General features: G+C 68.4%; 50 protein-coding genes, 1 tRNA gene and 1 pseudogene. 31 read left to right on the top strand and 21 right to left on the bottom strand.

Going from position 1 to position 53581, the window contains the following annotated elements; all coding sequences use genetic code 11:
• Positions 1-161 precede the first annotated feature (161 nt).
• The 6 genes from ACFXK0_RS23025 to ACFXK0_RS23000 form a co-directional block, all read right to left on the bottom strand.
• Positions 162-1490 carry an alpha/beta hydrolase gene (locus tag ACFXK0_RS23025; protein ID WP_379412820.1) on the bottom strand — a complete coding sequence of 443 codons (1329 nt, stop codon included), beginning with the start codon at positions 1488-1490 and terminating at the stop codon, positions 162-164.
• A gap of 410 nt (positions 1491-1900) precedes the next feature.
• Positions 1901-2773 (bottom strand): sirohydrochlorin chelatase, encoded by an 873-nt coding sequence (locus ACFXK0_RS23020; protein WP_379412736.1) that lies wholly within the window; start codon positions 2771-2773, stop codon positions 1901-1903.
• Entirely contained in the window at positions 2773-4068 is a 1296-nt protein-coding gene (locus ACFXK0_RS23015; protein ID WP_379412735.1) for a sulfate adenylyltransferase subunit 1, read from the bottom strand. Before ACFXK0_RS23015 ends, ACFXK0_RS23020 begins: the two co-directional genes overlap by 1 nt.
• Positions 4069-4150: 82 nt before the next feature.
• Entirely contained in the window at positions 4151-5110 is a 960-nt protein-coding gene (gene cysD, locus ACFXK0_RS23010) for a sulfate adenylyltransferase subunit CysD (protein ID WP_379412733.1), read from the bottom strand.
• Positions 5107-5826 carry a phosphoadenylyl-sulfate reductase gene (locus ACFXK0_RS23005; protein ID WP_379412732.1) on the bottom strand — a complete coding sequence of 240 codons (720 nt, stop codon included), beginning with the start codon at positions 5824-5826 and terminating at the stop codon, positions 5107-5109. Before ACFXK0_RS23005 ends, cysD begins: the two co-directional genes overlap by 4 nt.
• A 20-nt stretch (positions 5827-5846) precedes the next feature.
• A complete protein-coding gene (locus tag ACFXK0_RS23000; protein ID WP_379412731.1) occupies positions 5847-7637 on the bottom strand; it encodes a nitrite/sulfite reductase in 1791 nt (596 codons plus the stop codon).
• 677 nt (positions 7638-8314) lie between these two features.
• Here ACFXK0_RS23000 and hemW point away from each other — a divergent pair.
• Both hemW and ACFXK0_RS22990 read left to right on the top strand, forming a co-directional pair.
• Positions 8315-9502, top strand: a complete 1188-nt coding sequence (gene hemW, locus ACFXK0_RS22995) for a radical SAM family heme chaperone HemW (protein WP_379412819.1) — start codon at positions 8315-8317, stop codon at positions 9500-9502.
• 387 nt (positions 9503-9889) lie between these two features.
• Positions 9890-10114: a hypothetical protein gene (locus ACFXK0_RS22990; protein WP_189033064.1), complete on the top strand. Its 225-nt coding sequence runs from the start codon at positions 9890-9892 to the stop codon at positions 10112-10114.
• A 48-nt stretch (positions 10115-10162) separates the two neighbouring features.
• Here the strand turns inward: ACFXK0_RS22990 and ACFXK0_RS22985 are convergent, their stop codons facing one another.
• Entirely contained in the window at positions 10163-11986 is a 1824-nt protein-coding gene (locus ACFXK0_RS22985) for a hypothetical protein (RefSeq protein ID WP_379412730.1), read from the bottom strand.
• Complete coding sequence (locus tag ACFXK0_RS22980) at positions 11983-12381, bottom strand: hypothetical protein (RefSeq protein WP_379412729.1); 399 nt, start codon at positions 12379-12381, stop codon at positions 11983-11985. Before ACFXK0_RS22980 ends, ACFXK0_RS22985 begins: the two co-directional genes overlap by 4 nt.
• Before the next feature lie 303 nt (positions 12382-12684).
• Here ACFXK0_RS22980 and hrcA point away from each other — a divergent pair, with 303 nt between their 5' ends.
• From hrcA to ACFXK0_RS22910, 14 genes and pseudogenes are all read left to right on the top strand, one after another.
• Entirely contained in the window at positions 12685-13719 is a 1035-nt protein-coding gene (gene hrcA / locus ACFXK0_RS22975) for a heat-inducible transcriptional repressor HrcA (RefSeq protein WP_278262769.1), read from the top strand.
• Positions 13720-13848: 129 nt separating this feature from the next.
• A complete protein-coding gene (dnaJ, locus tag ACFXK0_RS22970) occupies positions 13849-15003 on the top strand; it encodes a molecular chaperone DnaJ (RefSeq protein WP_379412727.1) in 1155 nt (384 codons plus the stop codon).
• A gap of 4 nt (positions 15004-15007) precedes the next feature.
• Positions 15008-15748, top strand: a complete 741-nt coding sequence (locus ACFXK0_RS22965) for a 16S rRNA (uracil(1498)-N(3))-methyltransferase (RefSeq protein ID WP_379412726.1) — start codon at positions 15008-15010, stop codon at positions 15746-15748.
• A 175-nt stretch (positions 15749-15923) separates the two neighbouring features.
• Positions 15924-16985, top strand: coding sequence for a PhoH family protein (locus ACFXK0_RS22960; RefSeq protein WP_379412818.1), 1062 nt, complete (start codon positions 15924-15926; stop codon positions 16983-16985).
• 63 nt (positions 16986-17048) lie between these two features.
• A complete protein-coding gene (gene ybeY / locus ACFXK0_RS22955; RefSeq protein WP_379412725.1) occupies positions 17049-17603 on the top strand; it encodes an rRNA maturation RNase YbeY in 555 nt (184 codons plus the stop codon).
• Positions 17600-18973: a hemolysin family protein gene (locus ACFXK0_RS22950; RefSeq protein WP_379412723.1), complete on the top strand. Its 1374-nt coding sequence runs from the start codon at positions 17600-17602 to the stop codon at positions 18971-18973. Before ybeY ends, ACFXK0_RS22950 begins: the two co-directional genes overlap by 4 nt.
• On the top strand, positions 18966-19301 hold the full coding sequence (locus tag ACFXK0_RS22945; RefSeq protein WP_379412721.1) for a cytidine deaminase: 336 nt from the start codon (positions 18966-18968) through the stop codon (positions 19299-19301). Before ACFXK0_RS22950 ends, ACFXK0_RS22945 begins: the two co-directional genes overlap by 8 nt.
• Positions 19294-20199: a GTPase Era gene (gene era, locus ACFXK0_RS22940; protein ID WP_379412720.1), complete on the top strand. Its 906-nt coding sequence runs from the start codon at positions 19294-19296 to the stop codon at positions 20197-20199. The genes ACFXK0_RS22945 and era overlap by 8 nt, the downstream gene beginning before the upstream one ends.
• A gap of 90 nt (positions 20200-20289) precedes the next feature.
• Positions 20290-23139 (top strand): ABC transporter substrate-binding protein, encoded by a 2850-nt coding sequence (locus tag ACFXK0_RS22935; RefSeq protein WP_379412719.1) that lies wholly within the window; start codon positions 20290-20292, stop codon positions 23137-23139.
• Between the two features lie 85 nt (positions 23140-23224).
• Positions 23225-23530: pseudogene (locus ACFXK0_RS22930) on the top strand (protein kinase); the annotation flags it as partial.
• Positions 23505-24035, top strand: a complete 531-nt coding sequence (locus ACFXK0_RS22925; RefSeq protein WP_379412826.1) for an RNA-guided endonuclease InsQ/TnpB family protein — start codon at positions 23505-23507, stop codon at positions 24033-24035. The pseudogene ACFXK0_RS22930 and the gene ACFXK0_RS22925, both read left to right, overlap by 26 nt.
• Positions 23956-24120, top strand: coding sequence for a transposase (locus tag ACFXK0_RS22920; protein ID WP_379412718.1), 165 nt, complete (start codon positions 23956-23958; stop codon positions 24118-24120). The genes ACFXK0_RS22925 and ACFXK0_RS22920 overlap by 80 nt, the downstream gene beginning before the upstream one ends.
• Positions 24048-24200, top strand: coding sequence for a zinc ribbon domain-containing protein (locus ACFXK0_RS22915; RefSeq protein WP_379412716.1), 153 nt, complete (start codon positions 24048-24050; stop codon positions 24198-24200). The genes ACFXK0_RS22920 and ACFXK0_RS22915 overlap by 73 nt, the downstream gene beginning before the upstream one ends.
• Positions 24201-24283: 83 nt before the next feature.
• Positions 24284-24697: a hypothetical protein gene (locus ACFXK0_RS22910; protein ID WP_379412715.1), complete on the top strand. Its 414-nt coding sequence runs from the start codon at positions 24284-24286 to the stop codon at positions 24695-24697.
• 1 nt (position 24698) lies between these two features.
• Here the strand turns inward: ACFXK0_RS22910 and ACFXK0_RS22905 are convergent, their stop codons facing one another.
• Positions 24699-26126 (bottom strand): amidase, encoded by a 1428-nt coding sequence (locus ACFXK0_RS22905; RefSeq protein WP_379412714.1) that lies wholly within the window; start codon positions 26124-26126, stop codon positions 24699-24701.
• Between the two features lie 147 nt (positions 26127-26273).
• Between ACFXK0_RS22905 and ACFXK0_RS22900 the strand changes: the two genes are divergently transcribed.
• The 5 genes from ACFXK0_RS22900 to ACFXK0_RS22880 all read left to right on the top strand — a co-directional run bounded on the left by ACFXK0_RS22900 (position 26274) and on the right by ACFXK0_RS22880 (position 29934).
• A complete protein-coding gene (locus tag ACFXK0_RS22900) occupies positions 26274-27140 on the top strand; it encodes an alpha/beta fold hydrolase (protein ID WP_379412712.1) in 867 nt (288 codons plus the stop codon).
• Complete coding sequence (locus tag ACFXK0_RS22895; RefSeq protein ID WP_379412711.1) at positions 27127-27729, top strand: TetR/AcrR family transcriptional regulator; 603 nt, start codon at positions 27127-27129, stop codon at positions 27727-27729. The genes ACFXK0_RS22900 and ACFXK0_RS22895 overlap by 14 nt, the downstream gene beginning before the upstream one ends.
• Before the next feature lie 79 nt (positions 27730-27808).
• Entirely contained in the window at positions 27809-28588 is a 780-nt protein-coding gene (gene recO / locus ACFXK0_RS22890) for a DNA repair protein RecO (RefSeq protein WP_379412709.1), read from the top strand.
• Between the two features lie 105 nt (positions 28589-28693).
• Positions 28694-29506 carry an isoprenyl transferase gene (locus tag ACFXK0_RS22885; RefSeq protein WP_379412707.1) on the top strand — a complete coding sequence of 271 codons (813 nt, stop codon included), beginning with the start codon at positions 28694-28696 and terminating at the stop codon, positions 29504-29506.
• Entirely contained in the window at positions 29503-29934 is a 432-nt protein-coding gene (locus ACFXK0_RS22880) for a YbjN domain-containing protein (RefSeq protein ID WP_379412705.1), read from the top strand. Before ACFXK0_RS22885 ends, ACFXK0_RS22880 begins: the two co-directional genes overlap by 4 nt.
• 3 nt (positions 29935-29937) lie before the next feature.
• Here ACFXK0_RS22880 and ACFXK0_RS22875 read toward each other — a convergent pair whose 3' ends face one another.
• Complete coding sequence (locus tag ACFXK0_RS22875; RefSeq protein ID WP_379412703.1) at positions 29938-30687, bottom strand: LGFP repeat-containing protein; 750 nt, start codon at positions 30685-30687, stop codon at positions 29938-29940.
• Positions 30688-30834: 147 nt separating this feature from the next.
• A complete protein-coding gene (locus tag ACFXK0_RS22870; RefSeq protein ID WP_379412702.1) occupies positions 30835-31434 on the bottom strand; it encodes a TetR/AcrR family transcriptional regulator in 600 nt (199 codons plus the stop codon).
• A gap of 102 nt (positions 31435-31536) precedes the next feature.
• Here ACFXK0_RS22870 and ACFXK0_RS22865 point away from each other — a divergent pair, with 102 nt between their 5' ends.
• Entirely contained in the window at positions 31537-32511 is a 975-nt protein-coding gene (locus tag ACFXK0_RS22865) for a hypothetical protein (RefSeq protein ID WP_379412700.1), read from the top strand.
• Positions 32512-32554: 43 nt separating this feature from the next.
• Here the strand turns inward: ACFXK0_RS22865 and ACFXK0_RS22860 are convergent, their stop codons facing one another.
• From ACFXK0_RS22860 to ACFXK0_RS22840, 5 genes are all read right to left on the bottom strand, one after another.
• Complete coding sequence (locus tag ACFXK0_RS22860) at positions 32555-33046, bottom strand: hypothetical protein (protein WP_379412699.1); 492 nt, start codon at positions 33044-33046, stop codon at positions 32555-32557.
• Complete coding sequence (locus ACFXK0_RS22855; protein WP_379412698.1) at positions 33043-34887, bottom strand: hypothetical protein; 1845 nt, start codon at positions 34885-34887, stop codon at positions 33043-33045. The genes ACFXK0_RS22860 and ACFXK0_RS22855 overlap by 4 nt, the downstream gene beginning before the upstream one ends.
• Positions 34887-35180 carry a hypothetical protein gene (locus ACFXK0_RS22850; RefSeq protein ID WP_379412697.1) on the bottom strand — a complete coding sequence of 98 codons (294 nt, stop codon included), beginning with the start codon at positions 35178-35180 and terminating at the stop codon, positions 34887-34889. The genes ACFXK0_RS22855 and ACFXK0_RS22850 overlap by 1 nt, the downstream gene beginning before the upstream one ends.
• Positions 35181-35299: 119 nt before the next feature.
• A complete protein-coding gene (locus ACFXK0_RS22845; protein WP_379412696.1) occupies positions 35300-35779 on the bottom strand; it encodes a Fur family transcriptional regulator in 480 nt (159 codons plus the stop codon).
• The gene (locus ACFXK0_RS22840; RefSeq protein WP_379412694.1) at positions 35751-36101 is read right to left on the bottom strand and encodes an ArsR/SmtB family transcription factor; all 351 of its coding nucleotides are present in this window, start codon (positions 36099-36101) and stop codon (positions 35751-35753) included. Before ACFXK0_RS22840 ends, ACFXK0_RS22845 begins: the two co-directional genes overlap by 29 nt.
• A 188-nt stretch (positions 36102-36289) precedes the next feature.
• Between ACFXK0_RS22840 and ACFXK0_RS22835 the strand changes: the two genes are divergently transcribed.
• Both ACFXK0_RS22835 and ACFXK0_RS22830 read left to right on the top strand, forming a co-directional pair.
• The gene (locus ACFXK0_RS22835) at positions 36290-37690 is read left to right on the top strand and encodes a glycine--tRNA ligase (protein ID WP_379412693.1); all 1401 of its coding nucleotides are present in this window, start codon (positions 36290-36292) and stop codon (positions 37688-37690) included.
• 148 nt (positions 37691-37838) lie between these two features.
• A complete protein-coding gene (locus tag ACFXK0_RS22830) occupies positions 37839-39110 on the top strand; it encodes an acyltransferase (RefSeq protein WP_379412691.1) in 1272 nt (423 codons plus the stop codon).
• A gap of 178 nt (positions 39111-39288) precedes the next feature.
• Here ACFXK0_RS22830 and ACFXK0_RS22825 read toward each other — a convergent pair whose 3' ends face one another.
• The gene (locus ACFXK0_RS22825) at positions 39289-41292 is read right to left on the bottom strand and encodes a TPM domain-containing protein (RefSeq protein ID WP_379412690.1); all 2004 of its coding nucleotides are present in this window, start codon (positions 41290-41292) and stop codon (positions 39289-39291) included.
• 72 nt (positions 41293-41364) lie between these two features.
• Between ACFXK0_RS22825 and ACFXK0_RS22820 the strand changes: the two genes are divergently transcribed.
• The 4 genes from ACFXK0_RS22820 to dnaG all read left to right on the top strand — a co-directional run bounded on the left by ACFXK0_RS22820 (position 41365) and on the right by dnaG (position 46024).
• Positions 41365-42042, top strand: coding sequence for an MBL fold metallo-hydrolase (locus ACFXK0_RS22820; protein WP_379412688.1), 678 nt, complete (start codon positions 41365-41367; stop codon positions 42040-42042).
• 154 nt (positions 42043-42196) lie between these two features.
• The gene (locus tag ACFXK0_RS22815) at positions 42197-42826 is read left to right on the top strand and encodes a YdcF family protein (RefSeq protein ID WP_379412817.1); all 630 of its coding nucleotides are present in this window, start codon (positions 42197-42199) and stop codon (positions 42824-42826) included.
• 1 nt (position 42827) lies between these two features.
• Positions 42828-44081 (top strand): deoxyguanosinetriphosphate triphosphohydrolase, encoded by a 1254-nt coding sequence (locus tag ACFXK0_RS22810; protein WP_379412687.1) that lies wholly within the window; start codon positions 42828-42830, stop codon positions 44079-44081.
• A gap of 23 nt (positions 44082-44104) precedes the next feature.
• The gene (dnaG, locus tag ACFXK0_RS22805; RefSeq protein WP_379412685.1) at positions 44105-46024 is read left to right on the top strand and encodes a DNA primase; all 1920 of its coding nucleotides are present in this window, start codon (positions 44105-44107) and stop codon (positions 46022-46024) included.
• 1 nt (position 46025) lies between these two features.
• Here the strand turns inward: dnaG and ACFXK0_RS22800 are convergent, their stop codons facing one another.
• Positions 46026-46271 carry a hypothetical protein gene (locus ACFXK0_RS22800; protein ID WP_379412684.1) on the bottom strand — a complete coding sequence of 82 codons (246 nt, stop codon included), beginning with the start codon at positions 46269-46271 and terminating at the stop codon, positions 46026-46028.
• Between the two features lie 210 nt (positions 46272-46481).
• On the opposite strand from ACFXK0_RS22800, the gene ACFXK0_RS22795 reads away from it, so the two are divergent.
• Positions 46482-46554, top strand: a tRNA-Asn gene (locus ACFXK0_RS22795).
• Positions 46555-46644: 90 nt separating this feature from the next.
• Here ACFXK0_RS22795 and ACFXK0_RS22790 read toward each other — a convergent pair.
• The 3 genes from ACFXK0_RS22790 to ACFXK0_RS22780 all read right to left on the bottom strand — a co-directional run bounded on the left by ACFXK0_RS22790 (position 46645) and on the right by ACFXK0_RS22780 (position 48996).
• Complete coding sequence (locus tag ACFXK0_RS22790) at positions 46645-47472, bottom strand: hypothetical protein (RefSeq protein ID WP_379412683.1); 828 nt, start codon at positions 47470-47472, stop codon at positions 46645-46647.
• A 160-nt stretch (positions 47473-47632) separates the two neighbouring features.
• Positions 47633-48586, bottom strand: coding sequence for a hypothetical protein (locus ACFXK0_RS22785; RefSeq protein WP_379412682.1), 954 nt, complete (start codon positions 48584-48586; stop codon positions 47633-47635).
• Entirely contained in the window at positions 48565-48996 is a 432-nt protein-coding gene (locus tag ACFXK0_RS22780) for a hypothetical protein (RefSeq protein WP_379412681.1), read from the bottom strand. Before ACFXK0_RS22780 ends, ACFXK0_RS22785 begins: the two co-directional genes overlap by 22 nt.
• A 109-nt stretch (positions 48997-49105) precedes the next feature.
• On the opposite strand from ACFXK0_RS22780, the gene ACFXK0_RS22775 reads away from it, so the two are divergent.
• Together ACFXK0_RS22775 and ACFXK0_RS22770 are read left to right on the top strand one after the other, a co-directional pair.
• Positions 49106-50482 (top strand): hypothetical protein, encoded by a 1377-nt coding sequence (locus ACFXK0_RS22775; RefSeq protein ID WP_379412680.1) that lies wholly within the window; start codon positions 49106-49108, stop codon positions 50480-50482.
• Positions 50479-53289 (top strand): CHAT domain-containing protein, encoded by a 2811-nt coding sequence (locus tag ACFXK0_RS22770; protein WP_379412678.1) that lies wholly within the window; start codon positions 50479-50481, stop codon positions 53287-53289. Before ACFXK0_RS22775 ends, ACFXK0_RS22770 begins: the two co-directional genes overlap by 4 nt.
• Positions 53290-53581 lie beyond the last annotated feature (292 nt).

Here is a 53581-nt window from a genome sequence, read left to right as displayed (position 1 = left end):
CCGGCGTGGGGCGTGGGGGCTGGGTCGGCGTGGTGGTGGTTGGTGTGGGTGTTGGTGGTCATCGTCTTTGCCTCTCTGTGCCGCTTTCGTTGCCTCCAACTTATACCCCCAGGGGGTATGCGGTAAAGAGTGGGAGGCGTGTGAGGTGAGTCACTGGAAGTTCAGGCCAGTTTGTCGAGGACGGCGGCCAGTTCGGCGGAGTGGAGGGCGAGGTCCACGTGGCCGGTCGGGAGGGTGTGGACGTCGAAGGGGTTGTCGGGGGTGAGGCGGTCGGCGTCGGTGATCATCTTGGTGACCAAGGCGGAGGAGAGGACCTTGTCGCGGGTGAGGCGGATGTAGCTGCGGGGGATGCGGCCCCAGGTTTCGGCGTCGACGCGGGCGTCGGCGAATTGGGTATGGGCGCTGTCCTCGGGCTGCATCGTGTAGTTGATCAAGGTGAGGGCCTGTTCCGGGGTGGCGTCGGGCATGTTGATCCGCCGGAAGTCCTCGATGGCTGTGGGATCGGCCGAGCGCAGGTTGAAGCGGATGATGCCGGGCGGCACGGCCTCCAGCCCGAGGAACAGTGAATGGTCCGGGTTCGCGGCCGGGATACCCTGAGTAGCTTCGGGAGTCGTGGCCAGGGCCATGGCGCTGGGCGCCTCCGGTGTCGATGGACAGAACGCGGAGACGTAGACGAGTCGCTGAACAGCATCCGGAATCGCATTGGCCACCAGGCCGATGGTGATGCCGCCCAGGCTGTGCCCGACCAGCACGACGGGCCCGTACCGCCGCACCTGCCGCACCACATCGATCACGTGGCCGACATTGTCCGCCACGGTGGTCCCGGCCATCGGCGATTCACCAGCGGTGAAGGACGGGAGATCCTGCGGCGCCTGGTACGACAGCGGTATCCGGGCATCGAGCCCGTGCCCAGGCAGATCGACCGCTAGGCTCCGGTGCCCGAGCAATGCCAGCTCCCGGACCAGCGGCATCCAGAAGAAGCTGTTACTCGCGAGGCCGTGTACGAAGACGAATGTCGGAGTGGCGGTAGATGTTTCGGAACTCTGGCGTGCGCTGTCGGTCAAGACTTCCCCCAAGGAGCGATTCGATGCTCCGGGAATTACCCAGCTGGTCCCGGCGCCAACCCCTATCCGCCGTCGACTGTCTGCCGTCGATGGCCCCACGCGACGGTCAGCCGACTCGGGGCCGGGCTCCGACCGGCATAATCGTGCAATCGGCGTCGCAGACGACGGAATACTGACTGCGACGGCATCGATTGCACGAATACGCCAGTGTCCCGTCCTCCAACGCGCCGGACTTCGGACCTCGGGCCGCAGTCCGCAGACTGATGCCGCTGGCCGCTGGCAGGCGCCGCTGGCCGCTGGTTGGTGGTCAGTCCTCGTCTGCCGTCGAGGGCCTCCCGCGATGGTCAGCCGACTCGGGGCCGGGCTCCGACTGGCGTATTCGTGCAATCGGCGTCGTCGACGACGGAATACTGACTGCGACGGCATCGATTGCACGAATACGCCAGTGTCCCGTCTTGCAACGCGCCGGGCATCGGGCCGCGGTCCGCTGGCGGGAGCCGGTGGCGTTGGCCGCTGGGGCAAGTGCCGCTGGCTGCTGGCTGCTGGCTGGTGCTGCTGGCGCTGGCCCTGGGGAGGGTGCTGCCGGCTGGTGCTGCTGGCGCTGGGCGCTGGCCGCTGGCAGGTGCTGCTTGCCGCCCGCTGGTGCCGCTGGCTGCAGGCTGGTGCCGCTGGCCGGTGGGCGTGGCCGAGGGGTTGGTCTGGTGATCGCAGGCCCGTTGGTATCGGGTCGAGTACGGCCTCGAGATACTCGGCACGTTCGGCGGTGGCGACCATGCTCGGGACGGCCCGGGGGGGCGATCTGCGGGGGCGCGATGGATGCCGTGCAGGGCCGGCGGTCAGGCCGAGAGCTCGAGCTCTGCGGTGACGGCACTGTCGTATCTCGCCCAGATCACCTCGGTCAGCGCGGTGTGTGCTCCGATGACCTCGGCATGGGTGATCCCGGGCGCGGCCGCGACCAGCCGGTCGGTGAGCAGTCCGGGCGCCAGGAACCACGGCGCGACCACGATGCGTTCCGCACCACGGGCACGTAACCGATCGACCGCGATCTCGATGCTGGGTTCGACTGTCGCGAAACAGATCTCGGTACGCAGTCCGGTCAGCACCGCCAGCCGGCGCGCGACCGTGGCGGTACGCCGGTTCGCTGCCGCATCGCGCGATCCGACCGCCGCCACGGCTACGCCGAGTGGATTGCCGCTGTGCGCGGCGGTCGAGACCGAGTGACTGGCAGCCGGTGCCGTAAATCGCTGTGCCGCAGGCACGGAGACGGTGGCCGGACCAGCGAACTGGGCTACCGATGTGGCGGCGACGCGATCACCCAGCGCGGCGATCAGCGCCGGATCGGCACCGAGTACATCGGCCTGGGTCAGCCGCAGCCGGGGGTGACGCCGGGCCACCTCGGCCAGCAGCGCGGGCAGATCGACGCGCGCGTGAAAGGCGCTACCCAGCAGCAGGGGAACCACGATCACATCGCTGTGCCCCGAGGCGGCGAGTTCGTCGACGACCTGCTCCACCGAGGGTGCGTTGAGATCGAGGAAGGCCAGCCGGACGGTGAGATCCGGCCGGGTCGCGGCGACGTCGGCGACCACGGCCGCCATCGTCGCCGCCGAGCGTGGGTCACGGCTGCCGTGGGCGACCGCGAGCAACGCGGGCCCGCCACCGCCGCGCGGCACCACAGCGGGGCCGCGCAGCGGGGCGAGCGTGCGAGTCATCAGACCGCGGCACCGACCTCGACCGAGGTCAGTACGTCGCCGACCAGCCCGGCCGCCAGGGTGTTGCCGCCGGCCGGGTCGATCAGCAGGAACGACCCGGTGTGCCGGTTGGTGCGGTAGTCGTCGGCCGGGATCGGCTCGGCCAGACGCAGCGAGACACGGCCGATATCGTTGAGCTCCAACGACTCCGGGCTCTCCTGTGCGGTCAGGGTCTGCTCGTCGAAGCGCTCCACGAGCGCGCCGACGATCGCCTGGGTGGTCTTGGCACCGTGCTTGAGCAGCAGTCGCGCGCCGGGACGCAGCGCCTTGTCGCCGAGCCAGCAGACGGTCGCGTCGAAGGTGTCGATCGCTTCCGGCGCGTCGGCGACCGAGGCGATGATGTCACCGCGCGAGATGTCGACCTCGTCGGCCAGGATCAGTGTCACGCTGCGGCCCACCTGTGCGACAGCGAGTTCGCCGTCGGGGGTGTCGATGCGCTCGACGGTGGTGCGCTTGCCCGAGGGCAGCACCACGATCTCGTCACCGGGGGAGACCGAACCGGCCGCGATCTGACCCGCGTACCCGCGGTAGTCGGGGTACTCGGCGGTGCGCGGACGGATCACGTACTGCACCGGGAAACGCAGGCCGAGGGCGTGCTCGCCGGTCGAATCCGCGTCCACCGGAACCGATTCCAGGTGCTCGATCAGCGACGGGCCATCGTAGTACGGCGTGTTCCCGGACCGGCTGGCGATATTGTCGCCGTGCAGCGCCGACACCGGGATCTCGAGGACGTCGGAGTCGGCCCAGCCCAGCTTCGCGGTGAGGGTGTTGAACTCGGCCGAGATCGCGGCGAACACCTCGGCCGGGTTGTCGACCAGGTCGATCTTGTTCACGGCCAGCACCAGGCGCGGCACACCGAGCAGCGCCAGCACTGCGGCGTGGCGGCGGGTCTGCTCGATGACACCCTTGCGCGCGTCGACGAGCAGGATCACCAGCTGCGCGGTGGACGCACCGGACACGGTGTTGCGGGTGTACTGCACGTGCCCCGGCGTGTCGGCCAGCACGAAAGACCGCTTCGGCGTGGCGAAGTAGCGGTAGGCCACATCGATGGTGATGCCCTGCTCACGCTCGGCGCGCAGGCCGTCGACGAGCAGCGACAGGTCGGGGGTGGACAGACCCTTGTCGACCGAGGCGCGGGTGACGGCGTCGATCTGATCGGCCAGCACGGACTTCGTGTCGTAGAGCAGCCGTCCGACCAGGGTGGACTTGCCATCGTCGACAGAACCGGCGGTGGCCAGGCGAAGGAGGTCGCTCACTGTCGCGCCTCCGTCCGACCAGCGTGGCTGTGCCCATGATCGTCGACAGAACCGGCGGTGGCCAGCCTCAATAGGTCGGACATCAGAAATAACCCTCTCGCTTGCGGTCTTCCATGGCGGCTTCGGACACGCGGTCGTCGCCACGGGTAGCACCGCGTTCGGTCAGTCGGGACGCGGCGACCTCGGCCAGGATGGCGGCGTTGTCGGCGGCGTCGGAGATGATGGCGCCGGTGGTGGAACCGTCGCCGACGGTGCGGTAGCGCACCGAACGGGTCTCGAGCACCTCGGCCTCGGACGGGCCGCCCCAGACGCCGGGGGTCATCCACATGCCGTCGCGCTGATACACCGGGCGCTCGTGGGCGTAGTAGATGCTGGCCAGATCGATGTCCTCGCGGGCGATGTAGCGCCAGATGTCGAGCTCGGTCCAGTTGCTCAGCGGGAACACCCGTACGTGCTCACCCGGAGCGTGCTTGCCGTTGTAGAGGTTCCACAGCTCGGGACGCTGACGCTTCGGGTCCCACTGGCCGAAGGCGTTGCGCAGCGAGAAGATCCGCTCCTTGGCGCGCGAGCGCTCCTCGTCGCGGCGGCCGCCGCCGAAGACCGCGTCGAAACGGTGCTCGGTGATGGCGTCGAGCAGCGGGACGGTCTGCAGCGGGTTGCGGATACCGTCGGGACGCTCGGTCAGGCGGCCGTCGGCCAGGTACTCCTCGACCGAGGCCACATGCAGGCGCAGGCCGTATTTCTCCACCACCTTGTCGCGGAACGCGAGCACCTCGTCGAGGTTGTGCCCGGTGTCGACGTGCAGCAGCGAGAACGGCAGCGGCGCGGGCCAGAAGGCCTTGAGCGCCAGGTGCAGCAGCACCGTGGAGTCCTTGCCGCCGGAGAACAGGATCACCGGCCGCTCGAACTCGCCGGCGACCTCACGGAAGATGTGGATCGCCTCGGACTCCAGCGCCGCGAGGGTGTCGAACTCGGTCAGTCCGAGATCGCGTTCGGTGATGTGGGTACTCACAGGCTCACTCCCAGAGGTGGTGACGGTCATGATTGGTGCAATCCGCATTCGGTCTTGGCCAGGCCGGCCCAGCGGCCGCTGCGCGGATCGGACCCCGGTTCGGGTTTGCGCGTGCACGGCGCGCAGCCGATGGACGGATAACCCTCCTCCACCAGGGGATTGACGAGAATGCCGTTGGCCTCGATGTAGGCCTGCATCTCGTCGTCGGACCACGGTGCGATCGGGTTGATCTTCACCAGGCCGAAGGCTTCGTCGAAGGAGATCAGCGGCGCGTTGGCGCGGGTGGGTGCCTCGACCCGGCGGATGCCGGTGATCCACGCGTTGTAGCCGGCCAGCGACTTCTTCAGCGGGACGACCTTGCGCAGCCGGCAGCATTCGGCGGCGTCACGGGCGAACAGATCCTTGCCGAGCAACTCGTCCTGCTCGGCGACGCTGTGCTCGGGCCGCACGTTGACCACGTGCACGCCGTACACGGCCTCGACCGCGTCGCGGGTGCCGATGGTCTCGGCGAAGTGGTAGCCGGTGTCGAGGAACAGCACGTCGACGCCCGGACGGGTCTGCGCGGCCAGATGGACCAGCACCCCGTCCTGCATGTTCGAGGCGACGATGTAGCCGGTGCCGAAGGTGCGGTCGGTCCAGGCGATCAGGTCGGCGGCCGAGGCGTCGGGACCGAGTTCGGCCGCACCCTGCTCGGCGAGCGCGCGCAGTTCGTCTTCGGACAGTTTCGTCGCGAGATTCGTTGTCACTGTGGGGATCTCCTCATCGCCTATCGGAGGTCGGCCTCGTCGGCGCGCACAGCCCACACCGCGAAACGTTCCCCGGCTTCCCGGTTCTTCACGAAGTTGCGGACGACGCGTTCGATGTAGTCGCCGAGCTCCACGCTGGTGACCTTGTGCTGACGCAGCTTGCGGCCGAATCCGGAATCCAGGCCGAGGCTGCCACCCAGATGAACCTGGAAGCCCTCGACCTGATTCCCGTTGCCGTCGTCGACGAGCTGACCCTTGAAGCCGATGTCGGCGATCTGGGACCGGCCGCAGGAGTTGGGGCAGCCGTTGATGTTGATCGTGATCGGTACGTCCAGCTGCGCGTTGATGTCGGCCAGGCGCTGTTCGAGCTCCGGGGCCAGCACCTGCGAGCGCTTGCGGGTCTCGACGAAGGACAGCTTGCAGAATTCGATGCCCGAGCAGGCGAGCAGGTTACGCCGCCAGACCGACGGACGGGCCTGCAAGCCGAGCGGCTCGAGCTCGTCGATCAGCGCGTCGACCTGGTCGTCGGCGATGTCGAGGACGATCAGCTTCTGGTACGGGGTGAACCGGATGCGGTCCGAGCCGTACTTCTCGGCGGCGTCGGCGACCTTGCTCAGGATGGTGCCCGAGACGCGGCCGGCGATGGGCGAGAAGCCGACGGCGTTGAGACCGTTGCGCAGCTTCTGCACGCCGACGTGGTCGATCGGCTTGGTGGGCTGCTCCGGCGCGGGACCGTCGATCAGTTTGCGCTTCAGGTATTCGTCCTCGAGCACCTGGCGGAACTTCTCGATGCCCCAGTCCTTGATCAGGAACTTCAGGCGGGCCTTGGTGCGCAGGCGGCGGTAGCCGTAGTCGCGGAACAGCGAGACCACGGCCTCCCACACGTCGGGTACCTCGTCGAGCGGCACCCACGCGCCGACCCGCTTGGCCAGCATCGGGTTGGTCGAGAGACCACCGCCGACCCACAGGTCGAGGCCGGGGCCGTGCTCGGGGTGGTGCACGCCGACGAAGGCGACATCGTTGATCTCGTGCACCACGTCCTGCTGGCCCGAGATCGCGGTCTTGAACTTGCGGGGAAGGTTGGAGTACTCCTTCTTCCCGATGTAGCGCTTGACGATCTCCTCGACGGCCGGGGTGGGGTCGATGATCTCGTCGAGCGACTCGCCCGCCAGCGGCGAACCGAGGATGACACGCGGGCAGTCGCCGCAGGCTTCGGTGGTGTGCAGGCCGACCGACTCGAGCCGCCGCCAGATCTCCGGGACATTCTCGACCTCGATCCAGTGGTACTGGACGTTCTCGCGGTCGGACAGGTCGGCGGTGTCGCGGCCGAACTCGGTGGAGATGCCGCCGATGGTGCGCAGCTGGGCGGCATTGAGCGCGCCACCGTCGCAGCGCACCCGCATCATGAAGTACTTGGCTTCGAGGAGGTCGACGTTGTCGTCGTCGGTCCAGGTGCCGTCGTAGCCCTGTTCGCGCTGGGTGTAGAGACCCCACCAGCGGAACCGGCCACGCAGATCGGCCTTGTCGATCGAGTCGAAGCCGCCCTTGGCGTAGATGTTCTCGATGCGTGCGCGCACGTTGAGCGGGTTGTCGTCCTTCTTGGACTGCTCGTTCGGGTTGAGCGGCTCGCGGTAGCCGAGGGCCCACTGGCCTTCGGAGCGGCGGCGGACCGGCTTGCCGGTGCGTTCGCGCGGCGCGACCGGGGCGTCGCCGCGGGGCCGTTCGGGCCGCACGCGGCGTTCGGCTGCCGGGCGCTCGGGGCGGGCCGGCGTCGACTGTTCGGTCGAAGCGGCGTCGGTGCTCGACGTCATGTGGGGTCGCTCCTGCGGGGGTGGGTGTACATCCGTGCTGAAGGCGCGAGGGGCTGGCTCGCGTCAGGTGGTCAGCGGGCCGATGAAAGTCGATGGCACCGGGGGAGACCCGGGCGTGGACGCCGCTGCGCTACCGGTGGAAACCGGGCCGACAACAGGCGCTGCAGACACGCTGGAAGTCGACGTGGCGCCGGGCCACGAGTCGTACTCCAGTTACGTGCATGGGCCTATTGTGCCACGTCAGCCGGGGCGTTCCGACCGCAAGGAGATATTTCCCGCACTTTTGGGGGAAATTCCCTGGACTGCCGACCGGTTCTGTGACGGGGGTCATATCCGGCCCGCCGGATCCGACCGTTGATGCGCTCGAGTATCTCTGTGTGCGGTAGGCCACAGCCGGTTCGCCGGCCGGGCCTCGCGCGAGCACCATGCGACGGGCCGGGCCCCGCGCCGCGCGCACACGATGCGACGGCTGTGTGGTCGGTGCGGGCTGCTTCCTGAGGATGCCGGTGCGGTGCCTCCCTGGATCGGGGACGTTGACGAGCGCCCGTTTCGGTCGGCGCCGGTTCCGTCGAGGCGGGTACCGGCCGTGTCTGGCGGCGAGGGGCCGTGCGTGACGGTTTACCAGGGCCCGGCAGACTGGAGGGGTGACCACCAGCGCTGCTTCCGGGGCTTCCGGCGTGACACCGGCCGATGCCGATCGGCCGGTGTTGCGCGATTTCGGGGGCGGCGCTTTCGGGGTGTACGTGCACGTCCCGTTCTGTGCGACGCGCTGCGGGTACTGCGACTTCAACACCTATACGGCGGGGGAGCTGGGCACCTCGGCGTCGCCGCAGTCGTGGCTCGAGGCATTGCGCGGCGAGCTGGCGACCGCGGCGGGCGAGTTCGCCGCATTGCCGAGCGAGACGCCCGCGGTGTCGACCGTCTTCGTCGGCGGCGGGACGCCGTCGCTGCTCGGCGGCGACGGGTTGGCCTCGGTCCTCGACGCGGTGCGCGCGAACTTCACCCTCGCGCCCGGTGCCGAGGTGACCACCGAATCCAATCCCGAATCCACCTCGCCCGGATTCTTCGAGCGCATCCGGTCCGCCGGATACACCCGGGTGTCGCTGGGCATGCAATCCGCGGCGCAGCATGTACTGAAGGTGCTCGATCGCACCCACACCCCAGGGCGTGCGGTCGCCGCCGCGAAGGAAGCCAGGGCGGCCGGGTTCGAGCACGTCAACTTGGACCTCATCTACGGCACCCCCGGCGAGACCGATGCCGATCTCGACGCGAGCCTCGATGCCGTGCTGGCTGCCGGTGTCGACCATGTCTCCGCCTATTCCCTGATCGTCGAGGACGGCACCGCGCTGGCGCGCAAGGTCCGGCGCGGTGAGCTGCCCGCGCCGGACGAGGACGTCCTCGCCGCGCGCTACGAACGCATCGACGCCCGCCTGGCCGACGCCGGGCTGTCCTGGTACGAGGTCTCCAATTGGGCGGCCGACGATGCCGCCCGGTGCCGCCACAACCTCGGCTACTGGGACGGTGGCGACTGGCTCGGGGCCGGTCCCGGTGCGCACAGCCACGTCGGCGGGGTCCGCTGGTGGAACATCAAGCACCCCGCCCGCTACGCCGACCGGGTCGGCCTCGGCGGACTGCCGGCCGCCGGCTGGGAGGCGCTCACCGACGACGAGCGCTACACCGAACACCTCATGCTCACTGTCCGTCTCCGCACCGGACTGCCGCTGGCCACTCTTGCGCCGACAGCCCACCGCGCGCTCGACCGCATCCTCGCCGACGGCCTCGCCGAGATCACAGGCGATCGTCTGGTCCTCACCGATCGCGGTCGCCTGCTCGCCGACGGTGTGGTCCGCGATCTGCTGATCTGACCCGCGAAAATCGTCGCCGAGCTCGACGACGCCGAACTGGACGCGGTATCGGCGTACCCCTGGTCCGCCGATGCGGGGTTGACGGTCGCTCATCTGATCTCCGGGGTCGATGCCGAACTGATGAAGAACGTGGCCGAGATCGGTCAGCTGCGACTGCTGCGGGCGGCGCGGACCCAGGTCGCTTGACACTGATTCGTGACCGAAATTCCGGGGTCGGCGAGTGGCCTGGGCGACATCGATGATCGCCCGGTCAGCGCTATGAGCAGACGTGATGCACACCTCACCGGAGGTGCTGCGCACCGGGGTCGCCGAGCGCGGAGATCGATGGGTTCGGGGCCGAAGATAACGATTGAGGGCGTAGGCTTCGGGTCGATCCTAGGGAGCTAAATGTCCACCGAACGGCACATCACCCTCGTCCATGAGCAGAGCGAATTCGCTGAAGCGCGCTCTGCCGAGAAGGCGGAGAACGCCCGTCAATGCGCGGTCGCCGCGCGGACGGTCGCGTCGCACTCGAACGACGCCGAAGATTGCGTATCGCTATTGGCGATGCTCGGCCTCGATGCCCTCGCGGGCAAGCAGGTCGGCGCTGCCTCCTCGGCTGCCCGGAGCTGACTCCGCCGCGACCGCCCACACCGGGTGGCCGCTGTTCGACCCATCGACTCACCGGCACGGCAGCCGGTCCCGAGTCGAGGCCGCCTGCTGCTCGTCGGCAGCGGCCTCCCCGCCGATCACCCCACCGGCCACAGCCGGTCGCGCGGTGCCGAGCAGTTCCGCGGTATTCGCCTGGGTGATCAGATATTCCGGCAACCGGTGCTCCTCTTCGGCACCCGGCGAGAACGGCGTGCACGGCGCTACCGGGCAGTGGAAATGGCGATCAGCCGGGCGTGCCGATCCCGGTCGCGCCGAATTCTCCGCACCGCTCACCGGGCCCGCCGAGCCGGGGCCGTTGTGACCGGTACCCGGCTGCACCGGTGCGAACTGGCCGGGCAGGTCGTACCGGGATCCGACCACGGACCGGGTCCCGGCACCCGATGACGTGCCCGCCGACCCGATGCCATCGGGCGACGGGTGCCCATTCCGGCCGTGAACCGCATCGTTCACGATCGGCCCGACGGCCGGTGACAACGTCGGCGAGGGTGCAGGTGCTGACCAGACAGGCATGCCGATGCCGCTCGCAGACGGTGCGCCGGATGCCGTCGACCACATCCCCGGCGAACTACCGGGCGAAGACGTCGCCGTGGCAGACACCGAGGTTGTCGCGGCCTCCTCGATGGGCACCATCAGGTCACCGTCACCGGCAGACGTCGCGCGATTCTCGTTACCGGTAGACATCGCGTTGTCCTCGCTGTCGGCGGATACCACGCTGTCCTCTCGGCTGGTTGACGTCGTGCTGTCCTCGCGGTCGGCGGATATCGCGTTGGTCTCGCTGTCGGTCGCTGTCGCGTTGGTCTCGCTGTCGGTCGACGTCACGTCACTCCCGCTGCCGACTGTCGATACCGGCTTGTCCGCGCTGTCGGAGTCGGCCGTACCTGCGCTGTCGCTATCGCTGGTGTCAGAATCGGTCGCTACGCGCATGCTTTTCCCGCTGTTGGCGTCGTCGCCCGGGGGCGTGCTCCCGTCGCCGTCGCCGTCGCCGTCGCCGTCGCCGTCGCCGTCGCCGTCGCTGCCGGTGTCTCCGTCGGCGGTCGTGCTCGTGGTGGTGAGGTCTGGCTTGTCCGGCGCAAACATTTCATTGCTCTCTGCTGACAGCACCGATTGCTCCGCGCCTCGTGCCCCGCACCCGGCCTCCACGCCCGGAGCTGACTGCATCGCCGTATCTACGCGAGTGCCCGCGATCGACGCGGCGTCCAGTGTGGCCGCATCGTGTCCCATCCCGACCTCTTCCCGCGAACCGTCGGACCCGGGAATCAACCGTGGATCACCGGGCTCGCCCGCACCCAGATCAGGAACATCTGGACCGCCTGTCGGAATCGGCATGGGCAACAGTGGGATCCGTTCGAACAGTTCGCCGAACGGCACCACATATCGTTCGTGCATGGCCGTACGGGCCTCCGTCAGTGCTGTCGAGGCTGTCCGACCGGCTTCCGGCCGCCCCGCCGACCAGGCCGGCTCGTCGGCCTCCGGAACCACCGCCGGAATCGCGTATTTCGTCGACACGATCGCGTCCGCGGCTGCTCGCACGACAGCGGGTATCTCGTCCAGCGCCGCCGTCAGTTCGCGAGCGCGGGCCACGTAGTTCCCGATCGCGGTCGCCGCGGCGGCGCTTCCGATACCTGTCCATGCCGACGTCAGCGCGGCGCCCACTGTGCGCTCGAAAGCCGACAATCCGTCAGCCCAGTAGCGTGCGATGAGCGCGAACTTGTCCGCCTGTGCGACCGCGTCGGTCACGTCGAGTGCGAGGAACGTCGCACTGATCTCGCGATGACGCCACTGCTGCGCATTCTCCCCGCCACCCGGAATGTCGGGCTGCTCACCGCCGTTCATCGGCCGGCCTCGGCGGGTGTCGAACCATGCTGTCCGACAGGCATTTCCGCGCTACGGAGGTGCTCGGCCCACTCCTCGTCGGCGAGCACGAGCCGCGCCCGCGCGATCCGATGCGCCTGCTGGATCTCCCCGACGACCCGCGCGTGTGCGTCCAGGACGGCGCCGACACTGTGGCCGGGACCATCCGCCGTGGCCCGCAATCGCGCCACCAGCACGGGCCCGGAGATCAACCGGGCCGAGTCCTCGCCCAATCCCCACCGAACTTGCGCGCCGATGTCCGCGGCGAGCGCTCTGACCTGCGCGATCACCCGCAGGAATTCCGTACACGCACGGTCGATTCCGGCGAACTCCGCCGGTCGCACCGTCACCCGAGCCGAGCTGATGCCCTGATTCATCACAGATCCCCCGTCGACACTCGAAAACCGCTGGCAAACCCCCTGATCGAGTCCGAAAGTACGCGCGAGCGAATCCCGGCCACAAGACCCGATCGCGTGCCTGTGGACAACTCGGGGCTGTGGAGAACTTCTGACGGTGTAGGAAACCGCCACGACCGGTCACCGGCGTCCGCGGGCGATCCGCGCCGGGACAATTAGACTGGACAACGAGACGCTCCGAGCGTCCGCGTGCGAGTCTGTGCGGCGAACACAGCGGGCATACGGGCGAATGACGTACCCGGCACGAGCGAGGAGGTGGGGTCGATGGCGTCGAGCACCGAGGATCGACGTTTCGAGGTCCTGCGAGCGATCGTCGCGGATTACGTCGCCACCAAGGAACCGATCGGCTCCAAATCGCTCGTGGAACGCCACCACCTGGGCGTTTCCAGCGCCACCATCCGCAACGACATGGCGGTCCTGGAGGCCGAGGGCTACATCACCCAGCCGCACACGAGCTCGGGCCGCATCCCCACCGACAAGGGCTACCGCGAGTTCGTCGACCGGATCGCCGAGGTCAAGCCGCTCTCCGGCGCCGAGCGTCGCGCGATCATGGAATTCCTCGAATCCGGCGTCGACCTGGATGACGTCCTGCGCCGCGGGGTGCGGCTGCTGGCCCAGCTGACCAGGCAGGTCGCCGTCGTGCAGTACCCGACGGTGTCGGCGTCGACGGTGCGCCACATCGAGGTCGTCGCGCTGAACCCGGCGCGCTTGCTGCTGGTGGTGATCACCGACACCGGCCGGGTCGACCAGCGCATCGTCGACCTGGGTGCGGTCATCTCCGACGACGACCTGGCCGCCGTGCGCGGGCTGCTCGGCGGTGCCATGGACGGCAAGCTGCTCTCGGTGGCCAGCGCCTCGGTGGCCGGGCTGCCCGAACGCGCGCCGGCCAAGATCCGTGATGTGCTGGTCCGCGTCTCGACGGTGCTGGTGGAGACGCTGGTCGAGCACCCGGAGGAGCGCCTGGTGCTCGGTGGCACCGCCAATCTCACCCGCAATGTGGCCGACTTCGGTTTCCCCGGCTCGCTGCGCACTGTGCTCGAGGCGCTCGAGGAGCAGGTCATCGTGCTCAAGCTGCTGGCCGCCGCGCAGCAGCCGGGCCAGGTGATGGTGCAGATCGGCGAGGAGACCAAGGTCGAGGAGATGCGCGGCACCTCGGTGGTCTCCACCGGCTACGGCGCGGCGGGCGCGGTGCTCGGCGGGATGGGTGTGCTCGGCCCGACCAGGATGGACTATCCGGGCACCATGGCCTCGGTGGCGACGGTGGCCCGCTACATCGGCGAGGTCCTCGCCGAAAGGTGACCGCGGTCCGGGAACCGCGCCACCCGCACTGTTAAGGTCGGTACTTCGGCCGGTAAAGTTGAGTGGATTCGACTAAAGGGGCGCGCCGCGCCCGGCTGGACCACAGCGACCAAGGACTAGAGAACTCAAGTGGCACGGGATTACTACGGACTGCTCGGCGTCGGCAAGAACGCCACCGACCAGGAGCTCAAGCGCGCCTACCGCAAACTGGCCCGCGAACTGCACCCCGACGTGAACCCGGACGAGGCCGCCCAGGCCAAGTTCAAGGAAGTCTCCACCGCCTACGAGGTGCTGACCGACCCGGAGAAGCGCCGGATCGTCGACCTCGGCGGCGACCCGCTCGAAAACGGCGGCGGCGGAGCCGGATTCAGCGGCGCGGGCTTCGGCGGTCTCGGCGACGTCTTCGAGGCGTTCTTCGGCGGCATGAGCGGCCAGGGCGGTGGGGCGCGCAAGCCGCGCGGCCGCGTGCAGCCCGGCGCCGATTCGCTGATCCGCACCCGGCTGAGCCTGGCCGAATGCGCCGTCGGCGTCACCAAGCACCTCACCGTCGACACCGCCATCCTCTGCGACATCTGTCAGGGCGCGGGCACCAACGGCAACTCCAAGCCGGTGCGCTGCGAGACCTGTGACGGCGCGGGCGAGGTGCAGTCGGTACAGCGCTCCTTCCTCGGCCAGGTGCTCACCTCGCGCCCCTGCCCGACCTGCCGCGGCGCGGGCGAGACCATCCCCGATCCTTGCCACAAGTGCGGTGGCGACGGCCGCGTACGCGCGCGCCGCGAGATCGCCGCGCCGATCCCGGCCGGTGTCGCCAACGGCATGCGGGTGCGGCTGGCCGCGCAGGGCGAGGTCGGCCCCGGTGGCGGCCACGCCGGTGACCTCTACGTCGAGGTCGTCGAGCAGCCGCACGACACCTTCGTCCGCGACGGCGACGACCTGCACTGCACCGTCCGGGTGCCGATGGTCGACGCCGTCCTGGGCACCACCGTGGTCGTCGACACCATCCTCGACGGCCCGACCGAGCTCACCATCGCCCCGGGCACCCAGCCCGGCGAGGTCCTCCAGCTGCGCGCGCACGGTATGCCCCGGCTGCGTTCGGGCGCGCGCGGCGACCTGCTGGCCCACCTCGACATCGTCGTGCCGACCAAGCTGGACGGCAAGCAGACCGAGCTGCTGCGCAAGCTCAAGGGCCTGCGCGAGAAGGACCGCGCCGAGGTGATGTCCTCGCAGTCCGAGCACAACAGCGGCCTGTTCGCCCGGCTGCGCGCCTCCTTCAGCGGACGCTGACCCGGTGGCCGCGACGGTCTTCTACCTCGACGAGGTACCCGAACCCGGCGCCGTCGCGGTTCTGGACGGGCCGGAGGGCCGGCACGCGGCGACCGTGCGCCGGATCCGGGTCGGCGAGCCGATCACCCTGTCCGACGGACGCGGTGTGCTCGCCGAATCAGAGGTCGTCGCGGCCCAGAAGGACCGGCTGGAACTGGCGGTTCACGATCGACGCCTCGCCGCGCCGGTCACCCCGCAGGTGACCGTGGTGCAGGCGCTGCCCAAGTCGGATCGTTCCGAGCTGGCCGTCGAACTGATGACCGAGGCGGGCGCCGATCTGATCGTCCCGTGGCAGGCCGCGCGCTGCGTCGCGAACTGGGAAGCCAAGGCCGCCAAAGGCATCGAGAAGTGGCGTGCCGCGGCCAGGTCGGCAGCGCGGCAGTCGCGCCGCGCCTACATCCCCGATATCGCCGGCCTGCACCGCACCCGCGACCTGGTCGAGCTGGTGCGCGCAGCCACCGCGGACGGCGCCGTGGTGGCGGCCCTGCACGAATCCGGGGCGGGCAAGTTCACCGAGTTGCCGCTGGCGCAGGCACGCGAAGTGGTGCTGATCGTCGGCCCCGAAGGCGGCCTCGACGACACCGAACTGGCCGCGCTGGCCGCGGCGGGCGCCGAGATCGTGCTGCTCGGCCCGACCGTGCTGCGCACTTCGACCGCGGCGGCGGTGGCCCTCGGCGCGCTCGGCGCGCTCACCGCGCGCTGGTAGCCGCGATGTGACCGGACGATCGCGGTGGGGCGATCCCGCCGTTATATCGCTGGGCGGTGTCGGTGGGGCGCGTTAAACTGAGCTCATCGAACACACAGTCGAGACCGGAAGCAGGCTATAGCCACTTTTGAAGAAAACAGGCGAGATCGGCGACCCCACCAACCCCGTATCAGGCATCGGCGCAGGCGGAAACAACGCGGGTCCCGCGGCGCGAACAGTGCGTTCCAGCATCGAACTCGCCCCGGAGTCTGTTTTCCCGTTCCTCGGCTCGGCCGACCAGAATCTGCGTCAGCTGGAAAAGCTCCTCCCGGCCGACATCCACGTCCGCGGCAACACCGTCACCATCACCGGTAAGGCAGGCGACGTGGCGCTGGCCGAGCGGGTCATCGAGCAGCTCGTCGCGCTGACCGGCCGCAATCGGGTGATCACCCCCGAAGCGGTCCGGCACACCGTGTCCATGCTCACCGAGGGCGTGTCCGAATCGCCCGCGGAGGTACTGAGCCTGGACATCCTGTCGCGGCGCGGCAAGACCATCCGGCCCAAGACGCTGAACCAGAAGCGCTATGTCGACGCGATCGACGCCAACACCATCGTGTTCGGCATCGGCCCCGCAGGCACCGGCAAGACCTACCTGGCCATGGCCAAGGCGGTGCAGGCCCTGCAGTCCAAGCAGGTCACCCGCATCATCCTGACCCGGCCCGCGGTCGAGGCAGGCGAGCGTCTCGGGTTCCTGCCGGGCACGCTCAACGACAAGATCGACCCGTACCTGCGGCCGCTCTACGACGCACTGCACGACATGATGGACCCGGAAGCCATCCCCAAGCTGCTGGCCTCCGGTGTCATCGAGGTCGCGCCGCTGGCGTACATGCGTGGCCGCAGCCTCAACGATTCGTTCATCATTCTCGACGAGGCGCAGAACACCACCGCCGAGCAGATGAAGATGTTCCTGACCCGCCTGGGCTTCGGCTCGAAGATGGTGGTCACCGGTGACATCTCGCAGGTCGACCTGCCCAACGGGCAGCGTTCGGGTCTGCGGGCAGCCGCGGAGATCCTCACCGACATCGACGACATCCACTTCTCGGAGCTCACCAGCGCCGATGTGGTGCGCCACCGGCTGGTCTCCGACATCGTCGACGCCTACGACCGGTTCGAATCCGACACCCGCGCGGTGCCGGGTCCGCACTATCCGGGCAACCGGGCCCAGCGCCGCGCGGCCGGTCGCACCAACCGGGGATAACGGACGCCACGCTGGCCCGATGCCGCTCCCGGCGGTGTCGGGCCTGCCCCGTACCCTGAACAGGTGAGCATCGAGATCGCCAACGAATCGGGCATGGACATCCCCGAAGAAGACCTGGTCAGCGTCGCACGGTTCGTCATCGGCCGGATGGACGTGCATCCCGCCGCGGAACTGTCGATGGTGCTCGTGGATCTCGACACCATGGCCGACCTGCACGTGCGCTGGATGGATCTGCCCGGCCCGACCGACGTGATGTCGTTCCCGATGGACGAGCTGGAGCCGGGTGGGCGTCCCGACAGCCCGGAGCCCGGCCCGTCGATGCTCGGTGACATCGTGTTGTGTCCGGAGTTCGCGATGGGGCAGGCGCAGAAGGCCGATCACTCCCTCGACCACGAGCTGGCACTGCTCACCGTGCACGGCGTACTCCACCTGCTCGGCTACGACCATGCCGAGCCGGAGGAGGAGAAGGAGATGTTCGCGCTGCAGGCCCAGCTGCTCGAGGAGTGGTACGTGAGCCTGCGCGAGGAACAGCGCCGCGCCGAACTGGCCGAGCGTGACGCCCGTCTGCTCGGCAAGGCGGGTTTCACCGCGCCGGGTGACGCGCTGGGCCCCGCGTGACCTCAGTGCTGTTGATCGTCCTGGCGATCCTGCTGATCGGGATCGGGGGCGTGTTCGCCGGCGTCGACTCGGCGTTGAATACAGTGTCGCGGGCGCGCCTCGACGACATGGTGCGCGAGGAACGTTCCGGTGCAGCGCGGCTGCGCAAGATCGTCGACGACCGCGCGCGGTACGTGAATCTCATGGTGCTGCTGCGCATTCTGTGCGAGATCAGCGCCACCGTCCTGCTGGTCGCGGCGACCCTGGAACTGTGGTCGGAGGGCATCGCGCTGCTGGTCACCGCCGCGCTGATGGTGGTGGTGTCCTATGTGGTGATCGGTGTCGGTCCGCGCACACTGGGCCGGCAGCACGCGTATTCGATCGCGCTGGCCGCCGCCGTGCCGGTGCAGCTGATCGGCGCGGTGCTCGGTCCGGTGAGCAGGCTGCTGATCCTGCTCGGCAACGCGATCACCCCGGGTAAGGGTTTCCGCAACGGCCCGTTCGCCTCCGAGATCGAACTGCGCGAGGTGGTCGACATGGCCCGCGAGCGCGGCGTGGTCGCCGACGACGAGCGGCGGATGATCCAGTCGGTGTTCGAGCTCGGTGACACCGCCGCGCGCGCGGTGATGGTGCCGCGCACCGAGATGGTGTGGATCGAGGACGACAAGACCGCCGCCCAGGCCATGTCACTGGCTGTGCGTTCCGGGCATTCCCGGATCCCGGTGATCGGCGAGAACGTCGACGACGTGCTCGGCGTGGTCTATCTCAAAGACCTTGTCCCGTATGCCGATCGCAGCCGCAAGGTGACCGTGCGCGAGGTGATGCGCCCTGCGGTGTTCGTGCCCGATTCCAAGCCGCTCGACGATCTGCTCGACGAGATGCAGCGCCGCCGCAACCACATGGCGCTGCTGGTCGACGAGTACGGCGGCATCGCGGGCCTGGTCACCATCGAGGACGTGCTCGAGGAGATCGTCGGGGAGATCGCCGACGAGTACGACACCGACGAGACCCCGCCGGTGGAGGACCTCGGCGAGGGCCGCTACCGGGTGTCGGCGCGGCTGTCGGTGGAGGATCTCGGGGAGCTCTACGGCCTCGAGATCGAGGACGAGGACGTCGACACCGTCGGCGGTCTGCTGGCCCACGAACTCGGGCGCGTGCCGCTGCCCGGGTCGAAGGTGACCGTGCACGGGCTGGTGCTGCGGGGCGAGGGCGGCGCCGACGCGCGCGGCCGGATGCGGGTGAACACCGTGCTGGTGCGCCGCGAGGCCACCAAGGACAACAAGACCGACAAGTCCCGCAAGGGCAAGACCAACGGCACCGAGCAGACCACCGACGGCCCCGAGCCCGCGGCGGTCACCGTGCCCGACGACAATGGAGAGACCGATGAGTGAACTGGACGACGAGGACAACAAACTGCTGGTGCTGGCGCGTGGCGCGCTGGGCCGCACCGGCGGCGCGAGCGGTGCCGCCGTACGCGACACCGACGGCCGTACCTACGCCGCGGGCGAGGTGGCGCTGACCGCGTTGCGGCTGACCGCGTTGCAGGCCGCCGTGGCCGCCGCGATCTCCAGCGGCGCCGAGGGCTTCGAGGCGGCGGTGCTCGTCGGCGGTGACCCCGGCGACGCGGGGATCGAGGCCCTGCGCGAGGTGTCTCCGGCGGCGTCGGTCATCCGGACCGACCGGACCGGCGCGGTGCTCAGCGAGGTGCACGGTGGCTGACAAGGAATTCCGTTCCGGCTTCGTCTGTTTCGTCGGCCGCCCCAATACCGGCAAGTCGACGCTGACCAACGCCCTGGTCGGCACCAAGATCGCGATCACCTCCTCGCGCCCGCAGACCACCCGTCACACCATCCGCGGCATCGTGCACCGCGACCACGCGCAGCTCATCCTGGTCGACACCCCCGGCCTGCACCGCCCGCGCACCCTGCTCGGCCAGCGCCTCAACGATCTCGTGCGCGACACCTACTCCGAGGTCGACGTGATCGCCCTGTGCATCCCGGCCGACGAGAAGATCGGTCCCGGCGACCGCTGGATCGTCGAGCAGATCAAGCTGATGGCGCCCAAGACGACCGTGCTCGGCGTGGTCACCAAGATCGACAAGGTGGGCCGCGACCAGGTCGCGCACCAGTTGATGGCGGTGTCGAAGCTGCTCGGTCCCGAGTCCGAGGTCGTCCCGGTGTCGGCGGTCAAGGGCGAACAGGTCGAGGTGCTCGTCGACGTGATCGCCGCGCAGATGCCCGAGGGCCCGGCGTTCTACCCCGACGGCGAGATCACCGACGAGCCCGAGGAAACCCTCATGGCCGAGCTGATCCGCGAGGCCGCGCTGGAAGGCGTGCGTGACGAACTGCCGCATTCGCTGGCGGTGGTGATCGAGGAGATCCAGCCCTACGAGGCCAACGAGGACATGCTCGAAGTGCATGCCCTGCTGTATGTGGAACGGCCCAGCCAGAAGGCGATCATCATCGGCAAGAACGGGTCCCGGCTCAAAGAGGTCGGCACCAATGCCCGCAAACAGATCGAGCACATTCTCGGCACCCGGATCTATCTGAACCTGCACGTGAAGGTGGCCAAGGACTGGCAGCGCGACCCGAAACAGCTGGGGAAGCTGGGCTTTTGACCGTTTGATCGTCGGTCGTTCGGGGTATCGTTCGGCGAACACGCCGCGTCGTCGTGGCGTGCTCGCTGATCGTCCGGGGAGGCTGTCGAAGTGCCCGATGCCAATGATGTCGGCAAGCTGCTGGAGTTGCTGCGGGGGCTGGAGATTCCCGATACCCGGCCGCGAGTGCTGCGCACGCTGCTGCGTGGCCGGCGCACCCAGCCGCGCCCGATCGTCGAATTGGTCGGCGTGCAGGGGCATTCCGCGCTGGTCGCCGAACTATATGCCTGGCTCAGCGACTCCGGGGGCCGCCGGGCGACCCCGCGCGCCAAGGTCGACCTGCGCGCCGCGGACCTCGCGCCCACCACGCTGACGCCGGATCCGCAGTCGCTGGCCAACGGGCCGCAGTCCACCGAGCAGGAGATCCCCGGCCACTGCCTGCCGATCATCCAGCAGCTGGTGTCGGGTTTCGCCACCGACGACACGGCGATGGGCGCGATCAAGTTCCCGCACTACCGCACCGCCGATTGGCTGACCAGGCAGCGCGTCACCAGCGACGAGGCCGAAGCGCCTGACGAACTGCGCCGCCGGTTACCCCAGCTGCTGCGCAGCGGTTCCCCGACGAGTCGCTCCGACACCGCCGAAGGCGTTGCGGGCGACACGATCTCGCGGCTGGTCTTCGGCGTGCTCGCGCTGTGGCCGGTGTTGCGGTTGTGGCTGTGGGTCTCCGGGCGCATTCCCGGGCTGTCGAAGGTGACCCGCTGGTTCCTGCATCAGCGGTATCTCGCCCCTGAATTGTCGGGTAGTTTCCTGGGTTTCGCGTCCCGACTGACCGCCTCGCACCGGGTCGACGAGAACGAGGAACAGGTCGCCAAGCTGCTGATCCACGCCTTCCTGGAGGACCTGCGCGAGGCCTACCGGCGCCGGATCTGGCGGCCGTCGAGCTGGCGGCGCACCGCCTATCCGGTCGCGCTGCTCGGTGGTCTGGCCGAGGGCAGCGACGGCGCGCGCATCCTCACCTGGATCAACGAGATCCGCAACGAGACCGGGCTTTTCGATCCGCTGGTGGTGCTCGCCTTCCGTGAGGAGGGGCCGCACCGGGAAGTGTCGGAGCTGGCCGACATCAGCGACCTGCGTCACCTGCGGACCCTGGAGACCCTGGCCGAACAGCCGACACCGCAGCCGCCGGACCCGCTGCAGGCCTGGATCCGCGAGATCGACAACCGCCGCACACATCGGCAGGCCGACGCGTGGTTCCTGGCGTTGCGCGCGCTGCTGCCCGCCGACACCCCACCGCGGATCAGCGATCCGCGCTTCCGTGGGCTCGCGCTGCCACCCGCGCCGCCGCTGGCCGCGCGCAGCTGGTTCGTCGGTCTGTGCGTGCTGATCCCGATCGTGCTCGCCGTCGCCGCCGCGCTGGTCTACTTCCCGCCGCTGCGCGGGGCACCGTGCGCGCACTGGCCGTGGACCGACGGCATCTCGGTCAGCCGTGTCGACGGCGAATGCGTCGGGTACAGCGACAATGCCGAGCAGACCTTCGCCGACGACCCCGAGCTCTCCGCCATCCAGCGAGAAGTGTTCCGGCTCAACGCCGCCGCCACCGAGGCACGCCGCAGCAATCCGAAACGACCGCTGGTCTCGCTGGTGTACTTCGCCGGGCTCAGTTATATCGACACCAATGTGAAGTATCCGCACGCGCAGGTGGAGGAGCTGGCCGGGCTGGCGGTGCAGCAGCGGCGCGCGCTGCTGGCCTCCGACGAGTCCGAACCGTTGCTGCGCATCATCATCGCCAACGGCGGCACGGACATGCGGCACGCGCAGTGGGTGGTGAACAATCCGCTGCGTTCGCTGATCGCCGACGACCCGTCCGTGCTCGGTGTCGTCGGCATCGACCGCAGTACCGCCGAGACCCGCCTGGCCATCACCCGGCTCGGCGAACTCGGTGTGCCCGCGGTGGCGACCACACTGTCGGCGGATGGCCTCGAACTGGCCTCGCCGCTGTATTTCCAGGCGGCGCCGAGCAACCGCGTGCAGGCGAAGCTGGTCGCCGACTATGTGCAGGGCGCGCGTGACGCCACCGGCGCGCCCCGCTACGACAAGGTCGCGATCTATCACCCGGAGGCCGCCGACGACCTGTACGTGACGACGCTGGTCGCGGATCTGCAGGCCGAGCTCGCCGAGCGCGGCGTGGCCCATGAGAGCATGCGTTGGCGCGAACAGCAGCAGCTGTACCGCTTTCCCGCGCCGTGTGAATCCGATGGCTTCGAGAGTTTCGACCGGCGCACCCTGCTGTTCTTCGCGGGCCGCAACGACGATTTCGCGACCTTCGCCAAATCGGTCAGCCGGGGCTGTCTCAGCGGCAGCGGGCCCGCGATCCTCGGCAACGACGCGGTGACGCGGCTGATCACCGACCCCAGGGCGACCGCCGCGCTGCCCGCCAATCTGACCGTGCGCTATGTCGCCAAGGCCTCGCCGGTGATGCTCGGTGGCGCCGACTGTGTCCGCGGCGTCGGCAAACTCGGTACCCGGTCGGTGCCGTTCGAACACGAGCAGCTGTGTGCCGAGCTGGCCGGATTGATCGAGGACCTGCGCGCCTATCCCGGACTCGGCGACTACCGCCCCAGCTGGGCCGGTGACCGAACCGGGCTCGCCTTCGACGTGAGCGGACTGTTCCTGCAGGCCGTGCGCAGCAGTCGCGGGGTGCTCGGTGACCAGCCGCCGAACCGCACCGCGATCGCGGTGCAGTTGCGCGAGAGCGACTATCGCGGCGTCACCGGCACGCTGGCCTTCGCGACCAAGCGGGTGGCCGACACCTCTTCGATCGCGGTCCTGGTCACCACGGCGGTCGGTGCGGGCGGCCCGCAGCGCTGCCTGCTGATGATGCCGCGCGAGGCCGGTCAGGACGGCTGTCCGGCCGGGACCAAGAGCGATCTCGAAGGGTGGACGGAACCGGGGCGGTAGTAGCGAGCTGTCCGAATTCGGCGACCGCACGGTCGGATTCGTGCTGTTATAGTCGCTTGAGCGTGACCGGCGACATGCACGCGGGCTCGACGCGGTGCACCGCTCCGGACTGCTGCACCGCGATGTGAAACCGGCCAACATCCTGGTGGCCGAGTCACCCGGGCTACCCGACCGGGTGCTGGTCACCGATTTCGGGATCGCGCGCCGGGCAGAGGGCACCGCAACGCTGTCTGCGGGTGGCGGCCTCACCGCGACCCTGTCCTACGTAGCGCCCGAACAGCTCGCCGGTGACCGCCTCGACCTGCGTGCCGATGTGAGCTCGACTTCGAAGTCGGCGCACACCGCCCGCATGATCTCCTCCGTCGGTGGTGTTGCAGCAAGCTCTGGCTGATCTGAATACTGCTTACCGCAACTTCTTTCAGTCGGTGACGGGCAAGCGTAAGGGTGCGAAGGTCTCGCCACCGGTTTGGCGGTCTCGCAAAGACCATCGTCAGGCGATCCGGTTAACGCGTAACGCGCGGTTCACGGTCACTGCTGGGCAAAAGCTGCGCCTACCGAAGATCGGCGAGGTCGCGGTTCGATGGTCGCGGGAGCTGCCCTCGGAGGCGTCGAGCGTGACAATCGTGAAGGACGCGGCAGGCAGGTATTTCGCGTCGTTCGTGGTCGAGGTCGACACGTGGTCGTTGCCGCCGGTCGACTCCGAGGTCGGTATCGACCTGGGCCTGGCCACGTTCGCGGTCCTGTCGGACGGGAAGATGATCACCTCGCCGAGGTTCCTGCGGCAGGCCGAGCCGGTTGCGAAAGGCGCAGCAGTCGTTGTCCCGCAAGGAGAAAGGCTCGAAGAACCGGGCGAAAGCCCGCGTGAAAGTCGCGCGGGTTCACGCGAGAGTGGCTGACACACGCCGGGATTGGGCGCACAAACAGTCCACGACGATCATTCGCGACAGTGCGGGTGCGGTGCGGTCCACGACCGCGATCTGAACGCCGCGATCAACATCCTCGCCGCTGGGCAGGCGGAGAGGTTAAACGCCTGCGGAGGGACGGTAAGTCCTGCCGCTTAGCGGAAGGCATGTCCCTGTGAAACAGGAACCCACCGGAGAACCGCGAGGTTCAGGAGGGATCCCGGCCCTTCAGGGCCGGGAGGATGTCAACGCGCTCCCCGTTCGCCAGCGGTTATCAGGGTGCCCGTTGCGCGGCTGTCGACTCCGCGCACGACCCGATCCCGCTGGACCGGCACGACAGTGTCGGCCGGCTCACCTGCAATGGTGACCGCGATCCGGTCGAGCGGATGACGGTGTCCTGCAACAGGGATCGCACACCCAGAGGCGTGCGACCCTTCGAGGATTCCGTCACGGTCCTGGAGCAGACCTGGGAACGAGAGTCGGGCCGGGGCAGGCTCCTCGTCCAGGACGGGCCAGGGGTGCGCCCCGGGACCACGGCGGGTGCGCTCACCATCCAATTCGACGATCCCGCACGGAACTTCTGCCTGGTCGTGGTGATCGGTGCAGCCAACGGCGCCGAACTCTACGACCGCTGGTGGCCGGGCGCCCCGCTCTGACTCACCACCACGGCGTCGGCCGGTGCCGCTGCCAGCGCAGTTCGGCTTCCAGCTGGGCGGCCAGCGAGATCAGCATCGGCTCGGTGTTCGCGGTGCCCATCAGTTGCGCGCCGATCGGCAGGCCGGTGTCGGTGAAACCGGCGGGCACGTTCACCGCGGGCCAGCCCAGGACATTCCACGGCCAGGTGTAGGGGCAGGCGGCGGTGATCAGGTTGTTGGTGTCGCCGACGCCGATGCCGTCGATCTCCTCCGCGCGTGGGGGAGGGGTGGCGGTGGTGGGGGCAAGGACGAGATCGTAGTCGTCGAAGAACGCGCCGATCCGCCTGTGTAGCAGTGGTTCCGCCAGCCGTGCGGCGGCGAGTACCGGGCCGTCGAGTACCCGGCCGATGCGGCTGTTGGCGGTGGTGCGCGGATCGACGACCGCCCCTGGCATGGCGCGGTGTACCCGGCTGATCCCGGCCATCGACCGTGGCAGGAAGGTCGCGCCGATCAGCAGCCCGTAGTGCAGATCGGCCACGGTGACGGTGTGGCCGAGCGTGCGCAGGGTGGTGGCCAGCGCGTGCACCGCGGCGGCGATCTGGGGATCGAGCGCGGTCTTGGTCGCGGTGAACGGAATGCGCAGCGACAGCGCGATGCGCAGCCGGCCGGGATCGCGGCCGACCGCCGCGCTCGCCTCGATCGGGGCCGGTGTGTGCCGGTCACCCCGGTGCGGGCCCGCGGCGACATCGAGCAGCAGCGCGGCATCGCCGACGGTGCGGGCCAGCGGGCCGTTGACGGTGAGCCCGTTGAACGCCTCGGCCAGCGGCCAGGTGGAGATCCGGCCGCGCTGGGGTTTGATGCCGACCAGGTTGGTCCACGACGCCGGGATGCGTACCGAGCCCGCGCCGTCGGAACCCAGTGCGGCGGGGACCAATCCGGCCGCGACCGCCGCCGCCGAACCGCCCGACGACCCGCCGGGCGTGCGGGTGCGATCCCACGGGTTGCGGGTGTGGCCGAAGGCGGCGCCGCTGGTGAACGGCAGCTGACCCAGTTCGCAGGTGTTGGCCTTGCCGACGATCACCGCACCCGCGGCACGCAGCCGCCGGACCGATTCGGCGTCCTCGGTCGCGGCGGGCAGCTCGCCGCCGCAGCCGAACGCGGTGACCTCACCGGCGATGTCGGTGTCGTCCTTGACCGCGATCGGCACGCCGAGCAGCGGCAGCCGCTCGCCCGCGGCCAGGCGCGCGTCGGCGTCGGCGGCTTCGCGCAGGGCGGCCGCGCGGCGCACCACCCGGAAGGCGTTGAGCGTCGGCTGGGCAGCCTCGATGGCGTCGAGCGCGGCGGTCACGGCCGCGACCGAGGTGGTGCGGCCGTCGGCGAGCGCCGCGGCCAGGCCGGCGAGGCCGAGGTCGGCCGAGGGGTTCGACGCGAGGTGGTCGGGGGCGGACATGTGAACTCCGTCTCTACAGGTGGCTACTCGACGGTAACGCGAACCTGGTCACACGTCCACATCCCCTAGGGTGAGTATTCGGTATTTACATACATACGGCATGTATGTAAAAGTGGGTGGGCCACATCCGAACCAGGGGAGGACCCCATGGCAACCAGCTCAGCACTCGGCGCGGCCCGCGAAGTGACCCTCTCGGCCGGCCGCATCCGCTACCACGAGACCGGCACCGGGTCGCCGGTCGTGTTCGTGCACGGCCTGCTCGTCAACGCCGACCTGTGGCGCGCGGTGGTCCCCGGACTCGCCGCCGCCGGACACCGCTGCCTGGCGCCGGACTGGCCGCTCGGCGCGCACTCGATCCCGCTGCCCGGCGCCGATCTCACCCCCACCGGTCTCGCCGATCTGATCGCGGAGTTCCTCGACGCGCTCGACCTCGTCGACGTCACCCTCGTCGCCAACGACACCGGCGGCGCCCTCACCCAGATCCTGATGACCCGCAGACCCGAGCGCATCGCCCGCGTGGTGCTGGCCGCCGTCGACTGCTACGAGGTGTTCCCGCCGCGCCCGTTCGCCGGCCTGCTGCGCGCGGCCACCCTGCCCGGCGCCGTACGCGCGGCCACCGAGGCGCTGCGCCTGCGGCTCGTGCAGGGGCTGCCCATCGGCTTCGGCTGGGTGGCGAAACATCCGGTGCCGCAGGAAATCCGGGACTCCTACCTGCTGCCCTCGCGGCACTCGGCCGCCATCCGCGCCGACCTGCGCCGCTTCGCCGCCGGGGTGGACAACGCGGCCACACTGGCCGCCGCCGCGAAATTCGGGACGGTCGAGCTGCCGGTGCTGGTGGTCTGGCCGCCGGAGGACAAACTGTTCCCGATGGCGCTCGCCGAGCGGCTCGTGCGCGACCTGCCACGGGCCAAGCTGGTCACCGTCGCGGACTCCTACACCTTCCTGCCCGAGGACCAGCCGGAGTTGCTCACCGAACTGATCGTGGAGTTCACTCGGCTGCATGCAGCGCCGTAGTCAGGAGGATCGCTCCCGCGCCACCCGGGCCGCGCTCGAGCGAGCAGGTCGCGACCTGTTCACCGAGCGCGGCTTCGCGGCGACCTCCGCAGAACAACTGGTCGCGGCCGCCGGAGTCACCCGGGGCGCCCTGCACCACCACTACGGCGACAAGCGCGGCCTGTTCCTGGCCGTCCTCGAACAGCTCGAGCAGGAGATCACCGCCGAAGTGCGGCGCGTGCTCGACGCCACCGATCCCGGCGACGTCCTGGCCGGCATGACCGCCGGACTGGCCTGCTTCCTCGAGATCTGCGTTCGCCCCGAGGTCCTGCGCATCGCCCTGACCGACGCCCCCACCGTGCTGGGCTGGCAGGCGTGGCGCGAACTCGAGGCCCGCCACGGCCTCGGCCTGATCACCGACCAGCTCCACCGGGCCACGAGCGCGGGCCTGATCGCGACCGCCCCGGTCCCGGTGCTCGCGCAGCTGCTGCTCAGCGCGATCGCCGAAGCCTCGCTCATCGTCGCGCACGCCGCGGACCCGGCCAGCGCACGCCTCGACACGCAGCAGTCGCTGCTGCTGCTCATCACCGGTCTGCTCCGGCCGAGCTGAGGACCGCCCGACCGCGTCGTCGTGCCGGTACCACCGTGTCCGCGGGCGCGGTGTCGGGCCGACGTGGAAGACTGGGCGCGTGCGGTTGTATCGGGACGAGGCGGTGGTGGTCCGCCAGCACAAGCTGGGCGAGGCCGATCGCATCGTCACGTTGCTGACCAGGCAACACGGGCTGGTGCGCGCGGTGGCCAAGGGGGTGCGGCGCACCAAATCGAAGTTCGGGGCGCGGCTCGAACCGTTCGCCTACATCGATGTGCAGTTGCATCCCGGCCGCACACTCGACGTCGTCACCCAGGTGAGCACGCTCGAGGCGTTCGCCGTCGGCATCATCGACGACTACGGCCGCTACACCACGGCCTGCGCCATCCTGGAGACCGCCGAACGCCTGGCCGGTGAGGAACGCGCGCCCGCGCCGAAACTGCACGCGCTCACCGCGAGCGCCCTGCGCGCCATCGCCGCCCAGCAGCGCCCGCACGAACTGATCCTCGACGCGTATCTGTTGCGCGCCATGGGTTTCGCGGGCTGGGCGCCCGCACTCGACGAATGCGCCCGCTGCGCCACCCCCGGCCCGCACCGCGCCTTCCACGTGGCAGCGGGCGGTGCGGTCTGCGTGCACTGCCGTCCGCCGGGCGCGAGCACCCCGGCCGCGGGGGTGCTCGATCTGCTCGTCGCCCTGCTGAAGGGGGAGTGGGACTACATCGCCGGCGTCCCCGGCAATGTCCGCCGCCAGGCGAGCGGCCTGGTCGCCGCGCATCTGCAATGGCATCTGGAACGTCAGCTGCGCACCCTGCCCCTGATCGAGCGCACCGGCGAGGGCAGCACCGCGCGACCCGGCGCCGTCGTCGGCCAGGCGGGCTGATCGGCGACCCCCAGGGCCGCGACCTCTGGCGCGCCAGCGCTCCAACAAACACCACCAGCGCTCCGATAACACCGCCGTGCGGGGCGCGCCTGGCGATCAGGCAGGATGGTTGCTGTGATCCTGCGTCGTGACACCGCCACCGCGAGCAAGCCGGGCCGCACCGTGCGCCCGCCGTCCCCGCACCCCTCCGGCGCGCGTCCGCCCGCGATCCCGCCGGAGCTGGTCCCCCATCACGTGGCGCTGGTGATGGACGGCAACGGCCGCTGGGCGCAGGAGCGTGGCCTGCCGCGCACCGCGGGGCACGAGCGCGGCGAGGCCGTGCTGATGGACTCCGTCGAAGGCTGTATCGAAATCGGCGTCAAGTGGCTGTCGGCCTATGCCTTCTCCACCGAGAACTGGCGGCGCAGCCCCGACGAGGTGCGCTTCCTGATGGGCTTCAATCGCGATGTCATCCGCCGTCGTCGCGACGAGATGCACGAGATGGGCGTGCGGGTGCGCTGGGCCGGGCGGCGTCCGCGCCTGTGGCGCAGCGTGATCAAGGAACTCGAGGTCGCTGAGGAGCTCACCAAGGACAACGACGTGATGACGCTGACCATGTGCGTCAATTACGGCGGCCGGGCCGAGATCGCCGACGCCGCACGCGAAATCGCGCGCCGGGTGGCGGCGGGGGAGATCGATCCGGAGAAGATCGACGAGGCCACCGTCGCGCGCTACCTCGACGAACCGGATATGCCCGACGTCGACCTGTTCCTGCGCCCCTCCGGCGAGTTCCGCAGTTCGAACTTCCTCATCTGGCAGGCCGCCTACGCCGAATTCGTCTACCAGGACACGCTTTTCCCCGATTTCGACCGGCGTAACCTGTGGGACGCGTGCCTGGAATACGCCAAGCGCGATCGTCGCTTCGGCGGCACCAAATGAGCGACGGAGCCGACATGGACGCGGTGGTCACACCGGAACTGGACCTGCAGGCGCGCACCGGTGCCTGCCTGCAGATGCAGGACATCGATATCCGCGTCGACGCCGACGGCTCGCTCGGTTTCGAGTACGACGGCGCGCTGTGCTCGATCCGCGCCGTCACCCTCGCGCCGGGCCTCACTGTGCTGTCGCTGACCAGCGTGCTGGCCTGGGATCGCCCGCTGAAGCCGCAGCTGCACAAGCGCGTCGCCGAACGCAACAACGAGATCCAGTTCGGGTCGGTCACCCTGATCGCGCGCGGCAAACTCGGCGATGTGATCCTGCGCTACACCTTCCCCGCCGAGGGCCTCGACGACCAGGCGCTGACCACCATGCTGCTGCTGGCGCTCACCGGCGCGAGCAGAGCCCGCCAGGGACTGCTCGCGCCGTAGCCGTCAGCTCTCGGGCTTCCAGGTGAGCTTGCCGCCCTGGAAGTCCTGGGCCTTGCCGCCCTGGTAGTCGTATTCGTCGCTGGTCGGGTAGCCGTAGCGGCCGGTCTCGGCGCCCGCGCGGATCCAGTCGGCCTGGATGCTGCCCCACACCGCGTGCGCGCCGGTGGCCGCGGTCCAGTAGATGGCGCCGGTCGGGAACATCGAGTACTGGCCGCCCTTGCCGGCCTGCGACACATCGCTGAGCGGGAAGCCGAGCGGGCTCGACTCCCAGCCGAGCGCGCCCCACTTGTCCCGGATCGGGCCGCTGATCTGGTGGGCGCCGGTGCCGACGGACCAGTAGATCGAGCCGTGCTGGAAGTGGTTGTAGCGGCCGCCGCCGACCGGGGTCGACAGCTCGCGGGTGGTCGGGTAGCCGAGCTTGCCCGACTCGTTGTTCAGCTCGGCGAACTTGTCGCGGATCTGGCCGGTGACGGTGTGGGCGTTGGTGTCGGGATGCCAGTAGATGGCGGCGTTGTTGGCGAAGGTCTGGTACTTGCCACCGGCGGCCGCGTCGGCCTCGGGGGAGGTGGGGTCGCCCAGCACGGCGCCGCCGACCTGGTCGTATTCGGTCTCGATCGCCCCGCCCACCTCGAACTCGCCGATCATCCTGGCCTGCGCGGTGCCGGCGACGGCCGCGGGGAGCAGGGCGGCCACGGTGGCGGCGGCGAGGGCGGCCAGGCCGCGCGAGCGAAGGGTTCGTCGGTGTAGTGCCACAGGAAACTCCCTGGTCGGATCGATGTGTCGACGGCTTGGTGGCCCACGACCCCACCGATGCCGCACCCGAACTTACCCGGTCACCGCGCGTCGTAACAGTGAGCTGTCTTACCTCCAGGGTGACCGGGCGGGCGATTGTGTGGTGTGTCAGGTCCGGGTGAGCGGCAGCATCAGCTCGACCCCGCGGGCGAGGTCGTCGGGGGTGATGTCGTCGAGCAGCAGGTGCTGGAGGATGAAGCCGGGCAGCACCCCGATGATCGTCTTGGCGAAGGCGTCGAGATCGGCGTCGGCGGGCAGCAGGCCCCGCTCGCGCAGCCGCAGCCCGTACTCGACCCACAGTTCGCGCATCGCCGCGATCGCCTCGCGGACCGGCACACCCGAATCGGGCTGCACCATGGCCACCGCCCACGCCTGGGGCGCGAGCCGCAGCGGGCCGTCGGGGCCGCTGCGCTTCACGATCTCGGTGGTCAGCTGGCGCACGACCTCGGCGGGCATCGGCAGTTCGTCGGCGCGGATGATCTCGGCGAGCCGGGCGCGCAGCGGGCCCATGACGTTGCTCACCAGCGCGCGGATGATCTCGTTCTTGCTGGTGAAGTACCGGTAGACCGCCCCGGCCGACATCCCCGACTCGGTGAACACGTCCTGCATCGAGGTCTCGTGGAAACCCTTGCGCGTGAAGCACACCTGGGCGGCGTCGAGGATCTGCTGCCTGCGGCGTTCGAGATGTTCTTCGCTGACTCGGGGCATGCCCAAAAATAAAACGAATATCCGTTCTTGACAAGCGGTGGCAGCGGTGTCACCGTTAGATCCATCAAAAAGAACGAACATTCGCTTTTGAGGGAGAATGTCATGACGATCACCCGCCGGGCAGTGGCTCTCGGTCTCGCGGCGACGCTGCTGCAGGCCCTGATGCTGATCGCATTCGCGTGGCCCGCCGTCAACCTCGCCCCCCGTGACCTCCCGGTGGCGGTCGCCGGGCCACAGTCCACCCAGGTCGCCGCGCAGCTGGCACAGCACAACCCCGGCGCCTTCGAGATCACCACCGTCGCCGACGCCGACGCCGCGCGCCGCGCCCTGACCGACAACGAGGTCTACGGCGCCATCGTCACCGGTGCAGGCGCACCGCAGGTCCTGGTCGCCTCGGCCGCCGCACCCGCGGTCGCCCAGCAGCTCACCGGCATCGCCCAGCAGCTCGCCGGCGCCACCGCCGCGCCGGTGCAGGACGTGGTCGCCACCGACCCCGACGACCCACGCGGCGCGGGCTTCGGTTCGATGGTGCTGCCGCTGGTCATGTCCGGTATCGCCGCCGGCGTGCTGCTCACCCTGCTGGTCCCCAGCATCGGCGCGCGCCTGGCCGGGCTGGTCACCTTCGGTGTCGCCGGTGGTCTGCTCAGCACGCTGGTTTTCCACACCTGGCTCTCGATCCTGCCCGGCTCCTACCTCACCCTCGCCGCTCTCGCCGCGCTGTCCATGTTCGCCGTCGCCGTCACCGTCGTCGGTCTCGCGGCCGCCCTCGGCCGGGCAGGCATCGGCCTCGGCGCGCTGACCATGCTGCTCATCGGCAACCCGTTCTCGGCCGCGACCTCGGCACCGGAACTGCTGCCGCAGCCGTGGGGCACTCTCGGTCAGCTCTTCCCGCCCGGTGCCGCCGCCTCGCTGCTGCGGTCGGTCGCCTACTTCGACGGCGCGGGCGCGGGCGGTCCGCTCGCGGTTCTGCTGGGGTGGTCGGTGGGCGGGCTCGCCCTGCTCGGGGTCGGCGTGCTGCGGTCGCGCCCGGCCGCCGAGCCGGAGACCGCGGCGGAGCCGGTCGCCGTCGCTGCCTGATCACCACGCTGCGCCGCACGAGCAGTCCTCGTGCGGCGCATCGTCATTCGGCCGCGCAGGGCGACGCTGCCCGCAGTGCGAAGCGGCTGGGCGCGGCACCGTAGCGGATCGCGGCGACCGAGAAGCCGTCGGCGTCGCGATACACCCGGTTGACCGGGTCGTCGCCGGGTATCGGGTTCGCCGCGAGAACGAACCCGTGCGCCGTCATCGCGTCCAGCTTCGCCAGCGCGCGATCGATGAATTCCGCCGGGGGATCGACCTTCTCCTGTTCATAGGACGGCGCCCACGGCGGGCCCGCGCTCCGCAAAGTGTCCGGATCGGTCCGGCAGCCGCTGCCCAGCCGCACCGCACCGTCCGCGACCGTCACCGGCTCGGGCCAGATGAGCTCGAAATTCGCCGCCACGCGCGGAATCGCCTGGGCCACAGTCAGACCCGTGCTCGCCGCGATGTCCTGATTCGTCGGCCCCGCCGGGACGAACGCGCCGCAGGCCGCCGTTGCCAGGCCCGTCGCCAGGATCAGCGCCGCGCGTCTCATGCGACGTCGAGCTTCGGTCCGAGCCCGGGATTGTCGGTGATCCGCGGGTCCGCGTACGGGTCGACATCGAAGAGCTGCCCCGCGGTCGCGGCCTTGCCCGCGTCGAAACCTTCCTTGACCCCGTCGCCGTTGTCGCCCAGCCCGATATCGATCCAGTCGGTCTCGATGCCGCGCTCGACATACCCGGTGACCTCGCTGCCCCGGATGACCCCGACGATGTTCTGGAACGCCGTCGACGACGGGTCGTCCCAGTACTTTCCGTGACCGTCGGTCCCGAAGACCACCTCGCCGCGATCGTGCCCGTCGAAGTCCTTGCCGTAGAAACCGGTATCGAGCCGGGTGACGCCGGGTACCTCGTCGGGATCGCCGCCGAGCACATCGGAGGCGTGCGGATTGCCCGGCAGCTGACCCACGCCGGGAATCGACAGACCCTCGTCCGGATAGGACTGGACCACGCCGATCAGATCGCCCGGCGCCGTCATCGAATACCGCCGCACCTCCGGATTCGGGTTGTTCCAGCCGCCGTCGAACACGCCGGTGCCCGCCGAGGACGCGTGCAGCACCCGATCGGCGCGCAGCCCGAGCTGTTCGGCCGAGCCGACGATGGACCCGCCGTAGGAATGCCCCACATACGACACCGGGGTCCCGGGCGCGTGCGCGCTCACCTCACGGTCGATCTCGCGCCCGAAATCGACCAGCCGCGGCGCCATCTCGGCGGCGAACCGTGGACTGGGCGCACCGTCGGACAGGCTGGTCAGGCTCTGCGGGAAATCGCCCTCCATGTACAGCAGCACCGGACCGCCGGTCTGATCGGCGAGATTCCACGCCGCCACATGATTGGCGCCGGATCCGTTGAGATTCGTGCTGGTGCCCGGCACATACACCCCGACCCCCGGTGCGCCGGTCTTCATGGTGCCGAGTATCTCGATCATCCGCCCGTTGCCCTCGGTGCTGAACATGACGAACCGCCGATCGACCATGTCCAGGCGCGGTGTCGCGCCGGCGCCGGTCGCCGCGGGCGCGGTCTCGAGGGTGCCCACGCCCTCGGGATTCGGGATCGGGGCCAGCATCGCCTCCAGCTGCCGGATCCGGGCGTCGTCCCTGGCCGGTTTCTGTTTCTCGGTGGTGAGCGCGTTGCGGACATTGATCTCGTTGGCCTCGATCCGCAACAGGAACGGCACCCCGTTCAGATTGCCGAGCTGCTCGGGCGCGGCGAGCACCAGTTGACGTTGCGCCTCGGCACTCAACCCGGCCAGCAATGCCGCCCGCTCGTCCGGCGTCATCGCCGCGAGCCGCACCACGACCGCGTCCGGGTCCGCCAGGGTGCCGTCGGCGAGGGTGATGTCGGGCTGTCCGTCGCGCAGCGCGCCCAGATCGGCGAGCGAGTCCCGTAGCCGGGCGCCGAACTGCCCGTCCAGCCGCTCGATCTCGTCCAGCCCGCCGAGCAGGTTCAGCTGGAAGACACCGGCCGCACCCTCCTTCGCCGGATCCGGATGACTCACCCGCCCGTCCGGTGCCACTTGAAACCCCTGCTCGACCGCCATCCGACGCTGGTCGAGCACATAGGTTTTCGCGTGCCGCAGCCCCAGCCACGCGTCGTCGGTGTCGTCGGCGATGCGCAACAGCACCGCGCGCACCTCGTATCCGTGGTCGAGCTCCTCGTCGATCCGCCGCGTCGCCGCGTCCCTGGTGCGTCCGTGCCAGCCGTCCGCCGCGGACACCGCCCGTGAGCAGTCGTCCACCGAGGTGGCCAGCATGTCGGCGTTGGCGCGGGTCGCCGTCGCGGCGCGCTGGAGGGCGTCGAGATTCCAGCCGTCGAGCTGGGGGATCGTCGGGCGCATCAGCGGGCCGTCAGCTTGTCGATCTCGGCCGCGATCGCGGCATCCCCGGCCTGGATATCGGCGGAGAACCTGTCCACCAGATCCGCCAGGTCCGTATAGCGGTCCGCGATCGAGGTCATGGCCTGGCCGGCCGGATCGGCGAGTGCGCGCACGGTGGCCAGGACCTCGCTGCCCTCGCCGGTGGCCTCGCTCAGGGCCGACCAGGCCAGGCGCTCGACCTCGTCGCTCTCGCCGCGCCACGCGGTGGCCATCGTCTTCAGCTGATCGGGCTCCACGCCCAGGATGCCGCTCACGAATTCCCCTCCTTCGGCGCCGGACCGGCCGGTGGCCGTCGGTACCTTCCGTGCGGATCGGTCTGCTCGTGAAGGTTGGACGGGGCGCGCGAAGCGAGGGTTCCATCATGTGACATGTGTCACACTGAGGCGGCTTCTTCCGTGCTGGCGGCCCGCTCGCGGACGCAGTCGCGGCAGGTGCCGAAGATCTCGAGGGTGTGGCTCACTTCGATGAAGCCGTGCTCGCCGGCGATCGACTCGGCCCAGGCCTCGACGGTCGGGCCCTCGACCTCGACGGTGCGCCCGCACCGGCGGCACACCAGGTGATGGTGGTGCCCGCTCGAGCACTGGCGGTAGACCGACTCGCCCGAGTCGGTGCGCAGGACGTCGACCATGCCTGCGTCGGCGAGCGATTGCAGGGTGCGGTAGACGGTGGTCAGGCCGATGCCCTCGCCGCGCCTGCGTAGTTCGTCGTGCAGTTCCTGGGCGGAACGGAATTCGTCGATATCGCCGAGCAGTGCCGAGATGGCACTGCGCTGACGAGTGCTGCGCACCCCGACCTGCTTACCGGAAATATTGTCCGCCAACGGTTTACCCTTCCTCGGCGTGGGCGACGGCATCGACGACGATATGCGCCAGATGATCGTCGACGAGTTCGTAGAGCACCTCGCGGCCCGAGCGTTCGCCGTGCACGACGCCCGCCGACTTGAGGATGCGCAGATGCTGGCTGACCAGCGGCTGGGTGACCCCGAGCGCGTCGACCAGCTCGTGCACGCAGCGCGGTGACTCGCGCAGCTGCAACACGATGGCGATGCGCACCGGTGCGGCCAGCGCCCGCAGCAGTTCACCCGCGTCCTCGAGGACGGTGCGCGCGGGCACCGGCGCGGGCGCGGGGGAGTGATACGGGTTGTGCGGATGTGCGGCCGTGGCATCGGTGGTCATCAACCAACTCCTTATTGGAAACCGATGCCATTTTGACATGCAAAAGTGCGCATGTCGAATGAGGCGCGCGGAGCGGGGCCGATCGATGTGGCGGAACCGGTGCCGGCGGCGGCCGTTGGCCCGTGCGGTGCAAAACCGGTTGGCCGGTGCCGATACGCTTGTCCTCGATACTGTCCGATTCCCAAGGGATGGAGAAATCTCGCGTGGCACCCAAGTCGAAGGTGGACACCGTTGCCAACCTCGCCAAGCGCCGGGGTCTGGTCTACCCGTGCGGTGAGATCTACGGAGGCACCAAGTCGGCCTGGGACTACGGTCCGCTGGGCGTCGAACTGAAGGAGAACATCAAGCGGCAGTGGTGGCGCACCATGGTGACCAGCCGCGACGATGTCGTCGGCCTGGACTCCTCGGTGATCCTGCCGCGCCAGGTCTGGGAGGCCTCCGGCCACGTCGAGACCTTCTCCGATCCGCTGGTCGAGTCGCTGCACACGCACAAGCGCTACCGCGCCGACCACCTCCTGGAAGCCTACGAGGAGAAGCACGGCCACCCGCCGGCCAACGGCCTGGCCGACATCAACGACCCCGAGACCGGCCAGCCCGGCAAGTGGACCGAGCCGAAGAACTTCTCCGGCCTGCTCAAGACCTTCCTCGGCCCGGTCGACGACGAAGAGGGCCTGCACTACCTGCGCCCCGAGACCGCGCAGGGCATCTTCGTCAACTACAAGAACGTCGAGACCACCGCGCGCAAGAAGCCGCCGTTCGGCATCGCCCAGATCGGCAAGAGCTTCCGCAACGAGATCACCCCCGGCAACTTCATCTTCCGGACCCGCGAGTTCGAGCAGATGGAGATGGAGTTCTTCGTCAAGCCCGGTGAAGACGCCGAGTGGCACAAGTACTGGATCGACACCCGCCTGGCCTGGTACACCGACCTCGGCATCGATCCCGAAAACCTGCGCCTGTTCGACCACCCCAAGGAAAAGCTGTCGCACTACTCGGCCGGTACCACCGACATCGAGTACCGCTTCCGCTTCCAGGGCAGCGAGTGGGGCGAGCTCGAGGGCATCGCCAACCGCACCGACTACGACCTCAAAACCCACTCGAAGCACTCGGGCACCGACCTGGGCTACTTCGACCAGGCCTCCGGTGAGCGCTACACCCCCTACGTCATCGAGCCCGCGGCCGGTCTGACCCGTTCGCTGATGGCGTTCCTGGTCGACGCCTACACCGTCGACCAGGTACCCACCGCCAAGGGCACCACCGAGGAGCGGATCAGCCTGCGGCTGGACCCGCGCCTGTCGCCGGTCAAGGCCGCGGTGCTGCCGCTCTCGCGCAACGCCGACCTCACCCCCAAGGCCAAGGACCTCGCCGCGCAGCTGCGCAAGCACTGGAACGTCGACTTCGACGACGCGGGCGCCATCGGACGCCGCTACCGTCGCCAGGACGAGATCGGCACCCCGTTCTGCATCACGGTCGACTTCGACACCCTCGACGACCAGGCCGTGACGATCCGCGAGCGCGACTCGATGGCCCAGGAACGCATCGCCCTGGATCAGGTCGAGTCCTACCTGGCAACCCGCCTCCTCGGCGCATAAGTCCCCACGAGAAGCCCACACCCACGCCGGTGCGGGCTTCTCGCGTACTCGGACGAACGCGCGCCACCAGAGTGGGTGGGGTGGAGGCGATCACAAGTGCGTAGCTGACGGTTTGCGTTGGTCGTGCTCGTGCCGCACTCTTTCCGTTGTGCTGTGGGAAACGGAAGACGTGGTGCGGGTGCTCGACCCGTCGGAACAGCGGTTCGTCCGGCACGCGACGTTCACCGGACGGTCGGTGACGGTGCGTGGCGAACTCGACGCCGCGGCGCTCGGCGCGGCCTTCGCCGCCTTGCAGCGGGCCTTCCCGATCCTGGTGTGCCGGATCGTCGAGGACGCGGACGAGAACGGAATCCTGCTGCGCCCCGAGCACATCGAGCCCGTCGGCGCGTGGGTGGGTTTCGGTGATCCCGACGAGGTGCGGATCCCGGTCGAGTCGATGGACCCCGCCGCGCAGCTGGGCTACCTGGATGTGGTGCTCGCCGAAGAGGATCGGGCCAGGATCACCCTGTTCGTGCACCACAGCGTCGCCGATGCCGGACACTGCGTCGAGTTGTTCGCGCGGCTGTGGGGGTACTACACCGACCATGTCGAGACCGGCGCGATCGCAGCCCTGCCGCGGGAGTATCCGGTGTCGGTGGAATCGCTGCTGGCGCAACGGGGCACCGTGCGCGGGCCGCGTTCCGGCCTGGAGCCGGTCACCCGTGCGCTGGTCGTCGCCGACGCGGTCGGCGTGGTCGAGCCGTCGCCACCGTCGTCGGCCGCGCTTGCCCGGCCCGCCCGCATCCAGCTCGACGCCGAGGAGACCGCGCGGGTGCTCGACCTGGCCCGCGCGCACGAGGTGAGTGTGAACGGGCTGGTCACCGCGGCCGTGCTGCGCGCCTTCGCCACCGTCTACGACGTCGACCAGGTCGGCTGTCTCTACCCGGTCGACCTGCGCAGGCGGCTCGACCCGCCGCTGCCGCCCGCGGCAGGCACCAACATCTCCGGCCTCGCCGCCTTCACCACCGGCGTCGCTGACACCTCCGATCCGGTCGCCCTGGCCCGCCGCATCGGCACGCACCTGCACAACGACCTGGCCACCGGCCTGATCGAACAGTCGGTCCTGCACTTCCCCGACTTCTTCGGCCCCGGCCGCATCCACTCGACCGCAGGCCACCTCGCGCTCACCAACACCGGAACGGTCCCGGCCTTCCGCGCCCCGGCCGGTCTGCTCATCGACGACTACGAGATCGTCTACCTCTCCGCCCACCCCCGCCCCTCCACCGGCGCCTCGGCCGCGGCCACCTTCCTGATCTACACCTACCGCGGCAAACTCACCCTCGCCCGCCTCGGCGGCGGCATCCGCGCCGCCGAACTACTCACCGCGATCACCACGGAGCTGATCCCGGACCAGGCCGGCGACGAGGCCGCCACCGCCTGAGCCCGGGACGACAACATCCTGATCGGGCGGATCGACCCGCGCGGGCCGCAACAACCCGACCACGTCGAGTGGCGCAGCATGCGCACCGACACCTGCCCGTGCCTGGCGAAATCTCCGATACTGAACATGACGCCTCCGGTCTACGACCTCACACGGTGTGAAGGTCAAGCCGACCTGGTCAGAACCGGCCGCCCCGGCTCACCCGCCGCGACCCCGACGACCCGCCGTACGAACCCGGCCGGTAGCCACCGCCGCCGTATCCGCGACCACGCGACCCGCCGCCACTCATCGCCCCGCGCAGCAGCCCGTCGAGCAGGATCCCGCCCAGCACCGCCCCCGTCTGCGCCCCACCCGACATCGGCTGACGTGTCTCCCAGGCCCGCACACTGGCCTGTGCCAGCCGCAAGGCCCGCCCACCGAGCTCGGCCGCCGTCTGCGCACCGGCCAGTGCCCGATCGGGCGCGCTCGCCGCCAACCCGCGCGCCTCGTCGAGATGACGTTGCGCCTCCGACAACCGGGTGCGCGCCTCGGCATCCACCCCGCCGCGCCGCGTGGTGATGAACGACGAGGCCGCCTCGATGCGTGCCGCCGCGTCGGTGAGCGCCCGATCCAGCCTGCGCCGCAGATCCTGCACCGCGAGTTTGCGATCCGAAGCCGCGGCGATGGCCCGGTCCAGTTCCGCGTCGGCGGTCACCGCACTGTGGAAGGCGCCGAGCGGGTCGCTGTCCGCGCTCGCCGTGCCGAGGGCGGTGGTGGCCGCCTCGGTCGCGGCGGCCAGTTCGGGACCGCCGAATTCGGTGAGGCCCGCCGCCGCGGCGAGATCGTCGCGGAGTTCGTCGAGCGCCGCGGGCAGCCCGTCCCGGGCCTGCTGGATATTCGCCGCCGCCTGGTCGACGGCGTCGAGCAGCGTGCGAGCCTGCCCGATTGCGCCCTCGGCCGCGCGGATCGCCGCGACCGCGCCGCCTTGCTCGCCGACCGGCCTGGTCAGCGCGGTGCGGGCGGTGTCGATGTTCTGTTCGGCGAAACCGATCCGCTCGGCCGCCATCCGCACGTTGTCGTGGACCGGCGCCAGCACCGAGGCCGGATAGGCCGAATTCAGCCGGGCCAGTTCGGCGTCCGAGGCCGGTGTGCGCGCGGTCAGGTCGACGATGTCGCGGGTCAGCCCGTCGAGCCGGGCGGGCGCGTCGATGAGCAGATCGCGCATGGCGTCGAAATCGGCCACCTGGGCGTCGAGTTCGCGATCGGCGATACCCGCGGTGGCGATCAGCTCGACGAGCATGCCGCGCTGCTGATCCGGGGTCTCGGGCACGGCGTCGTCGAGCTGCTGCCGGATGGTGAACGCCTTGGCGGTGGCCGCGCGCGCGGCATCGAGCGCCGTGCGGAACAGCGTCACCGCCGTCTCCCCGAATTCACCGGTGGCCAGCGCCAATTCCTCGGTGCTGGTCCGCACCGCGTCATCGATCTCGACCAGTCGCTCCCGCGACAGCGCGTGCAGGGTGGGTAGCGACAGCCGCGCGACGGCCGCCGAATCGGCCGGATCGAGCTCGCGCGCGGTGACGAGTTCGGCCTGATCGCGATCCCGGCGGCGCTTGCGGGCGAACAGGATCAGGCCACCGGCCACCGCTACGACCACCAGGGCGATGATCAGCAAGGTCTGCCACGGCACCTTCGCACCGCTCATCGCGGAGCCGAGACCGTTGGCAGTGTCGACCGCGGCCTGCGCCCATTTCCCGTCGCGCAGCGCGGGTTCCACCGTGCCGGCCAGCAGCGAGTCCAGCTCGCTGTCGGTGATCTCGTCGGGCAGTGTCCCGTTCAGCCAGTACCCGCGATCCTCGACCGCCACCGCGAACAGCAGGTCGTGATCGCTGAACCCGGAGAGCTCGGCGGTCCGGGCGGCCCAGTCGCGCGGTGCCATCCCCGCGAAGTCCCGCACGTAGATCACCCAGAGTTTCACCTGGTGGTCCAGGTACAGCCGGTCGGCCGCCGCGAGCACCCTGGCCTCGTCCGCGCCGCTGAGCACCTCGGCACTGTCGACCACCTGCGGCCCCATCCGCGCGGGCGCTTCGGCGCGCGCACCCGGCGCGCACAGCAGGCTCATCGCGGCGAGCACCGCGCACAGCAGACCGGCCGCCGTGCGCACCGGAACCGATCCTGGGGCCGAACTCCTCGTGGACTGCCGCATGTGTCGAATCTAACGGGCGCACGCCGAGCACGCGGGCACGACAGCGCGCAGCGTGGCTTCTACGATCGGCGCATGGTCACAGTCGATCGCCCCTACACCGGACACGTCACCGCGGGCGAGGCCGCTCAGCAGCGCGAGGTACCCGGCGCTCGCATCGTGAAGATGTCCGTCGGCCCGATGGACAACAACACCTACCTCGTGCAGTGCGCGTCCACCGGCGCCGCGCTCCTGATCGACGCCGCCAACGACGCCACCCGCATCCTCGAACTCACCGGCCAGGAAACCCCCGGCCGGCTCGAACTGATCGTCACCACCCACCTGCACCCCGACCACTGGCTTGCCCTCGCCGAGGTCACCGCGGCCCTCGGCACCCCCACCGCCGCCCACCCCCTCGACGCGGCCGCCCTCCCGGTACCCCCCGACCGCCTGCTCGCCGACGGCGACACCGTCCAGCTCGGCGACCTCACCCTCGACGTGATCCACCTGCGCGGCCACACCCCCGGCTCGATCGCCCTGGCCCTCGTCGACGGCGCGCATCGCGCCCACCTCTTCACCGGCGACTCTTTGTTCCCGGGCGGAATCGGCAAAACCCACAACCCCACCGACTTCGACACCCTCCTCACCGACGTCACCACCAAACTCTTCGACCGCTACCCCGACGACACCGTCGTCTACCCCGGCCACGGCGACGACACCACCCTCGGCGCCGACCGCCCCCACCTGCCCGAATGGCGCGCACGCGGCTGGTGAGCGCTCGCTCGCGCCGAGTTCACCGGACCGGAACCCGCTGGTGATGCATTGACGGCACGGCCCGTCGGGGCGACCTGGCAGACTGACGAAGGTGAAATCGGGTTTCTCGCGAACGGCCGTGCCCGCCCCGGATGCCAGGCGTCCGCGCGGGCTGATGCCGACGGTGTCGCTGTGGATCGGCCGGTTGATCGCGGGGGCCGTGCTGATCGGGTTGGTGCTGGTCGGCGGGACGGCGTTTCGCGTGTGGCAAGTCGCCCGGATCGATAACCACACCCCGGCTGACGCGATCGTGGTGCTCGGCGCCGCGCAATACTCCGGCACGCCGTCGTCGGTGTTCGAAGCCCGGCTCTACCAGGCCGGACGCCTCTACGAGGCAGGCGTCGCACCGCTGGTGATCACCGTCGGCGGCAAACAGGAGGGCGACCTCTACACCGAGGCCGCCTCAGGCAAGAGCTACCTCGAGGACAACGGCGTGCCCAGCGACCGGATCCTCGCCGTGGAAACCGGGTCCGACACCCTGCGCAGTGTCGAGGCGGTCGCCGCCGCCATGCGCGAACGCGGCTTGTCATCGGCCGTACTCGTCAGCGATCCATGGCATTCACTCCGGACCAGAACGATGGCCAGAGACGCCGGATTGAGCGCGTGGGCCGCACCCACCCGCACCGGCCCGGCCGTCTACACCAGGGAGTCGCAGTTCCATGGCATCGCCCGCGAGACCGGGGCGCTGCTCTGGTATCAGCTCACCCATTTCTCCGCAGACTTCCCCTACGAGGCGGGACAGTGAGATGACCGACGGCTACACCGCGCACGACCGGGAACGCCTGGTCCCCGAGCCCGGCAAGATCGCCTGGCCCGACGCACCAGGCAACGGTCACCGCAGCGAGTTCGCGCGGGACCGGGCGCGCGTGCTGCACTCGGCCGCGTTGCGCCGCCTCGCCGACAAGACCCAGGTCATGGGCCCGCGCGAAGGCGACACCCCGCGCACCCGCCTCACTCATTCCCTCGAGGTCGCCCAGATCGGCCGCAGCATCGCCGACGGTCTGGGCGCCGACCCCGACCTCGTCGACCTGGCCGGCCTCGCCCACGACATCGGCCACCCGCCCTACGGCCACAACGGCGAACGCGCCCTCGACGAATTCGCCGACGAATACGGTGGTTTCGAAGGCAACGCGCAGAACTTGCGCATCCTGACCCGCCTGGAACCCAAGGTCCTGGACCCGGCCGGGGAGAGCGCCGGTCTCAACCCGACCCGCGCGGCCTTGGACGCGACCATCAAATACCCGTGGGGCAGAAGCGGTTCCGGCACCAAGTTCGGCGCCTACGACGACGATCTCGAACGCCTGGCCTGGATCCGCAAGGACGCGCCCGAGCGCACCCAGAGCCTGGAATGCCAGATCATGGACTGGTCCGACGACGTCGCCTACTCCGTGCACGATGTCGAGGACGGCGTGATCGTCGGCCGGATCGACCTGCGCGCCCTGGCCGACCCCGCCGAACAGGCCGCCCTGGCCGAACAGGGCCACGGCCAGCACCCCGACCAGTCCATCGACGCCCTCGCCGCCGCCGCGCAACGGCTCTCCGAACTCGACGTCGTCGCCGACGCGGTGAACTACGACGGCACCTTCGCCGCCTCGGTGGCGCTCAAACGGCTCACCAGCGAGCTCGTCGGCCGCTTCGCCACCGCCGCCATCGCCGCCACCGAGCAGCGCTACGGTCCCGGCCCGCTGATCCGCTACCAGGCCGACCTGATCGTGCCGCCGATCGTCGCGGCCGAGGTGGCCGTGCTCAAGACCGTCGCCCTGCGCTATGTGCGCTCCGACCGCGGTCACCTGGCCCGTCAGCAGACCCAGCGCGACCGCGTGCAGGCCGTCGCCGACCGGCTGCTCACCACCGCGCCCGCGCACCTGGACGACCAGATGCTGCCCTGGTGGAACGCCGCCACCGACGACACCGCCCGGGTGCGCGTGGTGATCGACCAGATCGCCTCCTACACCGAGAGCCGCTTCGAGCGCGTGGCCGCCTCGCTGGACTGCCGCTGAGCTCGACCCACTAGACTTCTCTCGTGGCCGGACGAATCCCAGATCGCGATATCGCGGCGATCCGTGAACGTGTCCGGATCGAAGACGTAGTCGGTGAGTACGTCGCGCTCAAACGCGCCGGCGCCGACTCGATCAAGGGCCTGTGCCCGTTCCACGACGAGAAGTCCCCGTCGTTCCACGTGCGCCCCAACCACGGCCTGTTCCACTGCTTCGGTTGCGGCGAGGGCGGGGACGTCTACAAGTTCCTGCAGCAGATCGAGCACATCGGTTTCGTCGAGGCCGTCGAGCAGATGGCCGACCGGATCGGCTACCAGATCAACTACGAGGGCGGCGGCACCTCGGTCCAGCGCGACCGCGGCACCCGCTCCCGGCTGGTCGCCGCCAATGCCGCCGCGCACGAGTTCTATGTGGCGCAGCTGCGCGAACCCGAGGCCGAGACCGCCCGCAAGTACCTGACCGACCGCAATTTCGACGGCGCCGCGGCCCAGCAGTTCGGCTGCGGGTACGCGCCCGGCGGCTGGGACGTGCTCACCAAACACCTGCTGCGCAAAGGTTTCGAGTTCAAGGAACTGGAAGCGGCCGGGCTGTCCAAGCAGGGCAAGCGCGGACCGATCGACCGGTTCCATCGCCGGCTGCTCTGGCCGATCCGCAATCTCGGCGGCGAGGTGATCGGCTTCGGCGCGCGCAAACTCTTCGACGACGACACCATGCCCGGCAAATACGTGAACACGCCGGAAACGTTGCTGTACAAGAAGTCCCAGGTGCTGTTCGGGCTCGACCACGCCAAGCGCGAGATCTCCAAGGGACATCAAGCCGTCGTCGTCGAGGGCTACACCGACGTGATGGCCATGCACCTGGCCGGGGTGAAGACCGCCGTCGCCTCGTGCGGCACCGCCTTCGGCGAGGAACACCTGCAGGTACTGCGCAGGCTGCTGATGGACGACAACTTCTGGCGCGGCGAGATCATCTACACCTTCGACGGTGACGCCGCGGGCCAGGCCGCCGCCCTGAAGGCCTTCAGCGGTGATCAGCGACTCGCCGGCCAGACCTACATCGCCGTCGCCCCCGACGGTCAGGACCCGTGCGAACTGCGTCAGCACTCCGGCGACGCCGCCGTCCGCGACCTGGTCGCGCGCCGAACCCCCCTCTACGAGTTCGTGATTCGCGGCCTGCTCGCCGAACACAACCTCGACGATGTCGAGGGCAGGGTCGAGGCGCTGCGCCGCACGGTGCCCGTGGTGGCCCAGATCAAGGACAACGCCACCCGGAAGGGCTATGCGACCAAACTGGCCGGCTGGGTCGGCTGGGACGACATCCAGCTCGTCGTGCGCCGCGTCGGTGAGGAAGCCAAGAAGAACCGGATGGGTGCCACGCCTGCTACCGGAAAATCCGGTGCCGCAGCGATTCCCGCCCCTCGCGTCGAGGAGAGTTCCTCGGTCCGGCCCGCCCCGAACGACCCGGTGCTGTTCGCTCAGCGTCAATCCCTCAGTGCCGCACTGCAATACCCCGGCATCGCGGGTGCGTCCTTCGACGCCATCGACACCGCCGCCTTCACCCACCCCGCCTACATCGCGGTCCGGATCATGATCGCCAAGGCGGGCGGCACCGCGGCCGGACTCAGCGGCGCCGAATGGGTGGCCGCCGTCGCCGATCACACCGACGACCTGATGATCCGCGCCCTGGTCTCCGAACTGGCCGGCGAACAGCTGCCGGTACGCTCCCAGAACGACATCCCGCGCTTCATCTCCGGCATCCTCGCCCGCACCCAGGAAGCCTGGGTCGGCCGGCAGATCGCCGAGCTGAAATCGAAGCTGCAACGCCTCTCGGCCAGCGAGGAACCCGACACCTACATGGCCCTGTTCGGCGACCTGGTGGCGCTCGAGCAGTACCGCAAGAGCCTCGCCGCCCAGGCGATGGGCAGCGAAGGCTACGCGGGCGTCTGAGTCAGCGACGCAGCTGGTTGTGCGGGATCAGCACGGTGGTGCGCTCGTCGATCGGTTCCATCGGTTCCAGCTTCGGTTGCGTGCTCAACTTGTCCGACAGTCGCTGCCGTCCCACCGACACCAGCTTCTTCGTCACCGGCGACCCCGTGACAGCCCGCGTCGCCGCACTGATCTGCTCGTAGCGCGCCCGCCCGGCCTTGGTGCCCAGCACATACCCGGCCGCTACGCCGATGATCAACCGCAGCATCTTCTTGGAGCTCCTCCCACGTCGTGTGCGCGCTCCATCCTGCCCCAGCCGCCCCACCCCTGTCGATCCGGCCACCCAATGTAGACACATCGTTATCCACCGCATGTCCGCAGGTAGAGCCCCGATTTGGGAACCCGCGACCGCATACGCTAAAGTTTCATCTCGGTCAGCCCGCCAAGGCAGACCACCCGAGTAGACCACCCGGGACAATCCCCTATAGCTCAATTGGCAGAGCAGCCGACTGTTAATCGGCAGGTTTCTGGTTCGAGTCCAGATGGGGGAGCGCAACCACCAGGTCAGGCACGATCACCGTGCCTGACCTTTTTGGTTTCGAGCCGCGGCCAAGAATACGGCAAGGATTCCGGTCCGTTTGCTAGTCGAGGAAGAAGGCGTCGATCTTCTCCTCGGAATCCAGGATCTCGTCCGACGCTACGCCGAGTTCCGTCGCCAGCTCGACCGATCCGATGAGCGCGACCTGCACGTCAGGGGAGAAGGCTCGGTCGAGCAGCCCGAGGTAGTTCGACATGGACTGGTCCAGCTTGTCCAGGATCGCCTGGTACTCCGCAGCGAGTTGCTCGTCGAGTGCGCGCTGTTCGTCGAGGTAGCGCTCGATCAGCGCCGCCTCTCGCTGGGTCAACGAGGATGCGACGGCCTTGTGCATCACAGTGCCGACCGTGGTGCCGATGACAGCGCCGATGACCGGGACGGGGATGGTCGCCTGACCGATGACAGCGGACAGCGCGCGTATCGCGGCCTCCAAGGCGATGAGTTCGGAGTTCTCGATGAACTCGAGTTCGCCGATCTCGTTGCGGCGGAACTTGTTCGCTTGCTCGGCGATGCTGAAGGAGGTGGTGACGATCGAGCTGGCGACGGCTGCGGAGGTCGCGGTGAAATTGGTGAGGGCGTAGATGCTCAGTCCCCGGATGCCGCCCTTGCCGACACCCGAGCCGGTCGCGCCCGCGATGTCGATCCAGTCGCTCCCGCTGAACTCGGTGAGCCGTTTGCCTTCCCGGCGCTTGGCGACCACGGCCAGCACGAATGCGGTTCCGCCCGCGGTCGCGGCCGCGGTGAGTGCGGCTGTGCTTCCTTCTTGCAGCGTCGGCCTGCTGTGCTGGTAGGCATCGTCGCGCAGGGACCGGTCGGTGGCGCGCAGCGCGTCCTTTTCGGCCGCCATGGTCGAGGTGTAGACATCGCGCTGCACTTCGTCGTACTCGAGTGTCGAGGGTTCGAGCGATTCGTATCCGACCGATCTGTCCGCCTCACACACCGCCCGGCAAGTCGGCGCGGCAAGCGCAGCGGCCACGACCACGCGCTGCACAATCCGGTGACAGACCGATCTGCGACGGCAGTGCTAACACGGTTCAGGGTTCGCTACGACGGTAGGTGAGGTCGGGATAGGGACCACCCTGGCGCCAGTGTTGACTCAGTCGTTCGTTAACCTCCCTCTCGGAGGCCAGGCTTGTGGGCAGCGGCAGGCAAAGCTTGTCGTAAAGGTTGAATCGGTGTGTGTCGATCGCCGCCGAGACCGCGATTGAGTACGAGACCGCAGCTGTGACAGCACCTCGGTAGGCGGTATAGGAAACACCGAGCAGCGCGGGCACGATCAACAGCCACCAACCGCCGGCCGACCAAAGCAGCCACGTCGAGGCAGTCGCGCTGACCATCGCGGTCGCTGCAAGACGACAGCCACTGTCCATGGCATCGCGACGGTCGTCCACAATGGCTTTCGTATCCGCCGCCAGTAAGGGGTAAACGCGAGGCCACACCACCACCACATCCATGCCATAGGCCGAGCCGGCGTGATACGCCATGGCGGCCAGAACGTTACCCAAGGCGGTGGGCAGAGACCGGAATTCCACAGGCAGAAACAGCATCCGCGACTTCGATTCAGCCACTCCAATGCGGTTCGCCTCTGAGGGAGTCGGGTACGTGCCGTGATGGATCATGCTGCGTATCAATCGGTCTCGCTTGCGATCCTGGAGCTTGACTGACAGTGCTGTCAGCGGTTTGAGGAGCGGTGGCCAATGCCCTTCGAGAACTCTGACGAGCGAAAGCTGGAAGGGGTATCCGACGACCGCGACAAGCGTGACGGCAATCCACAGCAGGACCAATTCCCCGATACTCAGCGCCGTAGCTGTCTGCCACGCTTGACCGAAGTCAAGTTGTTCGCCCGGCGCACCGGCCCAAACCAAGACAAGTAGGAACACCGCGGAACTGACCGTCGGCAGATACGAGATCAGGACGAAGCGGCCACTGAGCGCTCCCGAAGCCGGGCTCAGAATTGCGGACAGGTTCATGCCGTCTGCAATCGACACAGAGGACATTTCGGTGGGGAGGCGGCCGTCGTGTAGACCGTTTGCGTGCACTGCGGACAGGTGTGAGCCGACACGTGGTAACGCGATGACCACCCAGGTAGCGAGGCTCGGTCACCTTCCCCGGTGCGGAAAGTAGCCCCGCCCCCGTCACCTTCACCCGACAGGTCGCCGGGGGGATAGTCTGAGCGGGTTGCCACACCGATTTCGATGCCGTCTATCTGGACCAGTACCGCAACGATCTGTGGCTGCCCATCGAACACCGCCTGCAGTTGACCTGCCGCAGCCACCACTCGCTCGCTGAGCGAGTCCTGCGCAACCGAGTCGATCACCACAACAGGCATGGCAGGCGTGGGATCCATACCTTCGGTGACCACATGCCGGAAGATGCGCTTGAGGTCGATGTCGTTCAACGAATCTCTTCCCCCGATCATCATCGTGTCTGTTCCAGACTAGCGCTCCTGCACCGGATCTGACGTCCATCGGCGTACATTGGAGCTAGTAGTGGAAAGGGGGCGTGGCGTGTTTCAGAATCTGATCGAACAGCTTCGGTCATGGGACGGTCAACCGCGTGGTTCGGCACTTGCTCCAAGTGACTCGGGTGAACGCAATACCTCGATCGAAGTCCTGACCCTCACAGTGGAAAGCCTGCAGTCTCAAGGCGCGGAGAACGCTGCGGGATTGCTGGCGGTCAGTTGGCTGCAGTGCCTCACCGTCTACCCTGCTGTGATTCCGGGCGGATACGCAACCTCGGTGGATCTCAACCTGTCCGCGGCGATTTCTCGGTTGCGCAGACCGGGAACCCCTCTGCCTCAGTCCGATTCCGTACCTCGAGTGGTTCGCAATGCGATATCCGTGTTCGCAATGGGTGGCAGTCGTGGCATCGGCCTCGAAACCCAATCGATTGCGGAAGACGCATTCAGGTGTGTTGCCCAAAACGTGAAAGACCGTACGGCTGTTCGGGACTGCTTGTCCGCGTGGAGCTTTTTGCGGCGTGCACTATACGCGGTGACCGGCGACCTGATGGTACTAGAGTCGGCGATCAAGATTTTGCAGGATGCTTGTGTGCCAACGGCTTCCAGTGCGAGTGACCCCGGACCATCGGCACGCGATCTCGATGCCCTTGGAACCTTGCTCGTCGAGCTCGCCGAGCTCACACATGACGCCGATCATCTGACCGAGTCTGCGAGATTTTACAATCTGGCGCTCGATCTGACTACCGGCGCCGAACGAAGGCGCGTACTCGAACACCTTGGCGCTGCACTTCACGTACGTGCGTATGCCGAACGGGACCCGCAACGATTCTCGGATGCCGCGCAGTCCTATCGGAGTGCGATCAGCGAGGCCGTACCCCAGAGTCTGGAGTGGGAGTCGCTGGTTCGCCACCTATTGACCGTGTTCGGGGATATGGTGAAGGTTGTCGGGGCTGTACCTGAGCTGGATGCGGTCATCGACGAGGCGACTGCGCTCATTGATGGCTACCAAACTCGGACACCGTCCATGGTGCCAATCGAAGGCATCGGCCGTGAACGATCATTGATGCTCGCTGCGGGCGATGAGCACACGGTGCCCTCTTTGCCACCATTGCACGCCCTGCTGTCGGAATTGATCGATGATCGATTTGAATTGCTGCGCAACCCCACCGATCTCGATCTGCGCATCAGGCACCTCGTGCACGCGCTCGATGGCTACCCGCGAACCGAACGGTACTGGGGATCGATGGTCCATGATCTCGGAACCGCGTACGGTGCTCGGTTCGAATTCTCCGCTGACCCCAGCGACCTGGGGCGAGCAGTCGAGTACCTAACTGCGGCGCAAGACCACGTCCGGGGCGGCGCCCAAGCGCTGGCGCGCGCCAACCTTGCGCAAGTGCGAGCACGTCTGAAGGATATCCAATGACAGATCCAGGCGGCTTCGCGCCGTCGAACGATGTCAAGAGTGCGACTGCCGCGCTCCTCGACTTCGCGGCATCATACTGGCGCACAGGAAATCCTTCCGTACTGGATCATGCGATCGACTTCGCAGAGACGTTTATGCAAGACCATGGTGACCCACGGCATGGCGCCTTCTCTCACGCCCATGCGCAGCTGTGGAAGGACCGAGCAGCTCGCTCAGGTGCCCGCGCCGACCTCGATACAGCGATCGATCATGTGACGGCCGCGATAGCGCTCCTCCGGCACGACCCCACCAATGATCCAGAAATGACGGCCGAGCATGCGGCTGCCAGCTACGCCAGTCTCCTGCGCATGCGATTCGAGCAACGCGGCGACCATGCCGACCTCGACGCCGCAATCCGCGAGCTGCGGGACCTGCTTGTTCTCGACGCCAGTAGGCTGTCCCATTCCCAGATCCGGATTCGAAATGAGCTGGGAACATCCCTCATTCGACGCGAGGAACTCTTCGGTGAACTCGCGGACCTGCATATGGCGATCCACGTTCTCGGCGAGGCAAAGGAACACGCCGTAGACTCACCTATGGCGCATGAGCTCAGAATTGCTTCCTCTGTACTCGCCAACCTGGGTAGTGCTTATTCCGGACTGTACAATCGAACCGACGATCCACTTCTTCTCGATAGGGCCATTGAGTACTACAACTCGTCCGTGGCAAAGACTTTTCCTCGCGAGTACAATCGACCCACCCGGCTCGCAAACCTCGCCAACGCACTGCAAACGCGATACCTCATCAATAAAGATCGTAAAGACATCGATCTTGCAGTGTCGCTGGCACGGCGCGCGGTGGAGGAGTCTCCCTGGACTGGAACCGAGCGCAGTCGCCGACTGAATACTTATTCCAGCATGGTCGTGACCCGCTACACGGTAACCAGCACGCTCTCCGATGCGGTGCTGGCGATTCGACTTGGCGAGTCGGCGATCAAGGCGTCGCCACCTGGTCAGTACCTTCGGGCACATGTGCTCAACGCTCAGGCGAACCGCCTGCTGGTGGTCGGCAGTGCGGACTCGTTCACCACCATGTTGCCGGCACTGCTCAAACTGTACGATGAGGCCCGAATGGCAGCGGGATGCCCTGCATCTGACCGCGGCAAGGCGGCACGGAACTGGGTCCGCTACGCCGCCTGCATCGACCTGGTCGCCGCACTTGAAGGGGTCCAGGTTGCGTTCTCGTTGTTCAGCGCTATCGACTGGCACGGTATGAGACTTGCCGACCGTGCCGCCGCGCTGCGCGAATGGTCAGGATTCGCCTCGGAAGCAGCGTTGATCGCCCTCGAACTCAATCTTCCGATCGTCGCGATCAGTGTCCTCGAACAAGGACGGAACCGGATGTGGGCTCAAATCGCTGACACCAGAAATGATTTTGCCGGTAGGGGCGACTCGTCACGCGAGGACATCGACCGACTCGGTGCCGTGCATGCTGAACTAAACCTTCTAACGGTCAACGGGGACGAAACGAGCGACACGATCGCCAGACAACTTCCTACCCAGCGCGGCGAACGACTTCGAGCGCTAAACGCACAACGGCGCGAAATACTTGCGACCCTGAGTAAACGAAGCCTTGAGCCGCCCGCTCCAGAAGCGCTACATTCTCTACTTGCGGCCGGCCCGGCAGTTATCGTAAACGTTGCACGGGCAAAATGTGACGCACTTCTACTTCGCAGCTCCGACGGAGAATTTGCGATCACCCGACTCGCATTGCCGACCAACGAGCATGTCATTGACGATAGAATGCAAGCTTTCGCTAAAGCGCTCAACATGACTCGCGCGATGCGCCACCAATTGCTTCAGAATCGCAAACGAGGCAGACCGGGAACCCGCACCGCCTGGGCGGGCTATCAGGCCGCCATCGAGGAACAGTATGCGATCCTAGCGTGGGCGTGGCAGTCGATCACCGGGCCTGTACTACAAGAACTGGGGTACACCACCTCGCCAACTGCCGCAACTTCATGGCCGCGGGTGTGGTGGAGTCCCACCGGGTCACTGGTCAGCCTCCCGCTCCACGCTACGGGACACCACAACGGCAGCGGCAACGCGGTGATCGACAGAATCGTGTCCGGAAACTTTACTTCGTTGGAGGACCTGATCCGCGCTCACAACAGGCCGCACCACCCTCACATCAAAAAACGCCTACTCGCTGTCTCAGTCGCTGCGCCAGCCGATTCAACGAAGACGCTGGCGAACGTTCTCGAAGAGATCGATGTCGTGCTCGAGAATGCACCGATACCAGCAACACGCGTGTCCGGCAGTGCAGCCACAAAGCATGAAGTCCTGCGACAAATCCGCGAACACAGCTGGTTTCACTTTGCTGGCCACGGCCGAGGAACCCTCACCGGACCAACCGATGCAGCCCTGCTCGCCACCGACGCCACGATTACCCTGGCCGACATCGCCATGGCGATCCCGAACGATGCCGAACTGGCCTACCTCTCCGCCTGCTCCAGCGCCGCTGCCGACCCCAACCACCCTGATGAAACACTCCACCTGGCTGCTGCTTTCCATATGACCGGCTTCCGCCACGTCATCGCAGCACGCCAACCCATCGACGACGCCATCGCGAAACGCGTTGCTTCGCACTTCTACGCCGCGCTTCGATCACACCTCGATCCTGGAATCGCACTGCACCACTCGCTCCGAGCCATGCGTAGTGACTTGGCCACAGAACATCGAACTGACACGCTTGCCAATCCGTTGGCCTGGATCGACTACAGTCATTTGGGGCCCGCCGGAAACATATCGGCCAACGTAGACCCATGAGTACATAAATTCGTCCGCGGAAACTCCGCTTTGGCGGTCCTCTTGCGGCATCTCGCCCCACACGTCGCCCGAGTCGCAGCCCTGGAAGGAGCCGGTCGGGATACGCATTGTCGATCTCGAAAGCCTGTCCGCACCGCACCTCGGGTATTCACCCGATGTTCGGATAAATGGGCAGGTCGGGGCGGAATCGAACGGACTTAGACCATGTCTCATGTGGTTGATCGGGCCTTCGCGAGCTTCTTGTATCCGGTCAGCGCGCCGGCCAGTGTGAGGAAGGCGCAGAAGTGAGTGT

Origin of the sequence: Nocardia sp. NPDC059177 (assembly GCF_042755165.1) — a bacterium.
In the GTDB taxonomy this organism is placed as follows: domain Bacteria; phylum Actinomycetota; class Actinomycetes; order Mycobacteriales; family Mycobacteriaceae; genus Nocardia.
The sequence above is the reverse complement of the archived record's forward strand: the minus strand, read 5'-3'. Positions and strand labels throughout refer to the sequence as shown.

Excerpts from the sequence above, each read along its gene's own strand:
- ACFXK0_RS23025 (WP_379412820.1), bottom strand. The coding sequence starts at position 1,490 with ATGCCGTCGCAGTCAGTATTCCGTCGTCGACGACGCCGATTGCACGAA.
- ACFXK0_RS22845 (WP_379412696.1), bottom strand. The coding sequence starts at position 35,779 with ATGCCGTCGCCCACGCCGAGGAAGGGTAAACCGTTGGCGGACAATATT.
- ACFXK0_RS22840 (WP_379412694.1), bottom strand. The coding sequence starts at position 36,101 with ATGACCACCGATGCCACGGCCGCACATCCGCACAACCCGTATCACTCC.
- ACFXK0_RS22910 (WP_379412715.1), top strand. The coding sequence starts at position 24,284 with ATGTCAACGCGCTCCCCGTTCGCCAGCGGTTATCAGGGTGCCCGTTGC.
- ACFXK0_RS22895 (WP_379412711.1), top strand. The coding sequence starts at position 27,127 with ATGCAGCGCCGTAGTCAGGAGGATCGCTCCCGCGCCACCCGGGCCGCG.
- ACFXK0_RS22855 (WP_379412698.1), bottom strand. The coding sequence starts at position 34,887 with ATGCGCCCGACGATCCCCCAGCTCGACGGCTGGAATCTCGACGCCCTC.
- ACFXK0_RS22825 (WP_379412690.1), bottom strand. The coding sequence starts at position 41,292 with ATGCGGCAGTCCACGAGGAGTTCGGCCCCAGGATCGGTTCCGGTGCGC.
- ACFXK0_RS22870 (WP_379412702.1), bottom strand. The coding sequence starts at position 31,434 with ATGCCCCGAGTCAGCGAAGAACATCTCGAACGCCGCAGGCAGCAGATC.
- ACFXK0_RS22905 (WP_379412714.1), bottom strand. The coding sequence starts at position 26,126 with ATGTCCGCCCCCGACCACCTCGCGTCGAACCCCTCGGCCGACCTCGGC.
- ACFXK0_RS23000 (WP_379412731.1), bottom strand. The coding sequence starts at position 7,637 with ATGACGTCGAGCACCGACGCCGCTTCGACCGAACAGTCGACGCCGGCC.
- ACFXK0_RS22815 (WP_379412817.1), top strand. The coding sequence starts at position 42,197 with ATGCCGACGGTGTCGCTGTGGATCGGCCGGTTGATCGCGGGGGCCGTG.
- ACFXK0_RS22885 (WP_379412707.1), top strand. The coding sequence starts at position 28,694 with ATGGTTGCTGTGATCCTGCGTCGTGACACCGCCACCGCGAGCAAGCCG.
- ACFXK0_RS22900 (WP_379412712.1), top strand. The coding sequence starts at position 26,274 with ATGGCAACCAGCTCAGCACTCGGCGCGGCCCGCGAAGTGACCCTCTCG.
- hrcA (WP_278262769.1), top strand. The coding sequence starts at position 12,685 with ATGGCGTCGAGCACCGAGGATCGACGTTTCGAGGTCCTGCGAGCGATC.
- ACFXK0_RS22770 (WP_379412678.1), top strand. The coding sequence starts at position 50,479 with ATGACAGATCCAGGCGGCTTCGCGCCGTCGAACGATGTCAAGAGTGCG.
- ACFXK0_RS22980 (WP_379412729.1), bottom strand. The coding sequence starts at position 12,381 with ATGAATCAGGGCATCAGCTCGGCTCGGGTGACGGTGCGACCGGCGGAG.
- ACFXK0_RS22810 (WP_379412687.1), top strand. The coding sequence starts at position 42,828 with ATGACCGACGGCTACACCGCGCACGACCGGGAACGCCTGGTCCCCGAG.
- ACFXK0_RS22865 (WP_379412700.1), top strand. The coding sequence starts at position 31,537 with ATGACGATCACCCGCCGGGCAGTGGCTCTCGGTCTCGCGGCGACGCTG.
- ACFXK0_RS22860 (WP_379412699.1), bottom strand. The coding sequence starts at position 33,046 with ATGAGACGCGCGGCGCTGATCCTGGCGACGGGCCTGGCAACGGCGGCC.
- ACFXK0_RS22945 (WP_379412721.1), top strand. The coding sequence starts at position 18,966 with ATGAGTGAACTGGACGACGAGGACAACAAACTGCTGGTGCTGGCGCGT.
- ACFXK0_RS22990 (WP_189033064.1), top strand. The coding sequence starts at position 9,890 with ATGTCCACCGAACGGCACATCACCCTCGTCCATGAGCAGAGCGAATTC.
- ACFXK0_RS22985 (WP_379412730.1), bottom strand. The coding sequence starts at position 11,986 with ATGAACGGCGGTGAGCAGCCCGACATTCCGGGTGGCGGGGAGAATGCG.
- ACFXK0_RS22835 (WP_379412693.1), top strand. The coding sequence starts at position 36,290 with ATGGAGAAATCTCGCGTGGCACCCAAGTCGAAGGTGGACACCGTTGCC.
- ACFXK0_RS23020 (WP_379412736.1), bottom strand. The coding sequence starts at position 2,773 with ATGACTCGCACGCTCGCCCCGCTGCGCGGCCCCGCTGTGGTGCCGCGC.
- ACFXK0_RS22880 (WP_379412705.1), top strand. The coding sequence starts at position 29,503 with ATGAGCGACGGAGCCGACATGGACGCGGTGGTCACACCGGAACTGGAC.
- ACFXK0_RS22820 (WP_379412688.1), top strand. The coding sequence starts at position 41,365 with ATGGTCACAGTCGATCGCCCCTACACCGGACACGTCACCGCGGGCGAG.
- cysD (WP_379412733.1), bottom strand. The coding sequence starts at position 5,110 with ATGACCGTCACCACCTCTGGGAGTGAGCCTGTGAGTACCCACATCACC.
- ACFXK0_RS22800 (WP_379412684.1), bottom strand. The coding sequence starts at position 46,271 with ATGCTGCGGTTGATCATCGGCGTAGCGGCCGGGTATGTGCTGGGCACC.